The organism is Butyricicoccus sp. AF35-5AC, assembly GCF_003477715.1.
In the GTDB taxonomy this organism is placed as follows: Bacteria; Bacillota; Clostridia; order Oscillospirales; family Butyricicoccaceae; genus Agathobaculum; species Agathobaculum butyriciproducens.
This window is the reverse complement of the sequence record NZ_QUDX01000001.1, coordinates 485,187-542,857: the sequence shown is the minus strand read 5'-3', so window position 1 is coordinate 542,857 and position 57,671 is coordinate 485,187. Positions and strand designations below refer to the sequence as shown.

Annotated in this window: 52 protein-coding genes, 1 tRNA gene and 1 riboswitch (1 of these 54 only partly in view); of the genes, 12 read left to right on the top strand and 41 right to left on the bottom strand. The window is 57.3% G+C overall.

Annotated elements, in window-relative coordinates; genetic code table 11:
* Window positions 1-376, top strand: partial view of a glycoside hydrolase family 3 N-terminal domain-containing protein gene (locus tag DWZ82_RS02535; protein ID WP_118478506.1) — the 3' portion only. 788 nt of this gene lie to the left of the window's left edge; 376 of the gene's 1,164 nt are visible here — the last part of the coding sequence; its start codon lies off the left edge, out of view; its stop codon occupies window positions 374-376.
* Between the two features lie 1,134 nt (window positions 377-1,510).
* On the opposite strand, the gene DWZ82_RS02525 is transcribed toward DWZ82_RS02535, so the two are convergent.
* The 27 genes from DWZ82_RS02525 to DWZ82_RS02395 all read right to left on the bottom strand — a co-directional run bounded on the left by DWZ82_RS02525 (window position 1,511) and on the right by DWZ82_RS02395 (window position 27,872).
* A complete protein-coding gene (locus DWZ82_RS02525; RefSeq protein WP_118478502.1) occupies window positions 1,511-2,113 on the bottom strand; it encodes a Type 1 glutamine amidotransferase-like domain-containing protein in 603 nt (200 codons plus the stop codon).
* 318 nt (window positions 2,114-2,431) lie between these two features.
* Complete coding sequence (gene tsaD / locus DWZ82_RS02520; RefSeq protein ID WP_118478500.1) at window positions 2,432-3,451, bottom strand: tRNA (adenosine(37)-N6)-threonylcarbamoyltransferase complex transferase subunit TsaD; 1,020 nt, start codon at window positions 3,449-3,451, stop codon at window positions 2,432-2,434.
* Between the two features lie 2 nt (window positions 3,452-3,453).
* Complete coding sequence (locus DWZ82_RS02515; RefSeq protein ID WP_118478498.1) at window positions 3,454-3,909, bottom strand: GNAT family N-acetyltransferase; 456 nt, start codon at window positions 3,907-3,909, stop codon at window positions 3,454-3,456.
* 14 nt (window positions 3,910-3,923) lie between these two features.
* The gene (rimI, locus tag DWZ82_RS02510; protein ID WP_118478496.1) at window positions 3,924-4,355 is read right to left on the bottom strand and encodes a ribosomal protein S18-alanine N-acetyltransferase; all 432 of its coding nucleotides are present in this window, start codon (window positions 4,353-4,355) and stop codon (window positions 3,924-3,926) included.
* Window positions 4,352-4,783 (bottom strand): low molecular weight protein arginine phosphatase, encoded by a 432-nt coding sequence (locus DWZ82_RS02505; RefSeq protein WP_118478494.1) that lies wholly within the window; start codon window positions 4,781-4,783, stop codon window positions 4,352-4,354. Before DWZ82_RS02505 ends, rimI begins: the two co-directional genes overlap by 4 nt.
* A 182-nt stretch (window positions 4,784-4,965) precedes the next feature.
* On the bottom strand, window positions 4,966-7,599 hold the full coding sequence (gene polA, locus DWZ82_RS02500; protein WP_118478492.1) for a DNA polymerase I: 2,634 nt from the start codon (window positions 7,597-7,599) through the stop codon (window positions 4,966-4,968).
* 52 nt (window positions 7,600-7,651) lie between these two features.
* Complete coding sequence (locus tag DWZ82_RS02495; protein WP_118478490.1) at window positions 7,652-8,350, bottom strand: TraX family protein; 699 nt, start codon at window positions 8,348-8,350, stop codon at window positions 7,652-7,654.
* Between the two features lie 827 nt (window positions 8,351-9,177).
* Complete coding sequence (locus tag DWZ82_RS02490) at window positions 9,178-9,336, bottom strand: FeoB-associated Cys-rich membrane protein (RefSeq protein ID WP_243022106.1); 159 nt, start codon at window positions 9,334-9,336, stop codon at window positions 9,178-9,180.
* Between the two features lie 30 nt (window positions 9,337-9,366).
* Complete coding sequence (feoB, locus tag DWZ82_RS02485; RefSeq protein WP_118478488.1) at window positions 9,367-11,880, bottom strand: ferrous iron transport protein B; 2,514 nt, start codon at window positions 11,878-11,880, stop codon at window positions 9,367-9,369.
* 302 nt (window positions 11,881-12,182) lie between these two features.
* Window positions 12,183-12,404 (bottom strand): FeoA family protein, encoded by a 222-nt coding sequence (locus DWZ82_RS02480; protein ID WP_118478486.1) that lies wholly within the window; start codon window positions 12,402-12,404, stop codon window positions 12,183-12,185.
* Window positions 12,405-12,425: 21 nt separating this feature from the next.
* Window positions 12,426-12,635: a FeoA family protein gene (locus DWZ82_RS02475; RefSeq protein ID WP_188885631.1), complete on the bottom strand. Its 210-nt coding sequence runs from the start codon at window positions 12,633-12,635 to the stop codon at window positions 12,426-12,428.
* A gap of 734 nt (window positions 12,636-13,369) precedes the next feature.
* Window positions 13,370-13,801 (bottom strand): flavodoxin, encoded by a 432-nt coding sequence (locus DWZ82_RS02470; protein WP_116704598.1) that lies wholly within the window; start codon window positions 13,799-13,801, stop codon window positions 13,370-13,372.
* A 56-nt stretch (window positions 13,802-13,857) separates the two neighbouring features.
* A complete protein-coding gene (locus DWZ82_RS02465; RefSeq protein WP_118360792.1) occupies window positions 13,858-14,418 on the bottom strand; it encodes a DUF3793 family protein in 561 nt (186 codons plus the stop codon).
* A gap of 470 nt (window positions 14,419-14,888) precedes the next feature.
* Complete coding sequence (locus DWZ82_RS02460; RefSeq protein WP_118478484.1) at window positions 14,889-16,139, bottom strand: DUF4317 domain-containing protein; 1,251 nt, start codon at window positions 16,137-16,139, stop codon at window positions 14,889-14,891.
* Window positions 16,140-17,390: 1,251 nt separating this feature from the next.
* Window positions 17,391-17,978 carry a hypothetical protein gene (locus DWZ82_RS02455; RefSeq protein ID WP_118478482.1) on the bottom strand — a complete coding sequence of 196 codons (588 nt, stop codon included), beginning with the start codon at window positions 17,976-17,978 and terminating at the stop codon, window positions 17,391-17,393.
* Entirely contained in the window at window positions 17,966-18,691 is a 726-nt protein-coding gene (locus DWZ82_RS02450; RefSeq protein WP_118478480.1) for a sigma factor, read from the bottom strand. Before DWZ82_RS02450 ends, DWZ82_RS02455 begins: the two co-directional genes overlap by 13 nt.
* Window positions 18,692-18,862: 171 nt before the next feature.
* Window positions 18,863-19,081, bottom strand: coding sequence for an S-layer homology domain-containing protein (locus tag DWZ82_RS02445; protein WP_118478478.1), 219 nt, complete (start codon window positions 19,079-19,081; stop codon window positions 18,863-18,865).
* Window positions 19,082-19,276: 195 nt separating this feature from the next.
* Window positions 19,277-20,374, bottom strand: a complete 1,098-nt coding sequence (gene fliB, locus DWZ82_RS02440; RefSeq protein ID WP_118478476.1) for a flagellin lysine-N-methylase — start codon at window positions 20,372-20,374, stop codon at window positions 19,277-19,279.
* A gap of 57 nt (window positions 20,375-20,431) precedes the next feature.
* Window positions 20,432-20,689, bottom strand: coding sequence for a hypothetical protein (locus DWZ82_RS02435; RefSeq protein ID WP_118478474.1), 258 nt, complete (start codon window positions 20,687-20,689; stop codon window positions 20,432-20,434).
* 56 nt (window positions 20,690-20,745) lie between these two features.
* Entirely contained in the window at window positions 20,746-21,387 is a 642-nt protein-coding gene (locus tag DWZ82_RS02430) for a DUF4373 domain-containing protein (RefSeq protein ID WP_118478472.1), read from the bottom strand.
* Window positions 21,388-21,739: 352 nt separating this feature from the next.
* Window positions 21,740-21,830: transfer RNA gene (locus DWZ82_RS02425), tRNA-Ser, on the bottom strand.
* A 382-nt stretch (window positions 21,831-22,212) separates the two neighbouring features.
* Complete coding sequence (locus DWZ82_RS02420) at window positions 22,213-22,839, bottom strand: cytidylate kinase-like family protein (RefSeq protein ID WP_117751971.1); 627 nt, start codon at window positions 22,837-22,839, stop codon at window positions 22,213-22,215.
* Window positions 22,840-22,922: 83 nt separating this feature from the next.
* Entirely contained in the window at window positions 22,923-23,630 is a 708-nt protein-coding gene (locus tag DWZ82_RS02415) for an ABC transporter ATP-binding protein (RefSeq protein ID WP_110435076.1), read from the bottom strand.
* Between the two features lie 17 nt (window positions 23,631-23,647).
* A complete protein-coding gene (locus tag DWZ82_RS02410) occupies window positions 23,648-24,406 on the bottom strand; it encodes an ABC transporter ATP-binding protein (RefSeq protein ID WP_117751972.1) in 759 nt (252 codons plus the stop codon).
* A 3-nt stretch (window positions 24,407-24,409) separates the two neighbouring features.
* A complete protein-coding gene (locus DWZ82_RS02405) occupies window positions 24,410-25,492 on the bottom strand; it encodes a branched-chain amino acid ABC transporter permease (protein ID WP_118478470.1) in 1,083 nt (360 codons plus the stop codon).
* A 12-nt stretch (window positions 25,493-25,504) separates the two neighbouring features.
* Complete coding sequence (locus tag DWZ82_RS02400) at window positions 25,505-26,386, bottom strand: branched-chain amino acid ABC transporter permease (protein ID WP_118478468.1); 882 nt, start codon at window positions 26,384-26,386, stop codon at window positions 25,505-25,507.
* Between the two features lie 301 nt (window positions 26,387-26,687).
* Window positions 26,688-27,872 (bottom strand): ABC transporter substrate-binding protein, encoded by a 1,185-nt coding sequence (locus tag DWZ82_RS02395; RefSeq protein WP_118478466.1) that lies wholly within the window; start codon window positions 27,870-27,872, stop codon window positions 26,688-26,690.
* A gap of 567 nt (window positions 27,873-28,439) precedes the next feature.
* Between DWZ82_RS02395 and DWZ82_RS02390 the strand changes: the two genes are divergently transcribed.
* The 7 genes from DWZ82_RS02390 (at window position 28,440) to DWZ82_RS02360 (ending at window position 33,496) form a co-directional block, all read left to right on the top strand.
* Window positions 28,440-29,111, top strand: a complete 672-nt coding sequence (locus DWZ82_RS02390) for a M23 family metallopeptidase (protein WP_158575056.1) — start codon at window positions 28,440-28,442, stop codon at window positions 29,109-29,111.
* Entirely contained in the window at window positions 29,108-29,686 is a 579-nt protein-coding gene (locus DWZ82_RS02385; RefSeq protein WP_118478462.1) for a site-2 protease family protein, read from the top strand. The genes DWZ82_RS02390 and DWZ82_RS02385 overlap by 4 nt, the downstream gene beginning before the upstream one ends.
* Before the next feature lie 238 nt (window positions 29,687-29,924).
* Window positions 29,925-30,641 carry a 2-C-methyl-D-erythritol 4-phosphate cytidylyltransferase gene (gene ispD, locus DWZ82_RS02380; RefSeq protein WP_117488758.1) on the top strand — a complete coding sequence of 239 codons (717 nt, stop codon included), beginning with the start codon at window positions 29,925-29,927 and terminating at the stop codon, window positions 30,639-30,641.
* A gap of 1 nt (window position 30,642) precedes the next feature.
* Window positions 30,643-31,116, top strand: coding sequence for a 2-C-methyl-D-erythritol 2,4-cyclodiphosphate synthase (gene ispF / locus DWZ82_RS02375; RefSeq protein ID WP_117751979.1), 474 nt, complete (start codon window positions 30,643-30,645; stop codon window positions 31,114-31,116).
* 66 nt (window positions 31,117-31,182) lie between these two features.
* Window positions 31,183-31,377 carry a DUF951 domain-containing protein gene (locus tag DWZ82_RS02370; RefSeq protein ID WP_117751980.1) on the top strand — a complete coding sequence of 65 codons (195 nt, stop codon included), beginning with the start codon at window positions 31,183-31,185 and terminating at the stop codon, window positions 31,375-31,377.
* On the top strand, window positions 31,371-32,132 hold the full coding sequence (gene udp / locus DWZ82_RS02365; protein WP_110435086.1) for a uridine phosphorylase: 762 nt from the start codon (window positions 31,371-31,373) through the stop codon (window positions 32,130-32,132). Before DWZ82_RS02370 ends, udp begins: the two co-directional genes overlap by 7 nt.
* Window positions 32,129-33,496 carry an MATE family efflux transporter gene (locus tag DWZ82_RS02360; RefSeq protein WP_118478460.1) on the top strand — a complete coding sequence of 456 codons (1,368 nt, stop codon included), beginning with the start codon at window positions 32,129-32,131 and terminating at the stop codon, window positions 33,494-33,496. Before udp ends, DWZ82_RS02360 begins: the two co-directional genes overlap by 4 nt.
* 355 nt (window positions 33,497-33,851) lie before the next feature.
* On the opposite strand, the gene metK is transcribed toward DWZ82_RS02360, so the two are convergent.
* Window positions 33,852-35,039 carry a methionine adenosyltransferase gene (gene metK / locus DWZ82_RS02355; protein WP_118478458.1) on the bottom strand — a complete coding sequence of 396 codons (1,188 nt, stop codon included), beginning with the start codon at window positions 35,037-35,039 and terminating at the stop codon, window positions 33,852-33,854.
* Between the two features lie 80 nt (window positions 35,040-35,119).
* Window positions 35,120-35,224: riboswitch (SAM riboswitch) on the bottom strand.
* 252 nt (window positions 35,225-35,476) lie between these two features.
* Here metK and DWZ82_RS02350 point away from each other — a divergent pair.
* Together DWZ82_RS02350 and DWZ82_RS15835 are read left to right on the top strand one after the other, a co-directional pair.
* On the top strand, window positions 35,477-38,437 hold the full coding sequence (locus tag DWZ82_RS02350) for an acyl-CoA dehydratase activase (RefSeq protein ID WP_118478456.1): 2,961 nt from the start codon (window positions 35,477-35,479) through the stop codon (window positions 38,435-38,437).
* Window positions 38,415-39,683 carry a 2-hydroxyglutaryl-CoA dehydratase gene (locus DWZ82_RS15835; protein ID WP_330423316.1) on the top strand — a complete coding sequence of 423 codons (1,269 nt, stop codon included), beginning with the start codon at window positions 38,415-38,417 and terminating at the stop codon, window positions 39,681-39,683. Before DWZ82_RS02350 ends, DWZ82_RS15835 begins: the two co-directional genes overlap by 23 nt.
* Window positions 39,684-39,984: 301 nt before the next feature.
* On the opposite strand, the gene DWZ82_RS02340 is transcribed toward DWZ82_RS15835, so the two are convergent.
* The 5 genes from DWZ82_RS02340 to DWZ82_RS02320 all read right to left on the bottom strand — a co-directional run bounded on the left by DWZ82_RS02340 (window position 39,985) and on the right by DWZ82_RS02320 (window position 46,259).
* Complete coding sequence (locus tag DWZ82_RS02340) at window positions 39,985-40,866, bottom strand: aldose 1-epimerase family protein (RefSeq protein WP_118478454.1); 882 nt, start codon at window positions 40,864-40,866, stop codon at window positions 39,985-39,987.
* Between the two features lie 288 nt (window positions 40,867-41,154).
* Window positions 41,155-41,502 (bottom strand): Hpt domain-containing protein, encoded by a 348-nt coding sequence (locus tag DWZ82_RS02335; RefSeq protein WP_118478452.1) that lies wholly within the window; start codon window positions 41,500-41,502, stop codon window positions 41,155-41,157.
* A 14-nt stretch (window positions 41,503-41,516) separates the two neighbouring features.
* Complete coding sequence (locus tag DWZ82_RS15050; RefSeq protein ID WP_243022863.1) at window positions 41,517-43,898, bottom strand: diguanylate cyclase; 2,382 nt, start codon at window positions 43,896-43,898, stop codon at window positions 41,517-41,519.
* A gap of 277 nt (window positions 43,899-44,175) precedes the next feature.
* Window positions 44,176-46,023 (bottom strand): ferrous iron transporter B, encoded by a 1,848-nt coding sequence (gene feoB, locus DWZ82_RS02325; RefSeq protein ID WP_118478450.1) that lies wholly within the window; start codon window positions 46,021-46,023, stop codon window positions 44,176-44,178.
* Window positions 46,020-46,259: a FeoA family protein gene (locus tag DWZ82_RS02320; RefSeq protein ID WP_118478448.1), complete on the bottom strand. Its 240-nt coding sequence runs from the start codon at window positions 46,257-46,259 to the stop codon at window positions 46,020-46,022. Before DWZ82_RS02320 ends, feoB (DWZ82_RS02325) begins: the two co-directional genes overlap by 4 nt.
* 119 nt (window positions 46,260-46,378) lie before the next feature.
* On the opposite strand from DWZ82_RS02320, the gene DWZ82_RS02315 reads away from it, so the two are divergent.
* Window positions 46,379-47,317, top strand: coding sequence for a S1 RNA-binding domain-containing protein (locus tag DWZ82_RS02315; protein WP_118478446.1), 939 nt, complete (start codon window positions 46,379-46,381; stop codon window positions 47,315-47,317).
* Between the two features lie 50 nt (window positions 47,318-47,367).
* Here DWZ82_RS02315 and DWZ82_RS02310 read toward each other — a convergent pair whose 3' ends face one another.
* Window positions 47,368-48,618, bottom strand: coding sequence for a replication-associated recombination protein A (locus DWZ82_RS02310; protein ID WP_199667355.1), 1,251 nt, complete (start codon window positions 48,616-48,618; stop codon window positions 47,368-47,370).
* Between the two features lie 272 nt (window positions 48,619-48,890).
* Here DWZ82_RS02310 and hisC point away from each other — a divergent pair, with 272 nt between their 5' ends.
* Entirely contained in the window at window positions 48,891-49,946 is a 1,056-nt protein-coding gene (gene hisC / locus DWZ82_RS02305) for a histidinol-phosphate transaminase (protein WP_118478444.1), read from the top strand.
* A gap of 71 nt (window positions 49,947-50,017) precedes the next feature.
* Here hisC and DWZ82_RS02300 read toward each other — a convergent pair whose 3' ends face one another.
* The 7 genes from DWZ82_RS02300 to DWZ82_RS02270 form a co-directional block, all read right to left on the bottom strand.
* Complete coding sequence (locus DWZ82_RS02300; RefSeq protein ID WP_118478442.1) at window positions 50,018-50,284, bottom strand: phage holin; 267 nt, start codon at window positions 50,282-50,284, stop codon at window positions 50,018-50,020.
* A complete protein-coding gene (locus tag DWZ82_RS02295; protein ID WP_117752359.1) occupies window positions 50,281-50,526 on the bottom strand; it encodes a hypothetical protein in 246 nt (81 codons plus the stop codon). The genes DWZ82_RS02300 and DWZ82_RS02295 overlap by 4 nt, the downstream gene beginning before the upstream one ends.
* A 93-nt stretch (window positions 50,527-50,619) precedes the next feature.
* Window positions 50,620-51,210, bottom strand: a complete 591-nt coding sequence (locus DWZ82_RS02290) for an HD domain-containing protein (protein ID WP_118478440.1) — start codon at window positions 51,208-51,210, stop codon at window positions 50,620-50,622.
* 58 nt (window positions 51,211-51,268) lie between these two features.
* A complete protein-coding gene (nrdR, locus tag DWZ82_RS02285) occupies window positions 51,269-51,724 on the bottom strand; it encodes a transcriptional regulator NrdR (protein WP_118478438.1) in 456 nt (151 codons plus the stop codon).
* Between the two features lie 219 nt (window positions 51,725-51,943).
* Window positions 51,944-54,334, bottom strand: a complete 2,391-nt coding sequence (secD, locus tag DWZ82_RS02280; protein ID WP_118478436.1) for a protein translocase subunit SecD — start codon at window positions 54,332-54,334, stop codon at window positions 51,944-51,946.
* A 290-nt stretch (window positions 54,335-54,624) separates the two neighbouring features.
* Window positions 54,625-56,055 (bottom strand): adenylosuccinate lyase, encoded by a 1,431-nt coding sequence (gene purB, locus DWZ82_RS02275; protein WP_118478434.1) that lies wholly within the window; start codon window positions 56,053-56,055, stop codon window positions 54,625-54,627.
* Window positions 56,056-56,357: 302 nt separating this feature from the next.
* Entirely contained in the window at window positions 56,358-57,557 is a 1,200-nt protein-coding gene (locus DWZ82_RS02270) for a pyridoxal phosphate-dependent aminotransferase (protein WP_199667353.1), read from the bottom strand.
* Window positions 57,558-57,671 lie beyond the last annotated feature (114 nt).

Sequence of the window (57,671 nt, the reverse complement as noted above, 5' to 3'; positions counted from 1 at the left end):
GGCGGGCATTGCGAGCGGGGCGCAGTCGGTTCTCGTCAGCCATAATGTGGTAAACTGCATGGACGCCGACCGGCCGGCATCGCTCTCCGCCGAGGTGCACCGCATTCTCCGCGAGGAACTCGGCTTTGACGGCGTAATCCTGACCGATGACCTGATCATGGACGCCATCCGCGATTACACCGGCGGCGAAAACGCGGCGGTGCTTGCCGTACAGGCGGGCAATGATATGCTCACCTCGTCGGATTTCGTGACCCAGTATAACGCCGTGCTTGCTGCCGTACAGGACGGCACGATTCCCGAGTCGCAGATTCACGCTTCCGCCGTGCGTGTCATCGACTGGAAAATGCAGCTTGGACTGATTTCCTATGACGCGTAAACAACAGAGTCCCGGCCTTGTCGCTTGACAAAGCCGGGACTCTGCGCTATAATCTTAAGTACAAACGGCGGCTCTCTGCCAAGAGCGGTCGTTCCTCGGATCGATTTTATGTCGAGAAGAAGGCCGCTTTCTTATTCAGGGGGAGCGGTTATTTCTTTATGTATCCTAAGATACCAAAGACGATCGTGGTGATCAACTGAAACAGCAGCAGCGTTTCGGAAATTGACATCCAGATCACCTCCCTTTTTATCGAGGGAGGAACAACCTTTTTTCACCGTTTGCACTTTGATTATAGCATGCGTGTCATATTGTGTCAATCAACCGTCTTTTCAGGCGGTTTCAGCTTGTCGAAAAAGTCAGATTTCTATTTTGTGCTTCGTGCGACAGCACGCATAAAATAGAATTTGCGCAGCAAATTCATAAAAACCGGGGGCGTGTACCTCGGTTTTTATACAAGGGAAGAAAAAATGTGTCCGGAGGACGCGTTTTTTCTTCAGCATTCGATCGAAAGCGTGGTTTCGATCGAGAGGCTGCTCGAAAAACGATAGTTTTTCGACAGCCTCCAACCGTCTTTTCAGACGGTTTTTATTTTTTTGCTGTAAGAGACGGACGCATGTATCCGTCTTTTTTCTGTCATAAAATGCAAAAACCGCCCTAAAAGGCGGCTTATTGACAGATTTCGATTTCATATGCTATCATCGAAACGGACAAGTTCACATAGCGGTCAGACCCTCTGTTCCTTTCCCGCTGTCTGCGGCAGGAAGGAGGTGGCGCGAATGCGGAAAAAAGCATTTCAGCTTTTCGTATGTGCAGTAATCCTGCTGTACATCTTCTGTATAAAAGCGCGATGACCGCTCGTCTGACTCACGAACGGTCATCATAACAAATTTCGATGACTGAGGGTCTGACTGCTGAACAGTGTCCTCTTGGGTATATTATACCCGAGCAGCCCCGGCTTTGTCAAGCGACAAGGCCGGGGTTCCCTTTTACCTTTTGTGTTGATATAAGCCTATCCGCCAAAACCTTCATCGATTTGACGGAGCTTTAAGCATTGGAAAAGGAGCAAGGCGGGTTTCAACCTTGCTCCTATCGGTCAGAATATGCTATTCAGTTCAACAAACTGGAATTTTCAAATTAGTCTTTGCAAATAACCTTTGAATCTTCACCATCAATTACAATTCCCTGACGGTTGTTAATTGGGCATAGATTCAAATCCGAAAACTCAGTCACTATTTTCTCGGTAACTTTCTTAAATGGTGCTGTAAGATAATGCGGAAGAACATAGAAATCAATCAAATCAATCCCTGCATCATCTTCTTGTGAGTAGTCCTCCGGCTTTTCATCCATTTGCTCGATATATTGGATGCTTGGAGCGCATATAATTGCGCCTGCCGACTCGCCGATCATCAATTTTCCATTTGCCAATTCCTTTTTCAGCAGTCCATCAGTTCCCGTTTTACGGAGCTGGTCCATAAGAAAGAAAGAATTTCCGCCGGTAAAATATATCACATCTGCTTCTTCAAAAACAGACTGTATCGTTGAATAAGCCTCCGTTGAAATATCAATTTCAGTTACGATCGCTCCCAACTTTTTGAATAATTTTCGAGCCGAGCCGACATAACCGGTGTAGCCTTCACGCAGTGAAGCTGTTGGAATAAATGCGACTTTCTTATTTTCAATTTCTTCCTTTATCAGACTTCCTACACTTGAAAAGTGCGAACATAAAAATAATTTCATCAATATTCTCCTTTATAAATTTCGATTTTTATATTTGATTATAAAATAGATGTCTGCTGTTTGCAATGTATATTTATAAGCTCATTTCCCATAAGTACACAATTCTGAAAAGGGAGAATTCTTTTGTATCATACAATATTTTTGTGCTTCTTTCGAGGCATGAAAAGATGCCGAAGTTGCCTTCGGCATCTTTTTGGTATCCAGTATCGGTTATGTGCGTGATTTAGTGAAATCACCGGAGTTATACCCCATCAACACAAAGGGTAAAAGGGACGGCCGGGGTTTTGCTATGCAGACGAAGTGCATGCTCAATTCATCTCAATCGCAGATATTCTTTCCGATATCCGCGGTGGCGTAGGCATTCTGCAGGGTTTTGCCGCGGGTGCCCGCCTGATACTCATAATACGCCTGACTGCCGATCATGGCGGCGTTATCACCGCACAGCTGCAGCGGCGGCATAAACAGCTGAACGTGCTCGCGCTTTGCCATCTCCTGCAGGGCCGCCCGCAGGAAGGAGTTGGCTGCCACGCCGCCCGCACACACAACGCGCCGCGCATGCGTCTGCTTGACGGCCATCTCGAGCCGCGGCACGAGCGTATGTACGACAGCCGCGCAGAACGAGGCCGCAAGGCCGTTCCGGTCGATGGTTTCGCCCTTCTGCTCGGCGTTGTGCGCCAGATTGATGACCGCCGTTTTGAGTCCCGAGAAGGAGAAATCCAGCGGCGCATCCTTGATGTGCGAGTCCGGCAGCTTGTACATTTTCGGGTCGCCGTCCTGCGCCAGCTTGTCGATCTTCGGGCCGCCCGGATAGCCGACACCGAGCACGCGGGCGACTTTATCGAACGCCTCGCCTGCTGCGTCGTCGCGTGTGCCGCCGAGGATTTCAAACTCGGTGTAGCTTTTCACCATCACGATCTCGCTGTGACCGCCGGACGCAATCAGTGTCAAAAACGGCGGCTTGAGTTCGGGATACGCCAGATAAGTAGCCGCAATGTGTCCTCGGATGTGGTGCACCGGAATGAACGGCTTGTTCATCGCAAAGGCGAGCGACTTGCCGAAGTTCGCGCCGACGAGCAGCGCACCGATCAGTCCGGGCGCACAGGTCGCGGCAACCGCGTCCACATCGTGCTTGTCCATTTTCGCGTCCTTGAGCGCCTGCTCGGTCACGCGCACGACCGCCTCCATGTGCCGCCGAGACGCGATTTCCGGCACAACGCCGCCGTACAGCGCGTGCGTGGCGATCTGCGTATCGACCACGCTCGACAGGATTTTTCGTCCGTCCTCGATGACGGCTGCCGCCGTTTCATCGCACGAGGACTCGATTGCAAGTATTTTCATGGTTAATCTCCTAAATTTTTCTCAAAGCACAGGCAGTTTTCCGCGCCCGCCGGACTGCCGTAGTACGGAATGACGCGATAGCCGAGCTTGGTGTACAGCGCCGCCGAATCCTCGGTCGTGCGGGCGGTCTCGAGGATGGCCTTGGTGAAGCCGTGCTTTGCCGCATCCTGCTCGAGAGCCGCAATGACCGCGCTCGCAACGCCCTTTCGGCGGAACGCCGGCGCGATGTAAATGCGCTTGACCTCGAATGTCCCCTCGTCGATCTTCTTCCACGCGCCGCAGCCTGCGGGCTTGCCGTCCTCGTACGCGACGATGCGGCAGTCAAACAGATGTGGCAGGTTGTACTTGGCGTAGCGCTTCTCCACCTCACCGACGAGCATGAAATAATACTCGTCCAGCGCAGCGGTCAGGTCGTGAAAATCTCTGTTTTCCGCGTCAACAAAGCGAAGCTCCAGCATGGCAAAATCCTCCTTCAAATCAGTGAAATCGTCATTAAAACCGCGTTTTCTGTGGGATTGCTGTAAAAATTCTTCCGTTTTCCGACCGGCACAAATCCGGCTCCGGTGTAGAGCGCTATCGCCGGTGCATTGCTCTCGCGCACCTCGAGCGTCACAAACGCCAGCTTGTTTTCTCCGGCTTTCGCTGTCAGCGCGGCAATCAGCGCCCGCGCGATGCCCTGCCGCCGGAAGTCGGGCGACACGGCAACATTGGTAATATACCCTTCGTCGAGCACGGTCTGGCAGCCGACGTAACCCGCCGTTTTGCCGTCCTGCTCCGCCACGAGAAAAATGCCCTTGCCCAGCTCCTCGCGCAGCATGTTCTCGCTCCACGGCGCGTGAAAGCACGCGCGCTCGATCTCCGCCAGCGCCGCGAGATGGCGCTCCTGCATCACGACAATGTTCATCGGCTCAGGTTCTTGATGACTGCCTGCACGCCCTTGTCGATCTCGGCGGCAGAGCGGCGGTAGGTGGCGAGATCGCCGCCGAACGGGTCGGAAATGTCCTCGGGCAGCAGCGTGAAAATCTTGTCCGCGCAGTCCGGGAACAGCTCGCACAGGCGGTCGTAGTGCGAGCCGGTCATGCAGACCAGATACTTCGCGCCGCGCGCCATTTCGGCGGTCAGCTGACGCGAGCGGTGCGCCGAAATATCCGCGCCGCGTTCTCCAGCTGCGGCAACCGCGTTCGCGGAAGCCGGAAGGCCGTTTTCGGTGTATAATCCGGCAGAAGCCGCCGTTAAACCGGTCTTTTCCTCGCCGTTATGTGCGCGGAATAAGCCTTCCGCCATCGGGGAACGGCAGGTGTTGCCGGTGCATATAAATATAATCTGTTCCATTGTATTTCACTCTCAACTTTATAATTGAAAATTGAGAATGGAGAATTGAGAATGTCGCTATCCTTGCGCGAGTTCCATCCGCGCTGCGACGAAGTATCGCGCATAGCGCGACCTATTTAATAACGGTGCTTCGCACCGCACATCAATTTTCCATTTTCCATTCTCCATTTTCCATTCAGCTCTTATTTCGCATCGTACCAGCTGTGTCCCGCCTTGGCCTCTGCCACGAGCGGTGCATCCATCTTGAATGCGTTCTCCATCTCCTCGGTGAGCAGGTGCATGGCGGTTTCCTGCTCGTCCTTCGGTGCCTCGAGGATGAGTTCGTCATGCACCTGGAGAATCAATCGGCTCTGCAGACCGTCTCTCAGCAGGCGGTCGCGGACGCGGACCATGGCGATTTTGATGATATCCGCGGCGGTGCCCTGAATCGGGGTATTCATGGCGACACGCTCACCGAACGAGCGCATATTGAAGTTCTTGCTCTTCAGCTCGGGCAGCGCGCGGCGGCGGCCGAACAGGGTCGTAACGTAGCCCTGCTCCCTGCCGGTCTGCTTGATGTCCTCCATATATTTCTTCACGCCCGGATAGGTGTCAAGGTAGGTTTTGATAAACTCGCCCGCCTCTTTGCGCGTTACGCCGATATCCTGCGCGAGTGAGAAGTCCGAAATGCCGTACACGATACCGAAGTTGACCGCCTTGCACGAGGAGCGCATCTGCGGCGTGACCTCCTCAAGCGGCACATGGTAGACCTTGGCAGCCGTCGCGGCGTGAATATCCTGCCCATGCTTGAAGGCTTCGATCATGTGCTCGTCCTGCGAGATATGCGCGAGCACGCGCAGCTCAATCTGCGAATAATCCGCGTCGATCAGGACGTGATTTTCGTCCGGTGCGACAAACATGCGGCGCAGTTCGCGGCCAAGCTCGGTGCGGACCGGAATATTCTGCAGGTTCGGGTCGGTCGAGGACAGGCGTCCGGTGGCGGTCACGGTCTGCTGAAAATGCGTGTGAATGCGTCCGTCCACCGGACTGATGACCTTGAGAAGTCCCTCAACGTAGGTGCTTTTCAGCTTGGTCAGCTTGCGGTACTCGAGGATGCGCGGCACGATCGGGTGGTCCTCCGCGATACGCTCAAGCACCTCAACGTTGGTGGAATAGCCTGTTTTTGTCTTTTTCGGAGCATGCAGGCCGAGTTTCTCGAACAGCACCTCACCCAGCTGCTTGGGACTGTTGATGTTGAACTCGCCGTCCGCGTCATGATAAATCTGCTCGGTCAGGTCGCGGATACGCACATCCAGCTTGTCACCGAAGGCACGCAGCTCGTCCGGCTCGACTGCACAGCCCGCCGCTTCCATCTCAGCCAGCACGCGCAGGAGCGGCAGCTCGATTTCGTAGTACAGCTTTCGCATGCCGAGCTGCTCGATCCGGTCAGCCGCCTCGGCGTAAATGGCGCGCAGCGCACCGACATGCTGCGCCACGGCCTTCTCGGTGTCCTCCTGACCGCCGAGGAGTGAAACCGCTGCCGGATCGTCCAGATCCAGCTCCGGCAGCTCGGCATTGCAGTATGCGAGCGCAAGCCGCGGCAGGTCGTAGCCGGACTGGGTCGGGTCAAGCAGGTACGCCGCGATGGCGGTGTCAAACACGATGCCCTTCGGGTCCATGCCGCGCTGCAGCAGCGCCCGCACGGCGGCCTTCGCATCGTGCAGCACGAGCGACAGCGTGCCGTCGAACAGGCGGCGCAGAATGTCGTTCCACGCGTCACCGAACGCCTCGGCGAACAGGATGTGCGCCGTGTCACCGTCCAGCAGGCAAACTGCACCTAAGGTTTCCGGCACGATGGCGTACACGCGGTCGCAGTCGGTCAGCGAATCCATTAAGTTGAATGCTTCCAAAGCATTCTCAACTCGTTCTGTTTTCAGCTCCGGCAGACGCGGCGCGGACACGCTCTCGCCCGAAAGGTCAAACCGCTTGATGAAATTCTTGAACTCCAGCCGCGTCAGCAGGTCGTAGAGCGCGGTCTCGTCGATGTCCTGCGCGGGCAGGTGCTCCACATCGAGGTCGAGCGGCACATTGCGGTCGATGGTGGCAAGCCAGTAGCTGTCCTTCGCGGACTGCTCGCCGTTCTGCAGCTTGGTGCGCGCACCCTTTTTGATGCGCTCGTCGTCGATATTCGCGTACACGCCCTCGAGCGTGCCGAAATCGTGCAGCAGCTGCATGGCGGTCTTTTCACCGATGCCGGGCACGCCGGGAATGTTGTCCGACGAATCGCCCATGAGCGCCTTGAGATCAATCAGGCGAATCGGGTCGAAGCCGTATTTCTCGCGGAAGGCGGCAGTGTCATAGGTCTGGTAGGTGGTCTGTCCCATGCGGGTGGAGACCAGCATGACGGTCGTGCCGCCGCCGACAAGCTGCAGGCTGTCGCGGTCACCGGTTACGACCACACAGGTGTCGCCGTGCTCGTCCGCGCGGCGGCTGATCGTGCCGAGCAGGTCGTCCGCCTCGTAGCCCGCCTTTTCGCAGCGGGTAACGCCCAGGGCATCGAGCACCTGCTTTGTAATCGGCAGCTGCGCCGCCAGCTCGTCCGGCATGCCCTTGCGGGTTGCCTTGTAGGTGTCGAATTTGAGGTGGCGGAAGGTTTTCTCCTTCACGTCAAAGCAGACGATGGTGCGGTCGGGCTGCTCCTCGTCCTGCAGTTTGAACAGCGTAGCCAGAAAGCCGTATACGGCGTTGGTGGGCAGTCCCTCGTGGTTGGTCAGCTGCCGGATGCCGTAGAACGCGCGGTTCAATATGCTGTTGCCGTCTATCACCATGATTTTCATGTGTATTTTCCTCGCTCATTGATACATTAAATATAGTATACCACATTTTCGTTTATCCTGCCACTGCTTCAAGCGCCATCCGCATCGCGCCGATGAGCGCCAGATGGGCGGGATAGTAAATATAGAAAAAGTGCTTCATCTTCCATTTACCGCGCTCCTTGCCGAGCAGCAAAATCGGGAAGATCGCCAGCACGCAGAAGCGCTGCACGCCGCCCATCACACCGGCAAGCGCCAGCAGACCGATCGCAAAACCGAGCCGCTCGCCGATGACCGGCGGAATGCCGGCGAACACGCGCTCCCAGAGGATACGTCCGGCTTCAGCGTACAGCGGCAGCAGCACGCCAGCGAAGCCGTAGTCGATGTAGACCGTCCGGCACAGCAGGTAAAATACGGCGGCAAGCGCGGCTGTCAATGCCAGAAAGCGCAGTTTTCCGCTGCTTTTCCACGCCTCGACTCCGTACAGCAGCAAAATGGACAGGCTCAGCGTGATGAGCGCGTTGCCGTAGAAGCTGCCGAACGGCAGGAACGCGATAACGCACACTGCGCCGCACGCGAACACGCTGCCGAAGTATCGGGCTTTGTTCCGCGTATAGCGGCAGCCCTCTGCAATGCAGTAGGAGAACAGCGGAAACGCCAGCCGTCCGATTACGCGCAGCCACACCGCCTGCGGAAAAAATGCCGCGCCGATATGATCGAGCGTCATGCACACCATGGCGAGAATCTTCAGTTGGTTCTTGGTCAGCTGTTTCACGCGCGTTCGCCACCTTTATGTATCAATTATAGCACGCCGAGTGGGAAAGGCAAAGGGCGTTTTGCGCCGTACCCACGGCGGTGGGCAAAAAGGGTAGACACCTACGGTTTCTACCCTCTTTGAACACCCGTTTCCCTTGGAAGCCTACCTTGGGTGCAGATAGTAGACTTCGTAAGCAGGAAAAGGAACGGCAGTCGGTCTACCTTTATTGTAGGGGCGCGCATTGCGCGTCCATTTCTCTACCTCTACGCAGTGTCGGATACCGTACTGCTACACATACGGTTTACTTCCAGCAGGGCGCGGCATAACAGTGCCGCGCATGCCGTTTTCAAGTGCAAATCAGCTACAACCGCAGGATTGAGATAACCTGCACCGGTAAAACTATTGCGCGGCACGGATATCCCCCAGAGGACCCTCTCTTGCCCTTCGGGCAATTCACCTTGTGCCGCGCCTGCGCAGACCCAAATTGGATGTAGCAGTACGGCAGCCGAAATGCGGAAAGGTGTTATACCACGCGGTAGTAAAAATCCTCTGCCGTTCCCCTTTTCCTGCTTACGCAGTCTACCATCTGCACCCAAGCTATGATTACAAGGGAAACGGGTGTTCAAAGAGGGTAGAAACCGTAGGTGTCTACCCTTTTTGCCCTCTGCCGTGGGTACGGCAAACGCTCCCGCCGCCGCAGCGGCGGAATCCTTGCCCAGAATCGGCGAACCGCCTGCGCGGTTCGGGCGAACCGCAAAAGCTCTGCCTGCGAATCCCTGTCCGAGAGTACGATCTTAACGCAAAAACCGTCCGGCACCGGAGTGCCGAACGGTTTAGAGAGGTGTTTACTTTTTCTTGTCCGGAGGCGCTGTGTGATGACAGCTGCCGCCGCAATGTGCGCAATCGCCGCCGCAGCCGCCGGACTTCTTGACGAAGACCGAACGAACCGCAAAGAACACGACAGCCACTACGATCAAAGCCAGAATTACATCACCAATACTCATGGTAAAAGCCTCCTTTCAAATACGGAAGGATCAGTTGGCGTCCACGCTCATGCGGCGCAGACCCTCGGTGGAGTCAGCCTTAGCCGGCTTGCGGAACAGCAGGAAGATGATCAGCGCGATGAACGCGATGGCAACAACCGTGCCGACACCGAAGGTCAGCTCGCCGGTGATCAGACCGCCGATCTGATAAATGATGGTGGATACAACGTAAGCGTAAGCACACATGTAGCCGATTGCGAAAGCAGTCCACTTGCCGTTGTTCATCTCACGCTTGATGGCGCCCATTGCCGCGAAGCACGGTGCGCACAGCAGGTTGAACGCCATGAAGGCATACGCGCCGACCTGCGTGAAGTCCGCAGCCAGCTCGCTCCAGATCTCGGAGCCGTCCTCGGCAACCTCGCCGACGAAGTGATACAGCTGACCGAAGGTAGCAACAACGTTCTCCTTTGCGACCAGACCGGAGATGGTGGCAACGGTTCCCTTCCAGTTACCGAAGCCCGGCAGCGTGAAGATCGGAGCGATCACAGAGCCGATGCGCGCCATGATGGAGTTGTCGATATCGGATACCGCGCAGAACGCGCCGCCTTCCCAGCCGTAGCCGAGGGTGAACCACATAAAGATGGTGGACAGCAGGATAACGGTGCCTGCCTTCTTAATGAAGGAGGAGCCGCGCTCCCACATGGAGCGGAATACGTTGCCGGCGGTCGGAACGTGATAGCTCGGCAGCTCCATGACGAACGGAGCCGGGTCGCCGGTAAAGATCTTGAACTTCTTGAGCATGATGCCCGAGATGATGATGGACAGCACGCCCAGAACATAAGCGGAGAATGCGATGGTGCCGGAGCCGCCAAAGAACGCGCCTGCGAACATTGCGATGATCGGCAGCTTAGCGCCGCACGGTACGAAGCAGGTGGTCATGATGGTCATGCGGCGGTCGCGCTCCTGCTCGATGGTACGGGAAGCCATGACAGCCGGTACGCCGCAGCCGGAGCCGATCAGCATCGGGATGAAGGACTTGCCCGAAAGGCCGAACTTGCGGAAGATACGGTCCATGATGAACGCAACACGCGCCATGTAGCCGCAGTCCTCGAGGATAGCGAGGAAGAAGAACAGGATGAGCATCTGCGGAACGAAGCCCAGAACCGCGCCGACACCGGCAACGATACCGTCCATTACCAGGCTGTAAACCCAGCCGTCCTCGTTAACGCCCATGGAGGCGAACAGCTTCTCCAGCAGCACCGGGATACCCGGAACCCAAACACCGAAGTCAGCCGGATCCGGCTCCTCGGCGGTCATGGTCTCCTCGAAGGTCGCAAGAGTAACGTCCTCGGTGGTAACCTCACCGGAGTCCTCGTCCTCGAACTCGGCAGTGCCGACAACCGATGCAGCAGCCGGGTCTGCCTCGATGGCAGCAGCTGCGTCAGCGATGGCGGTCTCGTCAGCCTCCTCGGCCTCGAGCGCCTCGGTCAGAGCAGCAGTGTCGATGCCGGCCTCGTCAGCAGCCTCGAGCCATGCATCGCGGCGGGTGATCTGGTCGTCGTACTCAGCGGTTGCTTCCTCATAGTCAGCAGCGCCGATGGTGAACAGATGCCAGCCCTCACCGAACACACCGTCGTTCGCCCAGTCGGTGAAGATGCCGCCCGCGGTGGTTACGGAAACGTAGTAGACCAGCCACATGACCAGCGCGAAGATCGGCAGAGCGAGGATTCGGTTGGTAACAATGTGGTCGATCTTATCCGAGGTGGACAGACCGGTCTTTTTCTTCTTTACACAGTCCTTGACCAGCTTGCCAATGTACTGATAGCGCTCATCGGTGATGATGGACTCCGCGTCATCGTCAAGCTCCTCCTCAACGGCGGTGATGAGCTTCTCGATCTTGTCCTGCACGTCCTTGCCGAGGGTGAAGCGCGCCTGCACCTTGCTGTCGCGCTCGAACAGCTTGACAGCGAACCAGTGGCGCTGTGCCGGCTCGGTAACGTCTGCAATCAGCTTTTCGATCTCGTTTACCGCATTTTCAACGGTGTCGGAGAACTTGATGCGTGCCGGAGCCTTGCCTTCCCTGGCAGCCTTCTTTGCCGCCTCGACCAGCTCCTTGGTGCCCTCGCCCTTGATGGCTGCGGTCTCGACGACCGTAACGCCCAGTTCCTTGGACAGCTTCTTTACGTCGATCACGTCGCCGCGCTTCTTGACGATATCCATCATGTTCAGCGCCGCAACGACCGGAATGCCCATCTCGAGCAGCTGGGTGGTCAGGTACAGGTTGCGCTCGATGTTGGAGGCATCCACCAGATTCATGATGGCCTGCGGCTTCTCGTTTACGAGATAATCACGCGCAACGACCTCCTCCAGCGTGTACGGAGAGAGGGAGTAGATACCCGGCAGGTCGGTGATCAGGACTTCCTTATCGCCCTTGAACTTGCCTTCCTTCTTTTCCACGGTAACACCCGGCCAGTTGCCGACATACTGGGTCGCACCGGTCAGATCGTTAAACATCGTGGTCTTGCCGCAGTTCGGGTTGCCGGCAAGTGCCAAACGAATTGACATGTTTTTTCCCCTTTCTAAGGATCAGTGAGCACGGAATAATTAGTGTACGCTAACCCCTATGTAAAAAAATTTAACGAGTTTATTCGCCTGCTGACGGCTTTCTGTTCGTGCGTCAGCACGCATAAAATCGGATTTGCAGCGCAAATCCATAAATTCCGGGAGCATGGTCCAGACCACCCTCTCTTGCCGCTATGCGGCAATTCACCTTGTGTATCACGGAATTTATACAAGGGACGAAAAAATGTGCCCAAAGGGCGCGGTTTTTCGTCAGCCCTCGATTGAAACCGTGGTTTCAATCGAAATCAGTCAACCTGAATCATCTCAGCGTCTGCCTTGCGAAGCGACAGCTCGTAGCCGCGCACGGTGATCTCGACCGGATCGCCCAGCGGCGCTACCTTGCGGACGTAGATCTCCGCACCGCGGGTGATACCCATATCCATGATGCGGCGGCGGGTCGCACCCTCGCCCTCAATCTTGCGGACGGTTACGGTGGAGCCGACCGGCGTGTGTCTCAGATTGCTCATTTGCGTTTTCCCCCTTTGCAATTAAACCATAATGCGCGAAGCCATCTGCTCGGAGATTGCGACGCGCGCATCCTTCACGTTTACGATCACGTTGCCTGCCAGAGAAGACACAACAGTGACCTTTGCGCCCTCGACAAAGCCGAGATTCTGCAGGAACTTTCTCGTCTGGTCTTTTCCTCGAATGGTCTTTACGGTGGTCTCTACACCAACATCCATTAACGTAAGCGGCATAATGGTAATCCTCTCCTTTTCTGTAATCTCTGCGCGAAAAAAAGTGTTTTGTATCAGGTTAGACCGCTCTAACCTATTTATCATTTGAAGTTTACACCAGCTAACCTTTTGTGTCAATACGGAAAAAGCAAGTTTGTTAAAGCTAACTAATCTGCACAGAGTTTGCCGTGTCTAATTGTGCAGTATGCTGTTGCTAACTGTGGGCATTCCGCAGATAGGAGGAAGCCCGCGGCCATTGTTCCGGATGACCGCGGGCTCATGTTGAGGCTGTCAAAAAACTATCGTTTTTCGAGCAGCCTCTCGCTCGAAACCACGCTTTCGAGCGAATACTGAAGAAAAACCGCGCCCTGACGGGCACATTTTTTCTTCCCTTGTATAAATTCCGAGATACATGCTCCCGGAATTTATGAATTTGCTCCGCAAATTCTATTTTATGCGTGCTGCCGCACGAAGCGCAAAAATTAAAATAATACTTTTTGACAGACTGCATGTTATCGGAGTAACGCCGCGGCCGACCAGCCTTTTCCGCAGATAGGAGGAAGCCCGCGGCCATTGTTCCGGATGACCGCGGGCTCATGTTATGTTTTGACATACCGGGCAGTATGCCATGGGGTTTCCCCCGGGACAAGAAAGGATATTTGTATCATAACTGATACCGTCGTATCAGTTACGACCGTGAGAAATTGTTTCGGCGCTGCGCGCAGGTATGCACACGCCGCAAGAGAAAATCTAATTTAGAATGCTGCGAAGCCCTTGCCGAACTCCTTGCACTTTGCGATGCCGTCATCGTCCGGGGTTTCATTGAGGATGAGACCCTCATCGGTGTAGATGACAGCGTTTGCGTCGTTGGTACGCTGTACCCAGTCACGCATCCACTGGCCGTCGCCCCAGCCGTAGGAGCCGAACAGTGCAACCTTCAGGCCGGAAATCTTGCTCTCCAGCTCGGTGAAGAACGGGTCAAACTCGGTCTCCTCGAGAACCTCAGCGCCCATTGCCGGGCAGCCGAGAGCGATCTTTGCGTACTTAACAGCGTCAGCCGGGGTGGTGTCCGCAACGTTCAGTACGTCAACTTCCATGCCGCCCTCGCGGATGCCGTCTGCAATCGCGTTTGCCATCTGCTCGGTGTTGCCGGTCTGGCTCCAGAAAATAACTGCTGCTTTGCTCATGATAATTTTGCTCCTTCGCATGTATTGTTCTATATTTGTAGTTCTATCGAGTTATGCTATGCTGCAAACACTTCGAGAAGGGTTTCGCCCTTGTCAACGCGTCTGGTCACGGCGTGGCATACCCGCGATAGGCGGTCAAACAGCCGGGATGCCGCTTCGGCATCGCCGTACACCTTCCAGAGACCGCTCAGCTTGCAGCCCTTTCCGGCGTATCGAATAAAGCCCACAACGTCCTCGATCGGGTATCCGAGGAACAGTCCGATTTCGTGCGGAAAGTCCTTGGACATGGCGATGCGGCGCTTGAGATTGCGCAGCAATACGTCGAGTGGCTGACCGACCGGGTACGCAAAGTGCCGAAGCACATGCTGCACCTGCGGGTCCGCCATGCGGCGTTCAAGCTGCGGCTTGCTGTATACCAGTAAGAGGAAGCGTGCGCTGCAGGCGCAGACGATCTCGAAGTGAATCTCTCGCGCTGCGAAAGCATTGCGGTATTCGCTGAGCCGCTGCGGCAGATCGGGATATAAATTCCGGTCGCACGACACCAGACTTGCCGGTTTGATGCCCGCCAGTGTCGGCGAGCAGTAGGTTGCTAAAAGTCGATCCAAGCCATTTTGCATTGCTGATGCACCTCCCGTTTACAGTATTTCCGGTCTGTACATTTGGTATGCGTTTTTCCCGAACAGCGCGGCTGCGGTTAGCCATTCAGCCGCGCAATGCCTTAACGGTTTTGTTCGGAATGATGCGCAAAATACAGAGGAAGCTGTTTCTTTTATAACTATTCAGCACGTTCCCGTTCCGTGAGGAAGCGTGCCGGTCAACGGGGCGTATCAGTAAGCCTCGGCTAACCATGTATATAAGTTAGCACATCCTAACTAATATGTCAAGCACTTTTTCGAGAGAAATTTTCGACCGGATTCCGCGCGGTTAGGTTTTGCTAACTTCGTCATCCGAATAGGCGTTTTCTCAGCGTGAGAATGGGCGTTTTTCTGTCTTTTCGGCAGGGAAAATTTTTTCGGGATTTCCCGGATTTTCTGCACCGGCTAAAAAAACGAAAAGGGCATACCTTTCGGTACACCCTATGTATAAATTATTCCACTTCCACGCCGTTGATCCGCGCGGACTCATCCCCGGCAAGCGGAATGACAAGGCATTTCTGCCCTTCCACGACCTCGGTATGGACGTTCACGGCTCTCTCCTGCGGCATGCGCACGTCGATGACCGTGCCGGTCTCCCACGGAACATCGTCCTCGTCCGTGTCGGCGGCATTTGCCGCCTGATGCGCCAGCTCCTGCTGCAGCACTGCCACCTTCTGCTCCAGGGCGGCGGTATGCGCCTTGACCGTGCCCTCCTCGACCAGACGGCTGTCCAGCACGTTATGCGCCTGCGGCGGCTGGTCACCGAACACCTGCTCATACGACTTCTCGATCTGTGCGCGCACCTCATCCGGCACCTCGGCCTCGGTCGCCAGACCGGAAACCGCCTCGGCGGTCAGCTCGACCGGCGGCAGGCTCTCGTCCTCCTCCCGCTCGGCCACCATGGCGCTGATGGTCTTCTGCATCTGGAAGAACGCCGCGTCCGCCTGCTCCTCATCCTCACCGAAGGCGTCGTGCACCACGTTCTTGAACGCCAGCTTGTCCTCGGCAGCCGTGCGCTGCGCGACACAGCCGAGCACGTTCTCGATGAACTCCGGATGGGAGGGACGGCCGGTCTTGACGTAGTACATCACGGCGTTGACATCGCTGCCGCGGTTTGCAAACGCCGGGTACACAAAGCCGAGGTCGGGCAGACCGACCACCCAGTCGCGCTCCCGCGCACCGATGCGGTTTTCGTCCTCCTTGTAGCCGAGCGCAGGCTTCGCCAGCTCGACCGGACAGACCGCGCACACGCAGTACGCATACAGCTCGGTGGATTCGTCCTGGTCCTCGCCCGAGGTGGCCTTGCTCGGCACGTCGTACACATCGTGGTAAACCACGATCAGGTAGTTGCCCGGGTAGCTGTACTCCTCGATCACCTGCTCGTACAGGCGGTCAAGCAGCTCCTCGTTCGCCAGCTTGCTGTCCTTGAGCGTCAGCAGGTATTTCTGGTGCTCGATGCCGCTGTCGCTGCGGTCAAACTCCAATTCCAGCAGGTTTGCGCCGAGCGTGCCGCTGAACGTCTTTTTCGCGATCTCGAGGTACTTGTAGTATTCATCCTCTTCCAGTTCGGAAAACTGCTCGGTGAACTTGGTCACGATCTGCTTGCCGCTGTTGACGTAGCAGCCGCACAGACGCCCGAACGTGCATTCGGTCTTTTTCAAACGGCGGCGCAGCTCCTGCACATCGCCCTTGGTGATATTCATAGGTTTCGCTCCTTAGCGTGTGGATTCGGTATATACAAGTATACGGCATTTTCCATGCAAAAGGCAAGCATTTTCACACAAAAAGCGGCCGACCGGGTAAGGTCAGCCGTAAATTGACAGGTTTTGCGCCTGTGTGATATACTTGTCATAAGGAAACGCCTGTTTGCATGGACAAACGGTCAGCTCCTCTTTTCCTCCCTCGGTTTGAGGCGGAAAGGAGGTGGCGTAAATGCGGAAGAAAGCACTTCAGCTTTTGGTATGTGCAGTCATTGTATTGTACATTTTCTCCGTATATGCGCGATGACCGTCCGGCGGCAACCGTACGGTCATCTGTGAAAACTTTTGACTGAACTTGGGAGCTGACCGTCCAACGGACGGCGTTTCCCTTTAATTACATTATAGCACACTTTCAGGTGCTGTCAACCTGCGGAAATTGACATTTTTCGCACGTCCTGTTATACTTAACTCGTGGAAACGCTGTTGCACACGCAGTGAGCAATCACTGCAGGCGGTCAGATCTTCTTCTTCCCCACGGTCTGTGGGCGGAAGGAGGTGCTGCGCATGAGGAAGAAAGCCTTTGAGCTTTTTATCTGTGCGGTCATTGTACTGTACATTTTTCTCGTAAATGCGCATTGACCGCTTGGCTGGTACCCAAACGGTCAATGACTAACAATTATTGACTTCGTGAAGGTCTGACCGCTGCGCACAGCGTTTCCCTTTAATTACATTATAGCACACTTTCAGGTGCTGTCAACCTGCGGAAATTGACATTTTTCGCACGTCCTGTTATACTTAACTCGTGGAAACGCTGTTGCACACGCAGTGAGCAATCACTGCAGGCGGTCAGATCTTCTTCTTCCCCACGGTCTGTGGGCGGAAGGAGGTGCTGCGCATGAGGAAGAAAGCCTTTGAGCTTTTTATCTGTGCGGTCATTGTACTGTACATGTTCCTTATAAATGCGCGATGACCGCTTGGGTAGCCTCCAAACGGTCATCGTCCAAAAAACGCTGATTTAATGGAAAAGGTCTGACCGCTGCGCACAGCGTTTCCCTTTTTGTATCTTTATTATACCACACGAGCGCATGTTGTCAAGCGGCGTGATTTGCCGTAAATGCGCGATGACCGCTTGGGTAGCCCCCAAACGGTCATCTAACAAATGACTACTTAGAAAGGGTCTGACCGCTGTACACAGCGTTTCCCTTTAACAAAATTATACCACACTCCCGCGCAAAGTCAAGCGCGGGAGCATTTTTATGCCCGCTCTGCGCTCTCACTCTGCCGGCTCTCTCCCGGAGCGTTCCCCGGTTTCTCCGGCGGCTGCACCCTCACCTCGGGCGGGTTTCTCTCATCGCCGGACTGCCGGAACCGATCGTCAATATGCTCACGGAGCCGTTCGGCGTGGCCGCTGCTGCGCGAGGTCACGGTGATGCTGACGCGCTCGCCTTCCTTTGCTTCCTGCCGGACGGTATGCTCCACCGCCTTATCAATGTGTGCAAACCGCGGAATTTTGCCGTCCGGTGGCTGCTCCTTGCCGGAAACGCGGGCGCCGAGCACCTGATCGAACCGGTTTACCGTATACTCCACGCTGTCCGAGCCGCCCACGACGCTGACGCTGGCATACGGCTCATACGCGGCATACACGCCGGTGGTCGCCATGCCGCACAGGACAGCCACGCACGCCGCCCAGGTCATCGGCTTTTTCCACCGTCTGCGGCGCTTTGCCGGAATACGAATCTCCTGTCCGACCGCTCTGTTCTTCGCGTCTACAAGGTAAACCGTGCCGTCCTCCGCGAGTGCGGCGGCCTTTCCCGCTCGAATATCCGTAATTATCGCACGCATTGCTCTGCCTCCTTGCGTATGGTCTGCAGATAGGTGCAGAGGATGGGGTAATCGCCGTCGATGAGCAGCGTCGCCGCTACAATGTAATCCCGGTGACGGGTTATCGTCCGCGCCGACACGCCGCACTGCTGCGCGAGCGCCTTGATCGGCAGGCTGTGCGCGCTCTGCATGGACGCGAACAGCACCGGCGAATGCAGCAGCGTGCCGACCGCCACGGCGCAGCTGCGGCGCGTCTTGTCCGACTTGGGCGAGCTTGCCGCTAAATCATAAAACGCGAATCCGTACTTCTCAAACACCGTGTTTGCCGCCTCGATTTCCTCCTGTGCGCTGATGGGCTTTGCTTCGCTCATCTGCTCCGCGACCGCCTGCTGCATGGCGGCGTCCGCGCTCTCGCGGTCCACCGTGCCGTCGAATGTCTCCGGGGCAAGCGGCGTTTCCGCATCAAACCGGTGCTGACTGCGGTAGTGGTCGGCAAGGCGTCTGCCAATCACAAGCGACGCATACGCGCCGAACGGCCCGCTTTCCGGGTCGTAACCCTTGATGGCTTCGTAGAAGGCCAGCAGCGCGACCGAGTATTCATCGTCGCTGCGCGTGACCGCAAAGCCTGCGTGCCTGCTCGCGCACCGGAGAACGAACGCCTCGTGCGCCTGAATGAACCGCTCCAAAAACGGCTCGTCCGTGCGTGCGCGGACTGCCTGTGTGCTCGACTGCATGCCGCCGCCTCCCTTCCTTTGATATGAGACTATACCGCTATGTGGTATAGTCTTATACTAGATTGGCTGTGTGTTGAAACGGTGTACCGACTGTTACCGTTCTGCGTAGACTTGCGTATGTTTTGAAGGACAAAAAGAGCACCGCAGTTTGCATTCTGCGGTGCTCTTTCTTTACTTGTTGAGTCCTGTAAATCTCTGCAGCATTGCCACACACTCCGCGCGGGTTGCCGTAGCCTTGGGAGCGAGTGTCGAGGACGTTTTACCGGTCAGAATACCGTTCTTGACGCACCACTGCACCGCCTTTTCCGCATACGCGGAAACCGAGCCTGCGTCCGTGTAGGCGGACAGGTCCGCCGCGCCGTCCGGCTCACCGGCATAGCGGTATAGCATGGCGGCAAGCTGCTCACGGGTGATATTAGGGAAAGGTAGGAGTCCAAAGAGGAAGGGAAACCGCAGGTGTCCCTTCCTTTTTGCCCCCGCGGCCGGTGCCACGACGCTGCCGCCCCGTCAGGGACGAATCCCTCCCGCTGTGGTTCAGCGCCGCAAAACAAAAACACCGCAGACCCCAGTCCGCGGTGTTCTGTTTTATTCCATTTCGTCAAGGACGGAAAACGCGGCAAGCTGCTCGGTATTGTCCTCGTTATACTCAATCTCGCGCGAGTACGCCTTGCAGATGCAGATCTGCGCCCAGTGCGTGACCTCGCCCTTGGCGAGCCACTCGTACACATCGAGCAGCTGAATGACCGCCGTGCTCACGAGCGCCAGCTGCACCTTGTCCTGCACAGCATCGTCTCCGAGCGCCTTCAAAAAGTGCCGGTACAGGAAGTACGTCAGCAGGTTATCGTATTCATGGCGTTTGCCCTGATACGCCTGCAAAAAGTCATTCCTGCGGGCTAAAATCTCCGGCAGGCGCGCCTTTGCGCCGGTCAGCAGCGTGCGCCAGTCGTCCTTGTTGATCTCAAAGCCGAGCAGCATCTCGAGCAGGCTCGTGAGCGTGCTCTCCCGCCAGAACGCCTGCGACCACGAAACCGTGTCCCCGTCCGTCTCGTCTGTATCCTCGTCCTCCCCCTCGGGGAACGGGAACAGCAGGTCGTCGTACTGCTCCTGCTGCGCCTTTACCGTGCGGTAGAGCCTGTCGGCCTTGTCATCGAACGGCGCGTCCTCACACGCCAGCCGGAACAGCGCATCGCGCATGGAAAACAGCACGTTCTCGAGTTCGGTTTCCGCCTCCGTGCCGGTTTCGGATACGCCGTCCACCTCGGTCACGTCAAACACCGGTGCGCCTGTCTGCGCGAGAATCAATTCGGCGGCAGCCTCACAGCACAAGCCGAGACCGTCCTCGCGGCCGTCGGAAAACCACTCGTAATACCGCGGGTGGTCGGTGCAGATCTGCGCCATTTTGTCCTCGCCTAAGTGAAGCAGCACTTCACACAGGTTGCAGTCGTTCAGCAGCGGACACCGCTCCTCGGCGTCCAGACGAAAATGCGCCGGCTCTCCGGTCTGCGCGTCCGCAGGCGCAATGCTTGCGCGCAAACGCTCGCCAAAATCACCGGGAACGGTCTCGTAGTACGCAAGGGAATCCTCGTCTACGTCGATCTCCCAGCCGATACAGCAGTTTTCCGTGCAGTCCGAGCCGATGCACCGGAATGCCTTGTAATACGCAGGACGGCGAATGTAGCCCATCCTAATCACCTCTCTTGTCTGTCTCATTATAGCAGACGCGGGCGCGGTTGAAAAGGGTTATGACGGCACCGCCTTCTCCCTTGTGTACCGCTTGACCCGCTCGTACCATTCCCGATCGAACGCGGACAGCTGTTCGCTCGACGGCCCGATTGCAGGCTGCGCCGGTGCGGGCTTTGCCCGTTTCTGCATATCCTCAGCGGTGAGAATGCCGTCACGCTCGCAGTTCTGCAGCAGCGTGCGGAAATACCCTGCCGGATTGCGCGGTGCATTCTCAGCCGTCTGTCGGGCGGTATCTAAAAACACCTCACGGTGCATACCCTTGTTCTGCAGCCTGCGCAGCTCCAGACAGAAATTATGGTCAAACTTACAATTCAGTTTTTCTTCCAGTTCGGTCGTCCGACCAGAATCAGCCGTAACTGCTTTCTCTTCTCTGGTCTGCTCTGCTCTACTGTACTCTGCTCTTCTGTCCTCTGCTCTTCTCTGCTCTGTGGATTTTCGGTACAATAAATCGCATTTTCCGTACGATAAATCGCATTTTCCGTGCGGGAAATAAATGCACGCAGCACAAAAGACTTGCCACTCGGATTCTTCTCCCGCATTTCCTGCTCGGTGAGAAGCCAAATGTCAAAATTGATGGGAACTGCATTGCGCGTCACGGTCGCCAGAAAATACCCCATCTGTATTCTTTTGGATGTGAGAAAGCCGCGTTCATATAACGCAGCATGGAACAGGCCGCTTGCCGCCAGCTGATCGACTACGGCGGCCAGTGTTTCGATCGTCACGTTTTCCAGTCCGGCGGTGTACTCGCGGAGCTGCCACAGCGTGTCCTCGCGGCCCTCGCCGCTGTAGGCGATGTAGTAGCCCTTGTCGCCGTAGGCAATATCGAGCAGGCATTCGTACACATACGGCCCGAGCACGCCGAATTTCTGCCGTGCGGCTCTCAGCTTCGGGTCACGGTACAGGCCGATGTCGCGCGGCCACCAGTCCAATCCAACTTTTCTGTTTCTGCCCATGTGAGCACCTCCCTTTACCCTACCGCCGGAACGGATAAAAAATTGACCGCAAATGGTCAACTCCGAAAAATATTTTCCGGGAAATCAAAAAAACATCCCCTGTTCACAGTCAGAGGATGTTAAAATCTGTTCGCAGCCCGCGCGTAAGCGCGTATTCAATAGGATTGCTCTGCAATCCGAAAAAACCGGGAGCATGTATCTCGGTTTTTTCACTTCCGGAGGGAGAAAGTTTCTGCATAGGAACTTTCGGACGACTTTGGAACGGCCTACGGTCCGTTCCTCCTTGTCGGCGAAACTGTAGTTTCGCGACAGGTAATGCAAAAAGAGCTGAAACCAACGTTTCAGCTCTTTATGGCGGAGAGTTAGGGATTTGAACCCTAGAGACGCTCATCACGCCTACACGATTTCCAATCGTGCGCCTTCGACCACTCAGCCAACTCTCCATCTTGTTAAGTTGTTGTCGTTTTTGATGACTCATCGCTGACGACTTGTTTAGTATATAACAGAATCCCCGTTTCGTCAACCCCTTTTTTTTAATTTTTTTGAAAAAGTTTTTTCAGGTCGAATCTGCACCGTTTTCCTGCCGTGGTTTACCGTTGCTATCCGATCTGTACACGTTATCCCGTAGGGGAGCACATTGTGCTCCCACGTTATGGTTAACCGGATGTGTGGCCGTTCCTTGCACAGGCTCCGGTCGTGCTGCGGGCGAACAATGTTCGCCCCTACGGGATAATTATGTGCAGGTGGTACACATACGGTAAATCCTTTCAACCGCCAAGCGCAAAAAAGAAAACCGCCTGCTCTCGCAGACGGCTCTCCCCTCATTTACTTCTGAAACTGCTCGCGCACTTCCATATACTTGATGATCTCCTCAACCGTGCCGTCAAAGCCGAGCACGCCGCTGTTGAGCGACAGATCATAATTCCGCGCGTCATACCAGTCGTGGCCGGTGTGGTGCTTGTAGTAGCGGGCGCGGTACTCGTCGATCTCGGCGATCTTCTTTGCCACCTCGTTCTCGGGCAGCGAGTCCACCTTCATGGCCTGCTCAAGACAGAAATCCTTGTCCGCATGGACGAACACGCGCACAACATCCGGTCGGCCTGCCAGAATATAGTCGGCGCAGCGGCCGATCATAACGCACGGACCCTGATCCGCCAGCCGGCGGATGATCTTCACCTGATAGGCGAACAGCGCCTCATCCTTGAGGTAGGACTTGGACGAGTCGTTCGGCACGGGCGTGTTGCCGTGATAATGCGCGCGCAGGCGCGTCAGAAAATCGCCCTTGAGACGCTCGTCCGAGAACAGCATGGCGTTTACACCGCTGTCCTCACTCGCCATGGTGATGATCTCGCGGTTGTAGAACGGAATGCCCAGCTTGTCCGCCAGCATCTTGCCGACCGTCTTGCCGCCCGAACCGTACTGGCGCGCGATGGTGATAACGTATGGTTTCATTATTTTTACCCCCTTTTATCAATGGGTCACGTTTTCCGCAGGGCGGGGTGCGGTCATCCCGCCCTGCGATGCAAGGATTACCTTTATTCTCCCAGATAAGCCTTCTTAATAGAGTCATCATTCAGCAGATCGGCTGCCTTGCCGGTCTTGACGATTTTGCCGGTTTCGAGGACGTAGCCGCGGTCCGCGATGGACAGCGCCTTTTTTGCGTTCTGCTCTACGAGCAGGACAGTGGTGCCTGCCTTGGACACTTCTTCAATAATCTTGAAGATTTCGCCGACGAACAGCGGCGACAGACCCATGGACGGCTCATCGAGCAGCAGGATGCGCGGCTTGCTCATCAGTGCGCGGCCCATTGCGAGCATCTGCTGCTCGCCGCCGGACAGCGTACCGGCTGCCTGATTTTTACGCTCCTCCAGACGCGGAAAACGCTCGTAGACCATTTTCAGCGACTCCGGGATCTCATTCTTCGGGCGGGTATACGCGCCCATACGCAGGTTCTCCGCGACCGTCAGACCCGCGAACACGCGGCGGCCCTCCGGAACGTGGCTCATGCCCAGCTTTACGATGGCATGACCCGGCTTGTGCGTAATGTCCTTGCCCTCAAACGTCACCGTGCCGCCCTTCGATGGCAGCAGACCCGTGACCGTGTGCAGCGTGGTGGTCTTGCCCGCGCCGTTCGCACCGATAAGCGCTACGACCTCGCCCTCGTTTACCTCGAAGGAAACATCACGCAGTGCATGAATCAGGCCGTAATACACGTTGATGTCCTTTACTTCCAACATTGCCATACTTGTTTCCTCCTTTCTTATTCGCCCAGATACGCCTTAACGACTTCCGGATTGCTCAGCACTTCCTTAGGCGTGCCCTCAGCCAGCAGACGGCCGAAGTTGAGCACATACAGGTACTCGCAGATGCCGGAGACCAGCTTCATGTCATGCTCGATGAGCAGGACGGTTACGCCGAACCTCTTGCGGACGATTTCAATCGTCTCCATCAGCTCCTCGGTCTCGTTCGGGTTCATGCCCGCGGCAGGCTCATCGAGCAGCAGCAGCTTGGGGTTGGTAGCGAGCGCACGCGCGATCTCGAGCTTGCGCTGCTTGCCGTACGGCAGGTTGGCTGCCTTGTAGTCGGCTACGCCGTCCAGATCGAACACACGCAGCAGCTCGAGTGCCTTTTCGTCCATCTGCTTCTCCTTTTTGCGGTAGGAGCCGAGGTGGAACATGCTCTCTGCGAACGAGTAGGTGATCTGATTGTGCAGACCGGTCTTTACGTTATCCAGCACGCTCAGCTGCGAGAACAGGCGGATGTTCTGGAACGTGCGGGCAACGCCCAGCTTGCAGATTTCATGCGGCTTTTTGCCGATGAGGTTCTGTCCGTCCAGACGGATGCCGCCGTCAGTCGGACGGTACACGCCGGTCAGCATATTGAACGCGGTGGTCTTGCCTGCGCCGTTCGGACCGATGAGGCCGACCAGACCGCCCTTTTCGATTTTCATGCTCAACTCGTCAACGGCACGCAGACCGCCGAACGAAATACCGAGCGAAGTAACTTCCAGCATTGCCATGGCTTACGCACCCTCCTTCTTGCCGCCGGCCTTTTCGGCCTTTTCCATCTGACGCATTGCGCGCTTCTCCAGCAGGCGAACCTTGAAGGAGGAGTTGTTGAACAGCATCATTGCAATCAGCAGGATTGCGTAGATGAGCATACGGTAGTTGCTCAGGCCGCGCAGCAGCTCGGGCAGCAGCGTCAGCAGAGTAGCCGCGATGATCGAGCCCCAGATGTTGCCCAGACCGCCGAGAACGACGAATACGAGCACCAGAATGGAGGTGTTGAAGTCAAACTTGGCAGCGGTTACGGTGGAGAAGTTCATCGCGTACAGCGTGCCCGCCATGCCGGCGAACGCCGCGGAGACCACGAACGCGAGCAGCTTGTAGTGCGAGGTGGAGATGCCGATGGAGTCAGCGGCGATCTTGTTGTCGCGGACCGCCATGACCGCACGTCCCGTGCGGCTGTTTACAAAATTCAGCACGAAGAACAGCGTAACGAGGATGAGCACAACGCCCGAGGTGAAGGTGGAGATCTTGGTGACGCCGGATACGCCGATCGGGCCGTTGATGATCATCTTGCCGCCGTCGCCCAGCTCGAAATTCTGGTTGACCAGACTGAAATGCAGACCGGCATCATCCAGACCGAGATACATAACGTTTACAATGTTTTTGATGATCTCACCGAAGGCGAGGGTTACGATGGCGAGGTAGTCGCCCTTGAGGCGCAGTACCGGCACGCCGACGATGACACCCGCAATCGCCGCAAACAGTCCGGCAACGACCATGGCGACAGCCAGACGCAGCGGTGCAAGCGGAATCGCATCCGCCAGACAGGTGGTGGTGACAATGCCCGCAAACGCGCCGACCGACATAAAGCCCGCATGGCCGAGCGACAGCTCACCGAGGATGCCGACGGTCAGGTTGAGCGAGATCGCCATGACAACATACGCGCAGATCGGCACGAGCAGACCCTTGATCTGGCTGGAGATGCCGCCGCCCGCGATGGCTGCCTGCACGATGATGTACGCAATGATGACAATGCCGAAGCACAGCAACGTGTCACGTCCGCGCCTGGACGCAGCATAGGATTTTAACTTGTTCATATGACTGCCCCCTTAAACCTTTTCGCTCACATGCTTGCCGAGCAGGCCGTCCGGCTTGACCAGCAGCACCACGATGAGCACTGCGAACACGATCGCGTCCGACATCTGCGTGGAAATGTATGCCTTGGCAAAAATCTCGATGATGCCGAGCAGAATGCCGCCGATGAACGCGCCCGGAATCGAGCCGATGCCGCCGAATACGGCAGCGGTGAATGCCTTGATGCCCGGCAGAGAGCCGGTGGTCGGCATCAGGGTCGGGTACGCGGAGCACAGCAGCACGCCCGCGATGGCTGCCAGACCCGAGCCGATCGCAAAGGTGATGGAAATGGTCGTGTTGACGTTGATGCCCATCAGCTGCGCCGCGCCCTTGTCCTCGGAAACGGCGCGCATCGCCGTACCGACCTTGCTCTTGCCGGTGAACAGCATCAGAGCGACCATGATGACAATGCAGGCTGCGATGGCAACGAGCGTCACCTTGGAAATCTGCAGCTGACCGCCGAACAGGCTGAGCGCCTCGCCGGTGACGACCGAGGTAAAGGTCTTCGGGTTGGAGGACCAGATCAGCAGCGCCGCATTCTGCAGGAAGTACGAAACGCCGATGGCCGTGATCAGCACCGCCAGCGACGGCGCCATGCGCAGCGGCTTGTAGGCAAGTCTCTCAATAACAACACCGAGCGCGGTGCAGACAACAACAGCCAGCACAACGCCCATCCACGCCGGCCAGCCGAGATAGGTGGTAGCGCAGAAGCACATGTAGCCGCCTACCATGATAACATCGCCGTGCGCGAAGTTCAGCATTTTTGCAATGCCGTAAACCATCGTGTAGCCGAGTGCGATGATGGCGTAGATGCTGCCCAGACTGATGCCGCTGATCAAATGATTCAAAAAGCTCATGGTTTGGAACACCCCATTCTTTCTTTTAAGGTAGGAGTTAGGAGGGAGGAGGTAGGAGTTTATCCGATGATTTACCCGTACCGTAGGGCGCGACGACCCCGGCGCGCCGTTCGTAACGATGTGCATACGGTTTATACGGCGCGCCGAGTCGTCGCGCCCTACGGGAAACGTTTATCGTCGTCCACTCCTACCTCCTATCTCCTACCTCCTATCTTCTTTATAATAGCGGTAAAGGAGGACTGCTGCCAGACCTCCTTTACTCGCCCTTGCGTTTATGCTGTTAGAACCCTACGGTTCTGTCTTACATACCAACGTAAGCGCCGTTCTCGATAACCATGCCCTTCGGGGACTTGGATACGGCACCGGTCTCATCCCAGGTCATGCCCTCGCCGGTCAGACCGTCGAAGGTCATGGAGGTGAACTGCTCGATCATCTTGTCGCACAGGTCCTCAGCGGACATATCCGGCGTAGCGCCTGCATTCTCGAGTGCCTGCTTGTAAGCGTAAACACAGTCGTAAGCGTCGGCTGCGAACTGGTTCGGGGTTTCACCGAACTGCTCCTTGTACTTCTTAACGAAGGAAACGGTCTTGTCATCGGTTGCGTCTGCGTTGAACGGGGTCAGCAGCATTACGCCCTCGGCCAGCTTGGGATCAAAGCCTTCCATGGTCAGAATGCCGTCCATGCCGTCTACACCGAAGAACTTCGGTGCGTAGCCCATTGCGTTTGCCTGGGTCAGGATCAGGGATGCCGGCTGATAGTATATCGGCAGGAATACCAGGTCAGCGCCCTTGCTCTTTGCTTCGTTCAGCTGAACGGAGAAGTCGTTCGCGGAAGCATCGGTGAAGGTCTTGTCGGAAACGACCTCGAGGCCCTTGGTCTTTGCCTCTTCTACGAACTTGTCGTGAATGCCGGTGGAGTAAACGTCATCGTTCTTCCAGATGATCGCAACCTTGGTGCCGAGCTTCTGCTCTGCGATGTACTGTGCGGATGCGGTGCCCTGGTTCGGGTCCATAAAGCACATCTGGAATACGTTGTCCTTGCCCTCGGTTACTGCAACGGAGGATGCGGACGGGGTCAGAGCGAAAATGCGGTCGCTGTAGTTCTCAGCGGCGGTAGCCTCGCACGGCTTGGAGGTTACGGAGCCGAGGGACAGCTGCATGCCCCAGTCCTTCAGGGTGTTGTAGGCGTTTACCGCCTTCTCTGCGTCGCTCTCGTCGTCCTGATAGTTCAGCTCAAACTGAATATCGCCGCCCTCAGCGTTGATCTCGTCAACCGCGATCTGTGCGCCGTTCTTGCAGGCATTGCCGTAAATAGCATTCGCGCCGGTCAGCGGGCCGGTGCCGCCAATCTTGAAGGCAGTGCCGGAAGCGGTGCTGTCGGAGCCGCTGTTCTGCGAATCGGAGCTGCCCGAAGCGGAACCGCCGCAGCCGGTCAGCGCCGTAGCCAGCATAGCGCCGGCAAGGAGCATACTGAGTGTTTTCTTCATGGTGAAATCTTCTCCTTTGTTTCCCCCGAATCGGCATATCCTATCGGGTGTCTTGGATTATGCTTCACATTATACTACCATTTCCGCATTTCGGCTCACTTTTTTTGCGCTGAGAATACAATTTCAGATAATCTACTGATTATCTTTTGAGTAACTTTACGTTTTTTGTATCTTCTCACAAGAACACTTGTCCGCCCCGCAAGGATTCCTGCAAATTACTTCCATCCCGCCGCCGTTTTCGCAGGGAGAGCCTGCAAAATTTTTCTCACGCTGAGAACCGCATAAGCGCCCTCCCCCTTTCATAAATTGGATTGACGTAATGACGCGGCGTACTGTTTGTAAATTCATTTTCGATCACTATCCCGTAGGGGAGCACAGTGTGCTCCCACACCGCCGTTAAATGGGTGCGTGGCCGTTTCTTGCGCAGGCTCTGGTCGCGCTGCGGGCGAACAATGTTCGCCCCTACGGTTGTGCGTGTGCAAACCATTTATACGGCGGGGTGAGAGCAGAAGGTGAATTGTCGCACCCTGCGGTATGCCATTTTCACAACACCAAGGAGGGTACCCCATGACCGAAAAACGCCACGGAAAAGGACTGTTATTCATCGTAACGCTGGTTCTCGCTGCCGGTGTGATAAAGTACGCCGATATCCCCTTCGCGCAGACCGTGCGGGAAAAGGCGGCTTCTGCCCTGTCCGGCGCGGCAAATGCTGACCATGTTCTCGCGGTATTCGGCGGCTCTGCCATGCCCGCAGATACCGTTCCTGCGGAATCCTCCGGCGGTGCGGACGATATTTTAGACCGCGACCAGACCCTGTTCCCCGACACGGTTGACCAGACCGTCTATCCGCTGGAGTTCGAGCACACCACGCCGACTTCCGGCACGCTGACGTCCTCTTTCGGCAGCAGGCTCAGTCCCATCACTGGTCAGCCGGGCTTCCACTACGGGCTTGACCTTGCCGCAGACGAGGGCACGCCCATCACCGCCTTCGCGGACGGCACGGTGCGCGAGACCGGTGAATCCGGCTACGGTCTGTACGTCATTGTCGATCACGCAGACGGTTTTGCAACCCTATACGCGCACTGCAGCAGCATTTCCGCCAAAGTCGGTGATACCGTCACCTGCGGCGAGCAGATCGCCAAGGTCGGTCAGACCGGCAACGCCACCGGTCCGCACCTGCACCTCGAGCTGTGGCACAACGGCGCGGCGCTCGATCCCGCCGACTATCTTGCGCTGTGAGCCGAATTCAGGTCCGTGACGGCTTTCTTGTGCTCATGGCTGCGCTCTGGTGCGCGGATAAGAGCGGCGTGCTCCCCATTTTCCTGCTGGCGGCGGCTGTACATGAGTGCGGACACCTTTTCGTCATTCGTCTGTCCGGCGGCACGGTGCACGCCCTGTGCCTGACCGCCTGCGGCGCTGTCCTGCGGTGCAGTCTGCCGCCGTCACCGTTTTCGCGCGCCGCGATCTGCCTCGCCGGACCGGCGGCCAGCTTTGCGCTCGCCGCACTGGCGAACCCGCTCGGCGCGTACCGGCTTGCCGGCGCGAGTGCCCTGCTCGGGCTGTTCAACCTGCTGCCCATTCCCCCGCTCGACGGCGGCATGGCGCTCCGGCACCTCGCGGACGGGCGGTTTACACGCCTGCTGAACGGGATTGCGGGCGTGTCCGTTCTCGTCCTCCTTGCGGGCGGCGTCCTCCTGTGGAAGTCGGGATTTGGCGGGTGGCTGTTGCTCGTTGGCATTATGATAACCGGCAGTGCATTCCGTAGGGGGCGCCGACCTCGGCGCACCGCATGTAACCCGCATGCACGCGCGTAACCGCAGGAGCGAACATTGTTCGCCCACAAACCGTTCGATTTTACGCTGTTCGGGAGCACACTGTGCTCCCCTGCGGGATAATCGTTGCAGATGAAGCCGCTCCGGAGTGCCCCGCCCTGCGATAAATTCTCACAACCCTTGTAAATTTTGCCGAAATCGTGTAAAATAACGGTACAAAGATTTATCCAAACGAACCAAAAGGCTCACAAAGCCTTTTGATAGAAAGGACCGAACAATTATGCTGGGAAAACGCAGAAAAAAAACTGATCTCCCCGCCGTATGCGCTGTTATCGTAGCGGCAGGCTCCTCCCGCCGCATGGGCGGCGAAAACAAGCTGCTGCTCGAGATTGACGGCGTACCCGTCCTCGCACGCACGCTTTCCGCCTTCCAGAAATGCGCCGCCATCCGCGATATCGTGCTCGTCTGCCGCGAGCAGGACATCATGCCCTATACCGAGCTGGCGAAGGCCTTCTCCATTGACAAGCTGTGCACGGTGACGCGCGGCGGCGAGACCCGCACGGAATCCGTTCTCGCGGGCATCACGGCCGCACCGGAAAACGCCGTGCTCGTTGCCGTACACGACGGCGCCCGCCCGCTCGTCTCCGAGGCCGTTATCACCGAGGCCGTTACCACCGCCGCCGAGTACGGCGCTGCCGCGCCGGTCGTTCCGGTCAAGGACAGCATCAAGCGCATCAAGGATGGAAATATCGCCGCCGATGTCGCCCGCGACACGCTTGCCGCGGTGCAGACTCCGCAGGTATTCCGCAAGGACCTGCTCCGCCGCGCGCTCACCTCGGCTGCCGAGCGCGGCTACAGCTTCACCGATGACTGCGCGGCTGTCGAGTCGCTCGGTACCATCGTCAAGGCGACCCACGGCAGCTACCAGAACATTAAAATCACCACGCCGGAGGACATTCTCGTTGCAGAAGCGCTCCTCACAAGGGAGGACAAGTAATATGCGCATCGGACACGGTTACGACGTACACAGACTGGTCTCCGGCAGACCGTGCATCATCGGCGGTGTGAACATTCCGTTTGAGCTTGGTCTGGACGGTCACTCGGACGCGGATGTGCTCACGCACGCCGTCATGGATTCCCTGCTCGGCGCGCTCGCGCTCGGCGACATCGGCAAGCACTTTCCGGATACCGACCCGCGCTACAAGGGCGCGGACAGCATCGCGCTGCTGCGTCACGTTGCCGCGCTCGTGCGCGAAAGCGGCTGGCAGCTCGGCAATCTGGATGCGACCGTGCTCGCACAGGCGCCCAAGCTCGCGCCGCACATTCTGCAGATGCGCGAGAACCTTGCCGCCGCCATCGGCTGCGCGGTCGAGCAGGTTTCGGTCAAGGCGACCACCGAGGAGGGACTGGGCTTTACCGGCTCCAAACAAGGCATTGCCGCGCACTGTGTGTGCCTTTTAGAGCGAATCTGAACAGTCTTACATATACACTTTACATATACACTATGGATAATAGGGGTAACAAAGGAAGTGAACCCAATGGATATACAGGTAAACGACATTCTTACCATGAAAAAACAGCACCCGTGCGGCAGCAAGCAGTGGCAGGTGCTGCGTATCGGTATGGATTTCAGGCTGAAATGCCTCGGCTGCGGGCACGAGGTCATGCTGCCGCGCAGCAAGGCGGAGAAAAACATCAGAACCGTAGAACGGGAGGGTGAAATCGTATGTTGATAGACGGCAGACAGATGCACATTCAAATCACCAAGGGCGATATCGGGCGGTACGTCATTCTGCCCGGTGACCCGGCGCGGTGCGAGAAGATCGCGCAGTATTTCGATGACCCGAAGCAGATCGCGCACAACCGCGAGTACACGCTGTGGACAGGCTCTCTGGACGGTGTTCCGGTTGCGGTCTGCTCGACCGGCATCGGCGGTCCGTCGGCGGCCATCGCCATGGAGGAGCTGGTCGAGTGCGGCGCGGACACGTTCATCCGTGTCGGCACGTCCGGCGGCATTGTGGACAAGGTAAAGGGCGGCGATATCGTTATCGCCACCGGTGCCATCCGGCAGGAGGGCACGAGCCGCGAGTACCTCCCCATCGAGTTCCCGGCAGTCGCGGATTTTTCCGTTGTTTCCGCGCTGCATGAGGCGGCGCAGGCGCTCGGCTTCCCGTATCACACGGGCGTAATCCAGTCCAAGGACAGCTTTTACGGCGAAATCCGTCCCGCGCAGATGCCCATCGCGGACGAGCTGACCGCCAAGTGGAAGGCATGGAAGGCGGCAGGCGCGCTCACCAGCGAGATGGAGACAGCCGCGCTCATGATCGTCGCGCAAGTGCTGCACGTTCGGTGCGGCGCGGTGCTCAACGTGCTGTGGAACGCGGACAACGATGATGCTCCGGCGATTCCGCCTGACGCCACCGAGCGCGGCGTAAAGGCCGCCGTGGAGGCCATCCGCGTGCTCATCCGTGAGGACAGCAAGGCATGAGTGAACAACAGAATCAGCAGACAGCGGCCCTCGGCACAGCACCCGTAGGGCCGCTGCTGTTTCGGCTGGCATTGCCGACCATCACGGCGCAGGTTGTCAACCTGCTTTACAGCATCGTGGACCGCATTTACATCGGACGCATCCCGCTCGAGGGCAAGCTGGCGCTGACCGGCATGGGCGTCACCTTCCCTGTCATCACGCTCATTTCCGCATTCGCGGCGCTGATCGGCATGGGTGGTGCACCGCGGGCGTCTATCGCGCTCGGCGCAAAGGAGCACGACCGCGCGGAACGCATCCTCGGAACGTGTACGGCGGCGCTCTGGGCGCTTGCACTCGTGCTGACAGCACTTTTCCTGCTGTTTCAGGCGCCGCTGCTCCGCCTGTTCGGCGCATCTGCCGACACCCTGCCCTACGCGATGCAGTACCTCAACCTCTACGTTCTCGGCACGGTTTTCGTGATGACGTCATTGGGTCTCAACGGCTTCATCACCGCGCAGGGCCGCTCGTCGGTTGCGATGAAAACCGTTGTCATCGGTGCGGTGCTCAACACCGTGCTTGACCCGCTGTTCATCTTCGTGCTGAAAATGGGCGTGCGCGGCGCGGCTGTAGCGACAATTATCTCGCAGGCGGTGTCTGCGGCATGGGTTCTGCGGTTTCTGACCGGAAAGCAGACGGTTCTGCGCTTAAAACGCGCGTATTTCCGTATTGACCGACCGCTTTTGGCGTCCGCGGTCGGTCTGGGTGCATCCCCGTTTGTCATGCAGTCAACAGAAAGCCTGCTCACCATCGCCTTCAACGTATCGCTGCAGAAGTACGGCGGCGACGCAGCCGTCGGCGCAATGACCATCCTGACCTCGGTGGCGCAAATGGTGCAGCTGCCGCTGACCGGTCTGGCGCAGGGCGCGCAGCCCATTCTCAGCTACGCCTGCGGCGCGAAGCGGCCCGACCGCATGAAGCGCGTCGTGCAGCTGAATCTCGCGGCGGCGTTCGTGTTCGCGTTTTCGATCTGGGCGGCTGTGCAGCTGTTCCCGCATACGGTCGTGCACCTGTTTACCTCGGATGAGGAGCTGGTCGAACGCACCGTCTGGGCGCTGCGCGTATACTTTGCGCTCGGATTTACCAATGCGTTCCAGACCGGATTCCAGCAGTCGTTTGTGGCGCTCGGCGAGGCGAGAATCTCGCTTTTTCTCGCGCTCGAGCGCAAGGTTTTCCTGCTGATACCGTTTATTCTGCTCCTGCCGCACTTTTTCGCGGATAAGCTGTTCGCCGTGTTCCTCGCAGAGCCGGTCGCGGATTTGCTGGCGGCAGCAACGACGACAACGCTGTTTTTGATTCGATTCAAGCAGATCACGCGAGATATGTGAGCCAATTTCCCTGCATCGGCTCAATCCCTGCCGCGAAATTTTGAGATACAAAAAAGGCTCCGGATATGCTCCAGAGCCTTTGAGGCTGTCGAAAAACTATCGTTTTCCGAGCAGCCTCTCGCTCGAAACCACGCTTTCGAGCGAATACTGAAGAAAAACCGCGCCCTGCGGGCACATTTTTTCTTCCCTTGTATAAATTCCGAGATACATGCTCCCGGAATTTATGAATTTGCTTCGCAAATTCTATTTTATGCGTGCTGTCGCACGAAACGCAATACGCCAATCTGACTTTTTTGACAGACTGAAAGGCTCCGGATATACTCCGGAGCCTTTCTCTATGCAATTTCAGCGCAAATTAACCGTTTACCGCTGCCTTCAGCGCCTCAACCTTATCGGTATTCTCCCACTTGACGCCAAGCTCCTCGCGGCCCATGTGGCCGTAGGCTGCCAGCTGCTTGTAGATCGGCTTACGCAGGTCAAGCTGCTCGATGATCGCCGCCGGACGCAGGTCGAACACCTTCTCTACGGCCTTCTCAAGCACATCGTCGCCAACAACGCCGGTGCCGAAGGTCTCTACCATGATGGAAACCGGCTCGGCAACGCCGATGGCATACGCCAGCTGAATCTCGCAGCGCTTTGCCAGACCTGCCGCAACGATGTTCTTCGCAACCCAGCGAGCCGCATACGCGCCCGAGCGGTCCACCTTGGTCGGGTCCTTGCCGGAGAACGCGCCGCCGCCGTGACGGCCGATGCCGCCGTAGGTGTCCACGATGATCTTACGGCCGGTCAGACCGGAGTCGCCGTGCGGGCCGCCGATGACAAAGCGGCCGGTCGGGTTGATGAAATACTTGGTATTCTCATCCAGCAGATGGGACGGAATGACCTTCTTTACCACCTGCTCGATCATGTCCTCGCGGATCTGCGCGAGGGACACCTCCGGGCTGTGCTGGGTGGAAATGACAACCGTATCCACGCGGACAGGCTGATTGTCCTCATCGTACTCCACGGTAACCTGGCTCTTGCCGTCCGGACGCAGATAGTCGAACATACCGTTCTTGCGTACCTCGGTCAGACGCTTTGCCAGCTTGTGCGCCAGAGAGATCGGCATCGGCATAAGCTCCTTGGTCTCATCGCACGCATAGCCGAACATCATGCCCTGATCGCCTGCGCCGATGGCGAGGTCGGCCTCAGAAGCGCCCTCCTTACGCTCGAGGGAGTTGTCAACGCCGAGTGCGATGTCGGCGGACTGCTCGTCGATCGCGGTCAGGACAGCGCAGGTGTCGCAGTCAAAGCCGTACTTTGCGCGGTCGTAGCCGATCTCACGAACCGTGTCGCGGACAACCTTCGGGATGTCCACATAGCAGGAAGTGGAAATCTCGCCCATTACCTGAACCATACCGGTGGTGCAGGTGGTCTCACAGGCTACGCGGGCATACGGATCCTGCGTTAAAATCTCGTTAAGGATCGCGTCCGAGATCTGGTCGCAGATTTTATCGGGATGGCCTTCCGTAACCGATTCCGAGGTGAAAAAATGATGTGCCATTAAGTATCAGTTCCTTTCTCCAGTTCATTTTCAGAGCATTAAAAAACGCTCCTCAGCGGGAGCGAAAAGTTCGTTTTGCTCCCTCATCTTTCGTATTCTTACGCCGGATTTGGCACCTTACGTTGCAAAACAACGCAGGTTGCCGGGTTTCACAGGGCCGTTCCCTCCACCGCTCTCGATAAGGACATGTATTCACTTACGCCGTATATTTTATATAAAAATTCCGGCTTTGTCAAGGGAAATTTTCGGCAGCCAAGTGGAATATCGCCGCATTGACATTTTCCGCTCACACCGTTATAGTAATAAAGGTAAGATTTTGCCCTGCATATTTATCACATCACACAGCCTTCTCAGGCTGACGCACGGCAGCACTTACCCGCATTCACGTTGCACCTTAACGGGTGCTCTGTTTTGTTATGGGAGAGAATTAGGGTATTATGAATGTAAATGTTGGAATCGACATCGGCTCAACGACCGTCAAGATCGTCGTTGTCCGCGATGGAGAGATCATCCACAAGCACTACGAACGGCATTTTTCCAAGGTGCGTGAAAAGGCGGTCGAGCTGGTGCGCGCGGCGCGCGGCCTCATCGGCGAGGACACGCCGCTCCGCTGTTCGATCACCGGCTCGGCCGGTTTAGGCGTGGCGAAGGCCGCGGATATTGATTTTGTACAGGAGGTGTTCGCCACCCGCAAGGCGGTAGGCGTACACGTTCCGCAGGCCGATGTTGTCATTGAGCTGGGCGGCGAGGACGCGAAGATCGTCTTCCTCACCGGTCAGCTGGAGGAGCGCATGAACGGCTCCTGCGCGGGCGGCACCGGCGCTTTCATCGACCAGATGGCGGTCCTGCTGGACGTTACGCCGTCCGAGCTCGATGAACTCGCACAGGGCGCGGAGCGCATCTACACCATCGCATCCCGCTGCGGCGTATTCGCCAAGTCGGATATTCAGCCGCTGCTCAACGAGGGCGCGCGCAAGGAGGACGTTGCCGCCTCCATCTTTCAGGCGGTCGTCAACCAGACCATCGCGGGTCTGGCGCAGGGCCGTGAGGTCAAGGGCGATGTGCTGTTCCTCGGCGGTCCGCTGTTCTTCTTCAAGGGTCTGCAGAAGCGCTTTCAGGAGACGCTGAAGCTGGATGACGCGCACGCGCACTTCCCGGCTCTCGCGCCGTATGCCATCGCGGCGGGCGCGGCGGAGTACGCAGGCGGCACGCAGAAGACCTACACGGTCGATTCGCTGCTCGCGGCGCTCGAAAAGGCGGCGGACGCTCCGGTCGTTGCCAACTACCTGCCGCCGCTGTTCGAGGATGAGCAGCAGTACGAGGAATTCAAGAACCGTCACGCCATGCACGATGTCATGACGCAGAACGTCACCATGTACGAGGGCGACGCATATCTCGGCATCGACTGCGGCTCCACCACCACCAAACTGGTGCTCATCGGTGCGGACGACCAGATTTTGTTCCACCACTACCAGTCCAACAAGGGCAATCCGGCGGACGTTATCCGCAAGCAGCTCACCAAGCTGTACGAGCTGTGCGGCGACCGCGTACATATCGTGTCCTCGGCGGTCACCGGCTACGGCGAAGCGCTCATCCAGAATGCCTTCGGCGTGGATTTCGGTCTGGTCGAGACGGTCGCGCACTTCCGCGCGGCGCGCCATTTCTGCCCGGATGTTGATTTCATCATCGACATCGGCGGTCAGGACATCAAGTGCTTCAAAATCCGCAACAAGTGCATCGACAATATTTCGCTCAACGAGGCGTGCTCGTCCGGCTGCGGCTCGTTCATCGAGACGTTCGCCCGCTCGATGGGCTACTCCATCGAGGAATTCTGCAAGCTCGGTCTGTTCGCAAAGCACCCCATCGACCTCGGTTCGCGCTGCACGGTGTTCATGAACTCCTCGGTCAAGCAGGCGCAGAAGGACGGCGCGGGCATTGACGCGATCTCCGCCGGTCTGTCGGTTTCCGTCGTCAAGAACGCGCTGTACAAGGTCATCCGCGCCCACTCGCCGGACGACCTCGGTCAGCACATTGTTGTACAGGGCGGCACGTTCCTCAATGACGCCATCCTGCGCTCGTTCGAGCAGGAAATCGGCCGCGACGTGACCCGCCCGGCTATCTCGGGTCTGATGGGCGCATACGGCGCAGCACTGCACGCCAAGGACAACCGCAGGGACACCACCACGCTCATCGGCACGGATATCCTCGCAGGCTTCGAGCACAACGTGCGCTCCACGCGCTGCGGTCTGTGCGAAAATCACTGCAATCTGACGATTAACGACTTCGGCGGCGGCCGCCGCTTCATTTCGGGCAACCGCTGCGAGCGTCCGCTCGGCGGCACGAAAAAGGCCGACCTGCCCAACCTTTATAAATGGAAGCTGGAAAAGCTGAAAAGCTACGGCGAGCCGTCCGGCATTGCAAACCCGATTGCAAAAATTGGTCTGCCGTTCGGTCTCAACAACTTCGAGCTGCTGCCGTTCTGGACGGCATTCCTGCGTAAACTCGGCTTCGAGACTATCCTGAGCGACGTTTCCACCCGCGATATGTACATGCAGGGTCAGCATTCCATCCCGTCCGACACGGTTTGCTATCCGGCAAAGCTGATGCACGGCCACATCGAGAACCTGCTCGAAAAGGGCGTGGACGCGATCTTCTATCCGTGCATGACCTACAATCTGGACGAGGAACGCGCGACCAACCATTACAACTGTCCGGTCGTTGCCTACTATCCGGAGCTTTTGAAGGCGAACGTCTCCGCACTCGCGGACTTCGACTTTATGATGCCGTACTTTGAACTCGCGGACAAAAAGCGCTTCACGAAGCACGCCGTTAAGTATTTCTGCGGCAAGTACCCGCAGATCAAGAAAAAGCAGGTCATCGCCGCTGTCGAGGACGCATACATGGCGCAGGACGAATACTACATTGACGTTCGCATCGAGGGTCAGCGCGCCATCCGCTACGCGGACGAGCACGACCTTGACGTTGCCGTTATTGCAGGCCGTCCGTATCACGTTGACCCGGAGATCAACCACGGCATCGACCAGCTAATCGCGTCGTTCGGTCTGGTCATCGTGTCCGAGGATGCGGTCTGGCAGCTGACCGATGCACCCGAGGTGCATGTGCTCAACCAGTGGACGTACCACTCGCGCATGTACGGCGCAGCCAAGTACGTCACCCAGAAGGAGAACGCCCAGCTTATCCAGCTGGTGTCCTTCGGCTGCGGCATTGACGCCATCACGACCGATGAGATGCGCGCCATCTGCGAAAACGGCGGCAAAATTTACACACAGCTGAAAATCGACGAGATCAGCAACCTCGGTGCGGCGAAAATCCGTATCCGCAGCATGCTGGCCGCCGTAGAGGAGGGACGCAAGCTTGCAGAACAGCAAAACGCCTGAGGCAACGCCCGCATATTCCTACCCGCAGTTCACGGAGGAAATGCGAAAAACCTATAAGATACTGGTGCCGAATATGCTGCCCGTGCAGCTCGGACTCATCTGCCGCCTGATGAAAAACTACGGCTACGACATGGAGCTGCTGCACACCGAGGGTCCGAACATCGCGGAGCAGGGTCTGCGCAACGTACATAACGACACCTGCTACCCCGCCCTGCTGGTCATCGGTCAGCTGATGGACGCCATCGAATCCGGCAGGTACGACATTCACAAAATCGCGCTCATCCTGCCGCAGACCGGCGGCGGCTGCCGTGCGTCCAACTATATCCACCTGCTCCGCAAGGCGCTGGAAAAGAACGGCTACGGCTTCATTCCGGTCATTTCGCTGAACTTTTCCGGTCTGGAGAGCAACCCCGGCTTCAAGCTGACCAAGACCATGCTCGTGCAGGTAGCCTACGCGCTGCTCATCGGTGATCTGATTATGATGGTCGCCAACCAGTGCCGTCCGTACGAGGTCGTGCCCGGCTCGACCGACAAGGCGATCGACATCTGCATGGACGCGGTCATCAAGCGCTTCACCGGCGAGCGCATGGTGCGCTACGGCGAGGTAAAGCACCTGTTCCGGTTCGTGCTGACCGTATTCGGCAAGCTGAAGCTGGATAAAACGCAGAAGAAAAAGCTGGTCGGCATCGTCGGTGAGATCTACGTCAAGTTCTCGCCGCTCGGCAACAACCGTCTGGAAGAATTCCTGCTCAGCGAAGGCTGCGAGCCGGTGCTGCCCGGTCTGATGGACTTCTGCCTGTACTGCATCTACAACTCGGTCATCGACCACGAGCTGTACGGCCGCAACGGCAAAACCGCCGCCGTCTACAAGATGGTGTACCAGTTTGTGCTCGGCAAGCAGGCCGATATCATCAAAATGATGAAAAAGGACGGTCATTTTCGTCCGCCGATGCCGTTTGACGAGGTGCGCAAAAAGTCGCACGCCATTATCGGTCAGGGTGTCAAGATGGGCGAAGGCTGGCTGCTCCCCGCCGAAATGGTCGAGCTGATCAGCGAAGGCGTGACCAACATCGTCTGCACCCAGCCGTTCGGCTGCCTGCCGAACCACATCGCGGGCAAGGGCATGATCCGAAAAATCCGCGAGGTGTACCCGCAGGCGAATATCGTCGCGGTGGATTACGACCCGGGCGCGTCGAAAATTAACCAGGAAAACCGAATCAAGCTCATGCTTTCGAGCGCAGAGTAAAGCAAAGAGGACTGCAACGCAGTCCTCTCAGTCTGTCAAAAAAGCAGCATTTCGACTCTTATGCTTCGTGCGGCAGCACGAATAAAATAGAATTTGCGGAGCAAATTCATAAATTCCGAGAGCATGTATCTCGGAATTTATACAAGGGAAGAAAAAATGTGCCTGCAAGGCGCGTTTTTTCTTCGGAATTCGATCGAAAGCGTGGTTTCGATCGAGAGGCTGCTCGGAAAACGTTAGTTTTTCGACAGCCTCAGAGGACTGCAAACGCAGTCCTCTTTTTTATCCACAGACGGTGGATAACTTATTCATCGATGATGGTGGTGAACGTCAGGGTTTCGCTCTCGTTTGGATTCAGCTTGCGGATGCCCTGCTTGTGCTCAATGGCATGGTCAAGGTGATTGCCGTCTGGCAGGGTGCTCCACGGCTCGAGGCAGACGAACGGTACCTCGAAATCCTTGTACGGGCTCCACACCGCGAAATAGTCGAAGTCGGTGAAGTCCATCGTCACACGGCGGCGGTTCTTCGTGCTGGCAATGGTCGCCGTGCGGAACGGCAGACCCTCGGTCATGACCGCATCGTTTGCAAACAGCTCGCGGGAGATCGGCAGTCTGCCGTCGGTCAGCGGAACGGAAACGCGGTCGGCGGTCAGCATGACGTTCTCGTCGGTTGCAATGCGGCTGAGCGCATCCGTGCCCTCAAACTCCACATAGTAGTCGGTTATCTTCTCGCCGTCCTCCCAGCAGAGCGTGTAGGCGTCATGACCGCCAACCTCGTAATACATCACGGAATCGCTCGTATTCTTGACGATATGCTCCTTTTTCAGCGCATTTCCGTCCAAAGTATAGCGCACGGTGCAGATAAAATCCCACGGATACATCTTTTTCGTGTACTCGCTCGGCGTGAGCGTGAATTCCGCACAGGTGCCGCTGATTTTCTGTGCCTGCCACTCCAGATCGCGCCCGAAGCCGTGCTGCGTGATCTCATACGGCTTACCGTCCACCGTATAGGTCTTATCCTTGAGCCGTCCCACGATCGGGAACAGAATGGGCGCATGGCGCTTCCATGCCGCCGGATCGCCCTTCCAGACGTACTCCGTGCCGTCCTTTTTGCTCGTAAAGCGGGTCAGTTCGGCACCGAATTCGTTAATTTCCACGCGAAAGCGTTCGTTTTCCAATACCTGCATGGGTTTTTCCTCCTTTACTTGAGGCAATACCACATAATTAAAGCTGCGGCTCCTTGCGCAGGCTCCGGTCGCGCTGCCGCGGCGCTTTACGGAAATTTTTTGTCCTGACTTTGTTGCGATTTCTTGTAATACGTCAAGTATTACTGCGAAACCGCGTCGCGTCAGTACGCAAAATTTACTCGTAAATCGCTCTTGTTCAATTATGTGGTATTACCTTAAGTTCAGGATACCCACTTTATCCGGTAAAGTCAAGAAAAAAGGACGAACCCAACGGTTCGTCCTTTGCTTTTACTCCAGCTCCGAAATCGCTCTGCGGATTGCGGCATCCTGCTGCTCTACGGCGTCGAGCAGGCTCCTGTCCTCGAGCGGCTTATTGCCTCTCATGGCCTCGGTCAGCACAGCGCTGACCTGATACAGCCGCTCAAAGCCAAGGTTCTGCGCTACGCCCTTGAGGGTATGCGCACCGCGGAAGGCAGCCTCCCAGTCCTGCTGCAGGGCCGCGTTGTGCAGGTCGGCGCAGGTCGGGTCGTCCTGATACATCTTCACGAACTTTTTCACCATGTTCTCATTGCACAGGCGCTGCAGCGTGTCCGCATAATCGCCGCCGATCTGTGCGTAAAACTCTTCCAGATTCATGTATGTACTCCTCCTCAGGTCTGTACGTCGTTGCGCTTTTGCTTTGCCCAATACATCAGCTTGTCCGCCCGGCGGATGGCCTCGATCAGCGGATGCGCCTGATACACACCGCCGATGCTGACGGTCGGGTGGATATTCTCGTACTGCGGTATTTCGGTCGTGTACACGGCTCCCCGAATGCGTTCGAGTATCGAACGGAATTTCTCCGGCGGGATATGCGACAGCAGCAGCACAAATTCATCGCCGCCGTAGCGGACGAGTGTGTCCGCTGTGTTGACGCGCGCGAGAATGACGTTCGCAACGTGCCGCAGCACCGCGTCGCCCGCAAGGTGGCCGTATTCGTCGTTGATCTTCTTAAAGTTGTCAATGTCAATCACCGCCAGTGCCTCCGCCTTTTCCAGCTCGGGCTGCTGGTCCTCGAGGTAGCGGCGCCCGTACGCGCCCGTCACCGGATCCAGATAAAAATCCTCTCCGTGCGAGGCATCCAGCCGGAACTGCCGCCCGCCGCTCGTCACCCAAACGCTGTCGCTGAGCCTGCTGCCCAGCTCGAGCACGCACTCGCGTCCGTCCACGACCAGATAGCGCGAAATCAGCTGATACGCGCACTCGTCGGTAAGCTCCAGCTTGCTCATGCGCGTCTTGTCCTCCATGCAGCCGCAGGAAATGCATCTGCTGCATCTTTTTCCGTGATTCCACACCGGAGAGCACGGCAGGACGCGGTCCGAGAACGTGCCGTCCGTATTCAGCTGCAGGATTTCGCCCCTTTTCGGATCAACCAGCCGCACCACATCAAAAATACGGCTCATGCCCTCCATTGAAGCCGCAAGCTGCCTGCCGGTGACAGCGCCGGAATCCGGCAGCGCCATTTCCGGCAGCATGATATCGGTCTGCATCTCGCGGAACTGACCGACAGCGCCGAGATACCGCGGCTTGGCGTCACTCGACCAGAGCGCACGGGCCGCGAGCATGTACTCGTGTTCCCAGCCGTTCTCCGGAAACCGCAGGGTGATCGGCATGCTGACATCCGGAGCATCCCGCGTGGTAACATACAGCGCGTTTTCCAGGCGGTGAAGGTCATCCTTGCTGAAGATCGTGAATTTTTCCGTATCCGTCGCATCATACAGACGGCTGCCAAACGGCAGCGTATCCGTGTGGTCCGTCACAGAGATGGTGCGCGTTGCCGTATCATAGTCGAACTGAATGCCGCAGGACTGCTTGGCAAAGAAGTCGGTCTTGATACGCTCGGTCTCGAGCGCCTGAATCGAGCGCCCGACCTGCGGCGTCGCCCGCTTGAGCATCATTTCGGCCGAAAGCTGCTGCGTGTGCGCCGTGCTGTGCATATATCCCTCGTTCGCCTCGCGCAGACGCTCCCTGATCTGCAGCGACGCATCGAGCAGGCACTCGAGCAGCAGCGGATTGAACGTGCCGCACTCGCCGTTTACGATCATCCGCAGGGCGGTCTCGTGGTCATACGCGGACTTGTAGCAGCGCACGCTTGTCAGCGCGTCGTACACATCGGCAACCGAAACGACCTGCGCCGCGATCGGGATCTCCTCGCCGGTCAGGCCGTCCGGATAACCGCGGCCGTCGTAGCGCTCGTGGTGCCAGCGCGCGATCTCATACGCGGTCTTGAGCAGCGGCTCCTCATTGGAGAACGGCAGGTCGTGCAGGATATCCGCGCCGACCGTCGTGTGCGACTTCATGATCTCAAACTCTTCCTTTGTCAGCTTGCCGGGCTTGTTGATGATCTCATCCGGAATGCTGACCTTGCCGATATCGTGCAGCGCGGACGCACTCGAGATCAGCTGAATATCCTCCTGCGTCAGCGAATAGCGGTCGGTCTTCTGCACCAGACGGCTCAGCAGCACCTCGGTAATGGTGCGGATGTGCAGCACATGCGGGCCGCTCTCGCCGTTGCGGAACTCGACAATATGGCTGAAGATATTGATCATCAGGTCGCTGATCTTTTCTTTTTCGTAAATCTGCTCGGCGGCAAGCCGCATCAGCCGCTTCTGCTTGGCAGCCAGTATCAGCGCGTTGACCACGCGGCGGCGCACGACCAAGCGGTCGAACGGGCGGCTGATATAGTCGGTAACGCCGAGGTCATACGCGCGCTCGATGTGCTCGATGCCGTTCTCCGCTGAGATCATCACCACCGGGATATCCTCGATCTGGCGGTTGTTGTTCATCGCGGTCAGCACGTCAAAGCCGTTCATCTCCGGCATGACCATATCCAGCAGGATAAGGTCGATATCGGTGTGCGTCCGCAGCAGCTCGATCGCGCGTGCGCCGTTTTCCGCCTCGATAAAATTGTATTCATCACCAAGAATATCGGCTAAGATCGTGCGATTCAGCTCGGAATCATCTACGATCAGAATCGTGCTTTTCTCTTTCATTCGTGCTAAAACCTCCTGCCGGTCAAGCAATAGATACCGTGATTGATTGATCACAGGCCGCATAAAACAAATCGTGTTCCTGCATGCATCTGCATGCATAAAAGCCGAGGTCTGCAAGGCAGAAAACCGGCAGGGATAACGCTAAAATAATCCATTAGTATGATAACATTCTTTACAGGTTTATGCAAGCTATTTTGTTTTGAAAATGCAGATTTTTTAACATTTCACACGTTTTACCCTAAAAAAAAAAAAAAAAAACGCACTTTTTTCCTGCTTTTCAGCCTGCCGAAGCAAGCATGCAGTGTATCAATATGCAAAGGGCAAGCCCGATTCCCGCAGGAATCAGCACCGCCGCCAGTGTCCACTTTGCGCTGCGCGTCTCCTGCAGGATGGTAAGGCAGGTTGTCGAGCACGGCGCGTGCGCCACGGTGAGCACCAGTGTGCAGAGCGCGGTCTGCACCGTCCAGCCGTTTGCCAGCAGCAGCGCACGGAAGGAGGCAAAGTCCACGCCGGAGGCGATCGTGCCGGACGAGAGGTAGCCCATCACGATGAGCGGCATGACCAACTCATTCGCCGGAAAGCCGAGGATGAACGCAAGCAGTATCACGCCGTCTATCCCGAACACCCGCGCTGCCGGGTCTAAAAATGCCGTGATGTGCGACAGGATAGCTGTATTCCCGATCTGCACATTGGCGAGCAGCCAGATGAGCACGCCCGCCGGAGCCGCCACAGCGGCGGCTCTCGCAAGGACGAACAGCGTCCGGTCGCGCACGCTGCGCACGATAACGCGCCCAATCTGCGGCATGCGGTACGGCGGCAGCTCGAGCGCAAACGACACCGCCTCTCCGCGCAAAACCGTTGCCGAGAGAATGCGCGACACGAGCAGCGTCAAGCCCACGCTTGCCGCGATGACGCCGGTCAGCAGCAGCGCGCCGCCTGCCGCGCTGCCCGCGAAAAACACTGAGCACAGAAAAATGAGCAGCGGAAACCGTCCGTTGCACGGCGCAAAGCTGTTGGTGAGGATGGCAATCAGCCGCTCCCGCGGCGAGTCGATGATGCGGCAGCCACTTACGCCGCAGGCGTTGCACCCGAAACCCATGCACATGGTCAGGCTCTGCTTGCCGCTCGCTCTCGCGCACTGGAAGGCGTGGTCAAGCTGAAACGCCACGCGCGGCAGGTAGCCTGCGTCCTCAAGCAGCGTGAACAGTGGGAAGAAAATCGCCATCGGCGGCAGCATGACCGAGACCACGGTTGCCAGCACGCGCCACAGCCCGTCGGTCAGCATCGAGACGAAAAACGGCGGCAGTCCCAGCTTCGCAAGCGCGCCCGCAAACGGCGTGCCGAGTGCCAGAAGATGCGTGCTCAGCCACTCGCTCGGCACGTTTGCGCCGAATAGAGTGATGTAAAACACGCCTGCGAGCAGCAAAAGCATGAGCGGCACGCCGAACCTCCGGCTGAGGATCACATCGTCCGCTCGGTCATCCCGCGCGCAGGCGCATTCCGGCTGTCTGACGCACGTCAGCGCGATCTCCTCCGCGCGGAGTGCCGCCGCTGCGGTTGCAATATCGTCCCTCTGTTCCTCCGTCAAATCCTCGTCCATCGCCGGATAGCGGATGGCGGTCGGGTGCGTTTCATTTTCGCCTGCCGCGGCTTTGCGTATCGCGGCTTCGAGCTCGGGCAGACCCTTTCCCTGCCGTGCGGCGCACGGTATCACCGGTATGCCAAGCTCTCGCTCGAGCGCGGCAACATCAATCTCAATGCCCTTTTTCGCGGCTTCATCCATGAGATTCAGGCACAGAATGGCGTTTTTCTGTACCTCCAGTACCTGCAAAGCAAGGATGAGGCTGCGCTCCAGACAGCCCGCGTCCGCCACGAGCACCACCGCGCACGCCTGACCCGAAACCAGAAATTCCCGCGCGGCACGCTCCTCCTCCGAGTGCGCCCGCAGCGAATAAGTACCCGGCAGGTCGGTCAGCGTCAGTCCGCCGCCGCGCAGCCTGCCCTCGGCGCACGCGACTGTTTTGCCGCTCCAGTTGCCGGTGTGCTGACGGCTGCCGGTCAGGGCGTTGAACACGGTCGATTTGCCGACGTTCGGGTTGCCCGCCAGCGCCACGGTGCGCCTCATGGCTGCACCTCGATTTGAGCGGCATCGCCTTTACGCAGGGCAACCACCGCGCCGCGTATCCGGTACGCGATCGGGTCGCCCGAGAGCGCACGCCGCACACAGGTGACGCGCGTGCCCGGCACTAACCCTAAATCCTGCACGCGCCGCCGCATGCCGCCGCTGAGGTGCAGCGCCGCAACCCGCGCCCGCTGTCCGTCCCGCAGCACCGACAGCGAAATATTTGCCGAATCTGCCATTCAATCAGCCCCTTATCCATAATTTCTGCTTACAGATTATGCACTTTTGCGAAATTTGGTGCTACTCTGCCCTGCCTGCACATATAGTAAGGCAGACCCCAAAGGAGGCTCGGCTGCATATGAAAACAAGCGAATCCTATCTGCCCGAGGGCAGCTACATGGTACAGCCTGCGGTCCGGCAGGCATTTTCGACACTCGGCACGCTGCGGCAGGCGCAGGACGAGGGACGCATTCTGGAAGCTGTCGCACAGCGGTGCACCGCCGCGCATGACCTGCTGTTTGACCTCGGCATCGCACAGGGCATCCTGCCGCGCGTGTCCTGTGCGCTCGGCATCGAGCAAGGCGACACGCGCGAGATTGCCATTCTGTCGCGTGTGGGCAAACCCACCTGCTTCATCGTCACCGATATCGACGAGAGCACGGACCCGCCCACGGCGTGGCTGTCGCGCACCATCGTTCAGCAGAAGGCGCAGGACCGGCTGCTTGGTTCCCTCCGTCCGGGTGACGTGATTCCGGCGCGTGTAACGCATCTGGAGCCGTTCGGCGCATTCGTGGACGCAGGCTGCGGCGTGCCGTCGCTCATCGGCATCGAAAATCTGTCCGTGTCGCGCATCTGCCACCCGGGCGACCGATTGACCGTCGGGCAGTCCATTTTAGCCGCTGTCCGCACCGTGGAGCCGGAAAACCGGCGCATTTCGCTCACCCACCGCGAGCTGCTCGGCACCTGGGCGCAGAACGCAGCGCTGTTCTCCGTCGGTGAGACCGTGCGCGGCGTTGTCCGCTCCATCGAGCCGTACGGCGTGTTCATCGAGCTTACACCCAACCTGTCCGGCCTTGCGGAGCCGCGTGCGGACCTGCGGCCCGGCATGGCGGTATCCGTGTACATCAAGTCCATCCTGCCGCAGCGAATGAAGGTAAAGCTGACCATCATCGACGTTCTCTCGCCGTATGACGCACCGACACCGCCACGGTATTTCATCACGGGCGGACATATTAATGCGTGGACCTATACGCCGGTTGGGTGCGATAAAAAGCCGGTTAAAACCGTTTTCGAGTGAACAGCAAAAAAATGGAGAATGAAACCGTCACGTTCATTCTCCATTTTCCATTATTTCTGATTTTTCACTCTATCCCAGTACGCTTTCGCGGCCTGTTCGGTCTTATTCGGGCCGTATTCGTAGTATTGTGCGCCGCGCAGCTCCTCGGGCAGATACTCCTGCTGCACCCAGTGATTAGGATACATATGCGGATACTGATACGTCAACCCGCGGCCTAATTTCTTTGCGCCGCCGTAATGCGTATCCTTGAGGTGCGCCGGAATATCGCCTGCCCTGCCCGCCCGAATGTCGGCAATGGCGGCATCAATGCCGTTGATGGCACTGTTGGACTTGGGCGCGGTCGCCATCAAAATGATCGCCTCCGCAAGCGGAATCCGCGCCTCGGGCAATCCCAGCTGGAACGCACTGTCCACACACGCCTTGACGATGGCGGCGCACTGCGGGTACGCCAAACCGATATCCTCACTCGCAATGACAAGCATGCGCCGCGCCGCGGAGATCATATCGCCTGCCTCGAGCAGCCGCGCGAGATAATGCAGCGCCGCGTCCGGGTCGGAGCCGCGCACGGACTTCTGCAGCGCCGAGAGGATATCGTAATGGCTGTCGCCGTCGCGGTCGTAGCGCATATTTGAGCGCTGCGCCGCCTGCTGCGCGTCCGCGAGCGTGATGCCGTCCGCCCCCGCACCGGAGACGAGCAGCTCGACCGCGCCGAGCGCCTTTCGCACGTCGCCGCCGACCGCCTGCGCGATGTAATCCGCTACGCCGTCCTCGACCGGCTTTGCGTCCTCGCCCATCGCAAGTTTCAACGCACGTTCCACTGCCCGGCGCATATCGGCAGCCTCGACCGGCTTGAACTCGAATACCGTGCAGCGGCTTAAAATTGCGTTGTAGATGTAAAAATACGGGTTTTCCGTTGTGGATGCGATGAGCGTGATCTTGCCGGTTTCGATGAATTCAAGCAGGCTCTGCTGCTGCTTTTTGTTGAAATACTGGATCTCATCGAGGTACACAAGCGCACCGTTCGGCGCAAGAAAGGTGTCCAGCTCGTCGATGATCGCCTTGATATCGGCAATGCCCGCTGTGGTGGCGTTTAAGTGGTATAACTTGCGGTCGGTCTGCTGCGCGATGATGGACGCGACCGTGGTCTTTCCCACGCCGGACGGCCCGTAAAATATCAGGTTCGGGATGCTGCCGCTCTCAATGACGCGGCGCAAAAGACCGTTTTCGCCCAGTAAATGCCGCTGCCCGACCACATCGTCCAAAGTCTTCGGACGGATTTTGTCTGCTAAAGGTTGGTACATAATTTCACCTTAACCATTTTTTTCGTAGGGCGTGACAAGGTGAATTGCCCTGCAGGGCAAGAGATGGTCCTCTGGAGGACGACCTCGGCACGCCGTTGTAAACCATCTGCATACCGTTCAATGCGGCGCGCCGAGTCGTCGCGCCCTACGATTATTGTTCATATGTTATGAATTATACCACAAATTTTAGTTATCGACAAACCCTCTTGACTTTATCGCTTTATTATGATAAACTATCCCCATCAAAGAAAACGAACACAGGAGGTCTCCCCATGGACAAGCCTTTTCTCGATAAGCTGCGCAAGATCGACCCGTATGTGCCGGGCGAGCAGCCGAAAACCGACAATATCATCAAGCTGAACGCCAACGAAAACCCGTACCCGCCCGCGCCGTCCGTGACCGAGGTTCTGCGCACGTTTGACGCCGCAAAACTCGCAATTTATCCGGATGCGAACGCAAAAGCACTCAAAACCGCTATCGCAGAGCGGTTTGATCTGCAGCCGTCGCAGGTATTCCTCGGCAACGGCTCGGACGATGTGCTTGCGCTGGCGTTCCAGTCGTTCTTCTGCTCGGACAAGCCCATTCTCTATCCGGACATCACCTACTCGTTCTATCCGGTCTGGTGCGATCTGTTCCGCATTCCGTACGAAAACATGCCGCTCGACGAGGATTTCTGCATCAATGTGCGTGATTACGACAAGCCGAACGGCGGTATCGTGCTGCCGAACCCGAACGCGCCGACCGGCCGCGGCGTAACGCTCGAGTTCCTCGAGGACCTGCTGCAGCACAATCAGGACTGCGTTGTCATCATCGACGAGGCGTATGTGGACTTCGGCGCGCAGAGCGCTGTTCCGCTGCTCGACAAATACGAAAACCTGCTCATCGTGCAGACGACCAGCAAGTCGCGCTCGCTCGCGGGCATGCGCATCGGCTACGCGCTCGGCTCGGAGACGCTGATTTCCACGCTCGAAGCGGTTAAAAACTCGTACAACTCGTACACGATGGACGCCATCGCACTCGCTGTCGGTGAGGCATCTATCCGCGACGAGGATTATTTCCAGCAGACCTGCCGCAAGGTCAGCACCACCCGTGACCGCTCGGCGGAGGCGCTGCGCGCGCTCGGCTTTACCGTGCTGCCGTCGCTGACAAACTTCCTGTTTGTCACCCACCCGAAGAAGAAAGCGCCGGATATCTTCGCCGCCCTGCGCGAAAAGGGTATCTTTATCCGCTATTTCAAGCTGCCGCGCATTGATAATTACCTGCGTATCACCGTCGGCACGGATGAGCAGATGGATAAGCTTATCGCCGCGCTGAAAGAGATTCTGTAAGAAAAACCCTCTCAAACGAGCAATGTCAGTAAGTTAAGCTGGCATTGCTCTATGAGAGGGATTTTTTCTGTTTACTTCTGCGGAATGGTATACTGCCTTGCCCGTTCGCTGTCCGCGACACCCTTAGTTGTCGGGTCGTTGACGGCGTTCCACACGCTCGACAGCACAAGGAACAGGCAATACGGATTGCGTACCGCATTGCAGAGCAGCGCGCCGACACTCTCCCAGGTGGTGAGGTCAGCGGCGGTCAGACCGGCATACGCCAGCACCGCGGCGAACGCGCTCACGACGATCTGCACCCAGAACACCGGATTCCTAAACCGCACCTTCCAGTTCACTCGACTTCCTCCTTTTCCAAATCACTGATGCGGTGGTTAGCCACGCGGACACGCTCGTCCAGCAGCGCGACTGCCTGCTCCAGCCTGAAGGTTCGGGTGATGAGGTTATTGTGCTTTTCGACCTTCTTTTCAAGCTGTTCGATGCGGTAATTGACCAGCTTGCCGGAGACGATAATGCCGCCGGCCGTGCCCGCCAGCGTCCCCAGCAGGCTCAGTCCCGCAATGATGATCTCAGCTGACACGTTTTCACCTCCTTGCTTCGCATAAGTGCCTGCACCCATACGCCGTTCGGCGGCGAAAATTGACCACGAATGGTCAACTCGATCGAAATTTTTTTATTTTTCTTTGAGCGCACCCTTTTTGATGTTCGCCTGCAGAATGTTATCCGTCAGCTCATACAGGTACGCCGAGCCTTTCTCCGTGCGGCTCTGGCGGCCGTAGACCTGCTTGGCGGTCACATCGTGGTCGGTCCAGTCGCTGCCGCCGTTGCTGTTGTTGAGCAGGAGCGGCTGCAGATTGTCCATCGCGTGGGCAAAGTGCGCCTCGGCGGTCTCGTCGGCCTCAAATTCGTCAAAAACAGCCATCAGCCCGCGTTTCTGATCGTCCGGCAGGAGCGAATAAATGCGCTGCTTTGCCGCGTCCTCGCGTGCCTTCTGCGTCTTCAGACCGTCGGCGTCGTAGGCGTAGGTGTCGCCTGCGTCAATCTCCACCACATCGTGCAGCAGGCACATGAGCATGACGCGCGCCACATCCACCGGCTCGTTGGAATATTCCTGCAGCAGGTACGCCATGATAGCCATGTGCCATGCGTGCTCGGCGTCGTTCTCGCGGCGGCCGTGGCCGGAGAGATGCGTCTGCCGGAAAATGTTCTTCTCCTTGTCGATCTCGAGAATGAAATTCAGCTGTTTCTGCAGCCGTTCGTCCATAAATCCATCTTCCTTTCGATATGAAAAAACGGGTACAGCCTGCGCCATACCCGCCGAATTATTTATCTTTGAGGAGCGTGTTCAGCTCTTCCATAAAGGTGTTGATGTCCTTAAACTGGCGGTAGACCGAGGCAAACCGCACATACGCGACCTCATCAACCTTACGCAGCTGCTCCATGACAAGCTCACCGATGACCTTGCTGGAAACCTCGCTTTCGAGCGAGCTGAACAGCTTCTGCTCGACGTAATCGACGATCTGTTCCAGCTGCATCAGCGAAACCGGGCGTTTCTCGCACGCCTTCACCAGACCGTTGAGCAGCTTCTGGCGGTCGTACGCCTGCCGGGTGCCATCGCGCTTGATCAGCATAAGCGGCATGCGCTCCACCGTCTCGTAGGTGGTAAAGCGTTTTCCGCAGTGGAGACATTCACGCCGGCGGCGGATGCTGGTACCCTCGTCCGTCGGACGGGAGTCCACGACCTTGCTGTCTTCAAAGCTGCAAAATGGGCACTTCATCGTACTTCCCCCTTGTGAACACCGCTTCACGCGCGTGGTTTGTTATCTGTCTGCTGTTATTATACTACGTGGGGTGCTGTTAAGTCAATTTTTTATTGTGATAAAGCGGCACCTTTTCCTGCACTGCCCTATCCGGTCGGCTCCTTTTCTGCACCGGTCACCCTGTGCCGATAAACAAACGCAAAAAAGGCACCCGAACGGGTGCCTTTTCGATAGTCGTTAGATCTTGCGGCGGCGGCGGAACTTCTTACGGAAGAAGCCCCACAGACCGGTAGACAGCATAACGGACGACCAGCCGCCGGCCAGGATACCGACGATCAGCGGCAGGGTGAACTGCTTGAGCGACGGAACACCGAGGATGTATACCATGCCGATGGTGAACAGCGTGGTAAGGGTGGTGTTGATGGTACGGCCCATGGTCTGCCAGATGCTCTTCTCGCCGATGACCTCAAACGGCTCCTTGCGCGCGGTGCGCAGGTTCTCACGAACGCGGTCGAATACGATGATGGACGCGTTGATGGAGTAGCCGAGGATGGTCAGTGCAGCAGCAATGAAGTTGCTGTCGAGCGGAATCTGCAGCAGAACGTAAACGCTCAGCATAACAAGCAGGTCGTGAACCAGGCAGCAGATCGCAGCCAGACCACTGGTCAGCTCGAAGCGGAAGGTGATGTACACCAGCATCAGCAGGATTGCAAGGATCGAGCAGAGGAATGCCGAACGCTGCAGGTCGCTGCCGACAGAAGCGGATACGTCGTTGTTGTTGAGGATATCGGTATCGGCAAGGCTGTACTTCTCCAGCATCTTGTCGATCACGGCAGCACGCTGCTCGGAATCGATCGAGGTGGAGCGGATCAGCACGTCCTCGTTGCCGTCACCGGAGGAGGTTACAGAGGATGCGTCCACGCCGGTTGCGTCCTTGAACAGATCGCTGACCTCGGTCTGGATATCCTGCGTAACAGCGGTATGCATGTTGAACTCCATCTCGGTACCGCCGGCAAAGTCGATGCTCAGGTTGAACAGGTTCTTGCCGAACGGCAGCAGGATCAGCGCGACAAGGCCGGTAGCGACCAGTACGACAGAGATACCGCCGAAGATCTTGAAGTTCTTGAGGATCGGGAAATGCTTCTTCTCTTCCTTGCGCTCGCGCAGGCCGTAAGCCTTCGGATTGCGGATGTGGAAATCCACCATGCGTCTGAGCAGGAAGTGCGTGATGGTCAGCGCGGTGAACATCGAAACGATAACACCAATGCCCAGCGTGGTAGCGAAACCGACGATCGTGCCGGTGCCAAGGAAGAACAGCACGCCACACGCGATCAGGGTGGTGATGTTGGAGTCCAGAATTGCGGTGAACGCACGCTTGAAGCCGGAGTCAATAGCGCTCTTGACGGTCTTGCCGGCAGCCATTTCCTCCTTGATGCGCTCGAAGATAATGACGTTTGCGTCAACCGCCATACCGATGGACAGGATGATACCTGCAATGCCCGGCAGGGACAGGTTTACGCGGATCAGGCTGAACAGCAGCGCCTCGATAACCATGTAGAAGCACAGAGCGAAGCAGGAAACAACGCCCGGAACGCGGTACATGATGATCATGAACAGCATAACGAGCAGCAGACCGATCATACCTGCCTTCAGGCTGGAGCTCATCGCGTCAGCGCCGAGCTGCGGGCCGACAGAGCGAAGCTCTACCTGCTTGAGCGAGAACGGAATCTGACCTGCGTTGATGAGGTTTGCCAGCTCGGTCGCGCTGTCGCGGGTGAACGAGCCGGAGATTACGCAGCTGTCGCTGTCGATCTTGGAAGAAACGGACGGTGCGGAAATAACCTGATCGTCCATGACGATAGCCATCACGTTGGTGCCGTCAGTGCGGGCCGCGATGCTCTCGGTCGCTTCAGCAAACTTCTGCTTGCCCTCAGAGGTAAACTGTACCTCTACATAATGGGTATCCGCAACTTCGTTGCCGGTCGGGCGGCCATAGCCGTAAGTAGCTTTCTTAACGTCAGAGCCGGTCAGCCACTCCTTGCCGTCAGCATCAACAAAGGTGAGCTGTGCGGTGGTGCCGAGGGTCTGTACGGCCTCCTCCGGGTTGGTGATCTGCGGGATTTCGACCGTTACGCGGTTGTCGCCGCTGAGGGATACGGTAGCCTCGGTAAAGCCCTTACCGGTCAGTCGCTGACGGATGACCTTCTGTACCGAGTTCATGTCGTCGGACAGGTTGCTGGTGTCGTAGCCGTCCGGGATTTCGGCCTCGTATACGATACGGGAGCCGCCGACCAGATCCAGACCCAGACGGATACCGTTGTCGGTATCGAGTACGCTCGGGATGATGGCCTTCAGACCGGAGTCTGTCGTGTCTGCGGAATCGGTCGAAGCCGAGTCAGCAGAGGTGTCAGCAGACGCATCCGTGCTGTCTGCCTTGTTGTCCGCCTTGTCTGCGCTGCTGTCGGTAGACGAGGTGTCGCTCGTATCCGTCGCAGACGTGTCGGACGTTGCCGTGTTCCGGAACGGCATGGTCCAGCCGCCCGGAATGTACACTCCTGTTACCGCCGTCACGCCGAGGAAAATGATGATCAGCATGACCGCGATAAAGGAAGTTACACTCTTTTTCACTTGCAAGTGCCTCCTTTATTTTTTTGTTACACAACTGATTTAGTATACAGCATAATAGCCAAAAAGTCAATCATTCTGCACATATTGTATAACAATTCCGCGCCTGTGGCGCGTGTGCAATAGAATATCCCGCCGTGCGGGATATTCATAAAAAGGCAGGGCGTGTACCTGCCTTTTTATACAAGTAAGCATATTTGTGTGCCGCGTGCGACGCGCAAATATGCGCCCGGGATGTATCCGCGCTGTGCGCGGTACATCCTGTCTCGTTTCAGACTGTAGTCTGAAACGAATCAAAGGTTGATCTCTACCTTTACGTCCTCACCGGTGAGGTACGGTGCGATCGCCGGACGAACACACTCGTTCAGGAACTCGTCTACCTGAGACGGGCAGCGGCCGATGTAAGCGGACGGGTCGAGGTGCTCGAGGATCTGCTCACGGGTCATACCGAACATCGGGTCACCGGCAATGCGGTCAACCATATCGTTCTCCAGACCCTCCTCCTTGATGCGCTTGCCCGCAGCCATGGAGTGCTCGCGGATGCGCTCGTGCAGGTCCTGACGGTTGCCGCCGCGCTTTACGGCGTCCATCATGATGTTCTCGGTTGCCATGAACGGCAGCTCGTTCATAACGTGTGCCTCGATGACCTTCGGGTAAACGACCAGACCGGAAACGACGTTGATCATGATGTTGAGGATTGCGTCAACGGCAAGGAATGCCTCCGGCACGGAAATGCGCTTGTTCGCAGAGTCGTCGAGCGTGCGCTCGAACCACTGGGTAGCCGAGGTGAACGCCGGGTTCAGGCTGTCGCAGATGACGTAGCGCGCCAGTGCACAGATACGCTCGGAACGCATCGGGTTGCGCTTGTACGGCATGGCGGACGAGCCGATCTGGTTCTTCTCGAACGGCTCCTCTACTTCCTTCAGGTGCTGCAGCAGACGCAGGTCGGTTGCGAACTTGGAAGCGGATTCTGCGATACCGGCGAGCGTTGCGAGCGTCTGCGCGTCGATCTTGCGGGAGTAGGTCTGGCCGGAGACCGGAACCACGCCTGCAAAGCCGAAATCGTCGGCAATGCGCTTCTCCAGCTTCTTAACCTTGCTCTCGTCGCCGTCAAACAGCTCCATGAAGGACGCCTGCGTGCCGGTCGTGCCCTTGCTGCCGAGCATGCGCAGGTTTTCGATGCGGTATTCTACCTCATTCAAATCCATCAGCAGCTCGTTCATCCACAGGGTAGCGCGCTTGCCGACCGTGGTCAGCTGTGCGGGCTGGAAGTGGGTGAAGCCGAGGGTCGGCTGGGACTTGTGCGCATCCGCGAACTGCGCCAGCTTGTCCAGTACGGTCGCCAGCTTTTTGCGAACCAGCAGCAGACCCTCGCGGATCTGGATGATGTCGGTATTGTCGCCGACATACGCGCTGGTAGCGCCGAGGTGGATAATGCCGGCCGCCTTGGGAGCCGCCTTGCCGAAGGTGTAAACGTGCGCCATAACGTCATGGCGTACCTCCTTCTCGCGCTGACGGGCCACATCGTAGTCGATGTCGGTCAGGTGCGCGGCCATCTCGTCCACCTGCTCCTGCGTGATCGGCAGACCGAGCGCCCGCTCCGCCTTAGCCAGCGACAGCCACAGCCGACGCCAGGTGGAGAACTTCATATCCGAGGAGAAGGTGTAGAGCATCTCCTTGGAAGCGTAGCGCGAAGAAAGCGGGCTTTCGTACACGTTGTTCATGTTATTCGTCCTTTCCGGTGTGTATTTTATCCAAATTATAACGAAATAACGGACTTGTATGGTATCTAATCTTCCATAACAGTCCGATTTTAGTTTAACACTTTGCACCGGTCATTTCAAGCAAAACCGACCGATTTTGCGCTATCTTGTAGCAATAAACAAAGTTTGCAGCGGTTTCGCCGTTAGATTTTGCGTCCTCCCCTTTTTCCTGCACCGCCTGCGCGGTTCAAGTGCCCCAGAGGTTCGGTGCAGAAACCAAAAAGCAGCACCCTTTTCAGAGTGCTGCTCGGAATTACGAATGCTTACGCGTTCTTAATAAACGCCTCGAGGCGGTCGAGACCCTTGTCAATCTCGGTGAGCGAGGTCGCATAGCTCCAGCGGACGAAGCCCGGCGCGGCAAATGCGGTGCACGGAACGGTCGCAACCAGACCCTTCTCAAGGAACAGCTGCGCGAAGTCCTCGGCGCTCTCGATGACCTTGCCGTACATGGTCTTGCCGAGGAAGCCCTTCATGTTCATCATAACATAGAACGCGCCCTCCGGCTTGATGCAGGAAACGCCCTCGATCTTGTTCATGCGCTCTACCAGATGGTCGCGGCGCTGCTCGAACGCCTGCTTCATCACCTGCATATCCTCCTGCGGGCCGGTCAGCGCGGTGATGGCCGCCTGCTGGGAAATGGTGGACGGTGCAGAGGTGGAGTGGCTCAGGTAGTTCGCCATCACCTTGGCCAGCTGCGGATTGGACGCGCTGTAGCCGATACGCCAGCCGGTCATCGCGTAGCTCTTGGACACGCCGTTGACCAGAATGGTGCGCTCCTTCACGTCCTCGCCCAGAGAAGCGAACGAAACGAACTCATTGTTATCATATACAAGGTTGCAGTAAATCTCATCCGCGATAACGTAGATGTTATGGCGGCAGCAAACCTCAGCGATTGCCTCCAGCTCGGCCTTGGTGTATACCATGCCGGTCGGGTTGGACGGAGAGTTCAGCATGAACACCTTGGTCTTGTCGGTAATGGCGGCATCCAGCTGCTCTGCGGTGATCTTGAAGTGCGCCTCCTCGGTTGCGGCTACGATGACCGGGATTGCACCTGCCTGCTTTACCATCTCGGAGTAGCTTACCCAGTACGGAGCCGCGATAACGACCTCGTCGCCCGGGTTGCACAGCGTCATCAGCGCGATATAGACCGAGTGCTTTGCACCCGAAGCCACAACGATCTGCGTCGGCTCGTAGTCCAGACCGCAGTCCTCCTTCAGACGGTAGCAAGCTGCCTTGCGCAGATCCATCAGACCGGCTGCCGGCGTGTACTTGGTCTGGTTGTTCTCAATGGCCTCGATACCGGCCTGCTTGATGTGCTCCGGCGTCGGAAAATCCGGCTCACCGGCACCAAAGCCGACAACGTCCTTGCCCTCTGCCTTCATCTGCTTGAACAGCGAATCAATGGCCAGCGTCGTGGACGCCTGCACACCTGCTGCAATCTTGGAAATCGGCTTCAATGCCATGCTCAGCACTCCCTTATATCTCTCATCAGTTATCATGTGTTTTTATTATATGCCTGCGAACTTATTTTTGCAAGTCCTGACTTAATAAATTGCAAAATCGACACAATAAAAAAA

Coding starts and splice junctions, on each gene's coding strand:
- DWZ82_RS02525 (WP_118478502.1), bottom strand. CDS start 2,113: ATGAAATTATTTTTATGTTCGCACTTTTCAAGTGTAGGAAGTCTGATA.
- tsaD (WP_118478500.1), bottom strand. CDS start 3,451: ATGAAAATACTTGCAATCGAGTCCTCGTGCGATGAAACGGCGGCAGCC.
- DWZ82_RS02515 (WP_118478498.1), bottom strand. CDS start 3,909: ATGCTGGAGCTTCGCTTTGTTGACGCGGAAAACAGAGATTTTCACGAC.
- rimI (WP_118478496.1), bottom strand. CDS start 4,355: ATGAACATTGTCGTGATGCAGGAGCGCCATCTCGCGGCGCTGGCGGAG.
- DWZ82_RS02505 (WP_118478494.1), bottom strand. CDS start 4,783: ATGGAACAGATTATATTTATATGCACCGGCAACACCTGCCGTTCCCCG.
- polA (WP_118478492.1), bottom strand. CDS start 7,599: ATGAAAATCATGGTGATAGACGGCAACAGCATATTGAACCGCGCGTTC.
- DWZ82_RS02490 (WP_243022106.1), bottom strand. CDS start 9,336: ATGAGTATTGGTGATGTAATTCTGGCTTTGATCGTAGTGGCTGTCGTG.
- feoB (WP_118478488.1), bottom strand. CDS start 11,880: ATGTCAATTCGTTTGGCACTTGCCGGCAACCCGAACTGCGGCAAGACC.
- DWZ82_RS02480 (WP_118478486.1), bottom strand. CDS start 12,404: ATGAGCAATCTGAGACACACGCCGGTCGGCTCCACCGTAACCGTCCGC.
- DWZ82_RS02475 (WP_188885631.1), bottom strand. CDS start 12,635: ATGCCGCTTACGTTAATGGATGTTGGTGTAGAGACCACCGTAAAGACC.
- DWZ82_RS02470 (WP_116704598.1), bottom strand. CDS start 13,801: ATGAGCAAAGCAGCAGTTATTTTCTGGAGCCAGACCGGCAACACCGAG.
- DWZ82_RS02465 (WP_118360792.1), bottom strand. CDS start 14,418: ATGCAAAATGGCTTGGATCGACTTTTAGCAACCTACTGCTCGCCGACA.
- DWZ82_RS02460 (WP_118478484.1), bottom strand. CDS start 16,139: ATGAATATCACCAAGGGCGATGTGCAGGAGCTGCGCCGCCGTTTGAAA.
- DWZ82_RS02455 (WP_118478482.1), bottom strand. CDS start 17,978: ATGCGTGCGATAATTACGGATATTCGAGCGGGAAAGGCCGCCGCACTC.
- DWZ82_RS02450 (WP_118478480.1), bottom strand. CDS start 18,691: ATGCAGTCGAGCACACAGGCAGTCCGCGCACGCACGGACGAGCCGTTT.
- DWZ82_RS02445 (WP_118478478.1), bottom strand. CDS start 19,081: ATGCTATACCGCTATGCCGGTGAGCCGGACGGCGCGGCGGACCTGTCC.
- fliB (WP_118478476.1), bottom strand. CDS start 20,374: ATGGGCTACATTCGCCGTCCTGCGTATTACAAGGCATTCCGGTGCATC.
- DWZ82_RS02435 (WP_118478474.1), bottom strand. CDS start 20,689: ATGCACCGTGAGGTGTTTTTAGATACCGCCCGACAGACGGCTGAGAAT.
- DWZ82_RS02430 (WP_118478472.1), bottom strand. CDS start 21,387: ATGGGCAGAAACAGAAAAGTTGGATTGGACTGGTGGCCGCGCGACATC.
- DWZ82_RS02420 (WP_117751971.1), bottom strand. CDS start 22,839: ATGAAACCATACGTTATCACCATCGCGCGCCAGTACGGTTCGGGCGGC.
- DWZ82_RS02415 (WP_110435076.1), bottom strand. CDS start 23,630: ATGGCAATGTTGGAAGTAAAGGACATCAACGTGTATTACGGCCTGATT.
- DWZ82_RS02410 (WP_117751972.1), bottom strand. CDS start 24,406: ATGGCAATGCTGGAAGTTACTTCGCTCGGTATTTCGTTCGGCGGTCTG.
- DWZ82_RS02405 (WP_118478470.1), bottom strand. CDS start 25,492: ATGAACAAGTTAAAATCCTATGCTGCGTCCAGGCGCGGACGTGACACG.
- DWZ82_RS02400 (WP_118478468.1), bottom strand. CDS start 26,386: ATGAGCTTTTTGAATCATTTGATCAGCGGCATCAGTCTGGGCAGCATC.
- DWZ82_RS02395 (WP_118478466.1), bottom strand. CDS start 27,872: ATGAAGAAAACACTCAGTATGCTCCTTGCCGGCGCTATGCTGGCTACG.
- DWZ82_RS02390 (WP_158575056.1), top strand. CDS start 28,440: ATGACCGAAAAACGCCACGGAAAAGGACTGTTATTCATCGTAACGCTG.
- ispD (WP_117488758.1), top strand. CDS start 29,925: ATGCTGGGAAAACGCAGAAAAAAAACTGATCTCCCCGCCGTATGCGCT.
- ispF (WP_117751979.1), top strand. CDS start 30,643: ATGCGCATCGGACACGGTTACGACGTACACAGACTGGTCTCCGGCAGA.
- DWZ82_RS02370 (WP_117751980.1), top strand. CDS start 31,183: ATGGATATACAGGTAAACGACATTCTTACCATGAAAAAACAGCACCCG.
- udp (WP_110435086.1), top strand. CDS start 31,371: ATGTTGATAGACGGCAGACAGATGCACATTCAAATCACCAAGGGCGAT.
- DWZ82_RS02360 (WP_118478460.1), top strand. CDS start 32,129: ATGAGTGAACAACAGAATCAGCAGACAGCGGCCCTCGGCACAGCACCC.
- metK (WP_118478458.1), bottom strand. CDS start 35,039: ATGGCACATCATTTTTTCACCTCGGAATCGGTTACGGAAGGCCATCCC.
- DWZ82_RS02350 (WP_118478456.1), top strand. CDS start 35,477: ATGAATGTAAATGTTGGAATCGACATCGGCTCAACGACCGTCAAGATC.
- DWZ82_RS02340 (WP_118478454.1), bottom strand. CDS start 40,866: ATGCAGGTATTGGAAAACGAACGCTTTCGCGTGGAAATTAACGAATTC.
- DWZ82_RS02335 (WP_118478452.1), bottom strand. CDS start 41,502: ATGAATCTGGAAGAGTTTTACGCACAGATCGGCGGCGATTATGCGGAC.
- DWZ82_RS15050 (WP_243022863.1), bottom strand. CDS start 43,898: ATGAAAGAGAAAAGCACGATTCTGATCGTAGATGATTCCGAGCTGAAT.
- feoB (WP_118478450.1), bottom strand. CDS start 46,023: ATGAGGCGCACCGTGGCGCTGGCGGGCAACCCGAACGTCGGCAAATCG.
- DWZ82_RS02320 (WP_118478448.1), bottom strand. CDS start 46,259: ATGGCAGATTCGGCAAATATTTCGCTGTCGGTGCTGCGGGACGGACAG.
- DWZ82_RS02315 (WP_118478446.1), top strand. CDS start 46,379: ATGAAAACAAGCGAATCCTATCTGCCCGAGGGCAGCTACATGGTACAG.
- DWZ82_RS02310 (WP_199667355.1), bottom strand. CDS start 48,618: ATGTACCAACCTTTAGCAGACAAAATCCGTCCGAAGACTTTGGACGAT.
- hisC (WP_118478444.1), top strand. CDS start 48,891: ATGGACAAGCCTTTTCTCGATAAGCTGCGCAAGATCGACCCGTATGTG.
- DWZ82_RS02290 (WP_118478440.1), bottom strand. CDS start 51,210: ATGGACGAACGGCTGCAGAAACAGCTGAATTTCATTCTCGAGATCGAC.
- nrdR (WP_118478438.1), bottom strand. CDS start 51,724: ATGAAGTGCCCATTTTGCAGCTTTGAAGACAGCAAGGTCGTGGACTCC.
- purB (WP_118478434.1), bottom strand. CDS start 56,055: ATGAACAACGTGTACGAAAGCCCGCTTTCTTCGCGCTACGCTTCCAAG.
- DWZ82_RS02270 (WP_199667353.1), bottom strand. CDS start 57,557: ATGGCATTGAAGCCGATTTCCAAGATTGCAGCAGGTGTGCAGGCGTCC.